The sequence below is a fragment of the Enterococcus sp. DIV0970a genome (assembly GCF_051711265.1).
Classification (GTDB): domain Bacteria; phylum Bacillota; class Bacilli; order Lactobacillales; family Enterococcaceae; genus Enterococcus_D; species Enterococcus_D casseliflavus.
In genome coordinates this window covers 230,686-288,356 of the sequence record NZ_JBIOMF010000001.1, presented here as the reverse complement: position 1 = coordinate 288,356, position 57,671 = coordinate 230,686, and the positions used below count along the sequence as shown (strand labels likewise).

Sequence of the window (57,671 nt, the reverse complement as noted above, 5' to 3'; positions counted from 1 at the left end):
CTGATTAAAATTTCAGGATGGATCTGTATAATAAATTTAGTATACTTATCTACGCAGAAGGGCTCGTGTGAATCATAGCCCGTTGAAAGACAGAAAAGAGCGGCTAAAGAAAAAGTGATTCCTCGGTTGGAAGCACTAAAACCATTGATTTAAGCCTACGAAAAAAGCCTGCACACTGAATGAAGAACCGACAAAGCACTGTCAAACATTCGCAGGGATCGGAAAAAATCATCCATATCCTTTGTGTACCTATAAGGTGCTGCCAAAGGACCGTTCCGCAAATTCTTAAAGCAATGCGCCTATGTTTAGGAGTCACTCATCGAACCACAATCAGTTTCGGCTATAAAACCTGCCTTACTTCCAAATAACTTGAACATTGAGTATCGATTCAACTCAGTTTCCGATGATGAACTTTCGTTTTTGATTCAATTGAAAACAATCTTTGCACTTCTTTTGTCACTAACAAAGTTAAGAGAATCCGTCTGCCTTTGCCGCTTTTTTGATGTTACTCATTTTGTTATATGTAAAAGCATAGTTGAAAGACAATATCTATGTTCATATCTTTTTTATACATGCTGACCTAATTTAGCGGCTCTTCAAAAAACGATAGTTATTTAATCGTGTATAAAAAAACTAAAACTTCCTCTCTTTAGATTACCAAAAATACAATTATTTTTCCAGTATTCATATTAAAATAAATATTATTTGATAAATAAAGACAAAAAACGAGGGGATTAACTATTATGCTAACTGTCAGATCAGGAATCAAACAACGATATAAAAAAAACTGCACACTTTGAAAGGAACTCTCCTTCCAAAGTGTGCAGTTCTTTGCTTTTTGTACTTCCATCAGCTCTCGAAGACTTCAGGGAACAACAGGCGTAAAACAGACATAGTTAAGCGTCGGCCTTTCCCGCTGTATGGATAAACGTGCATATGCATCGCTGGGTTGAAATTGGCTTCAATGATTCCATAAGCCCCCGGTTCATTGGCTGGCTTGGTTTTATCTGGAATAATCAGATCGATTCCGCTGATAGATGCTTGTAATGCGGCTACCGCATCGACTGCTACTTGTTTGTAATCATCGTTGAAGTCATCCGTCACATCGATAGAATCACCGCCAGTACTGATATTCGAGTTTTCTCGCAAATAAACGATCTGCCCCTCTTCGGGTACTGAATCCACTTGATACCCTTGCTCTTTTAACATCAGTTGTTCCAGTTCCCCTAATTGGATCAGCTCTAATGGGGTCCGATGATGGGTGCCGCGCAATGGATCGAGATTTTTCTCTGCGACGAGTTCCGTGATCGTGCGCTTGCCGTCACCCACGACATTGGCAGGGATACGTAGTAAAATCGCATCGACTCGCCCATCGATCACGAAGAACCGATATTCCGTCCCTGACAAAAAAGTCTCAACGAGGATCGAATCATCTTCCGCAAAGGCAATGGCGACCGCCGCTTGATAATCCGCTAAAGAGGCACCTTCTTTGAAAATCGAGATACCGATCCCATAGTTGGTGGTTTTCGGTTTTACCACAAACCCGCTGTGGGCAATCTGAGGATAAAACGTGATCGCTTCTTCTGCCGAAGCGAACTCAGCGCCACTTGGTACATGAAAGCCATTTTCGGCTAAGATTTTTTTAGTGACCGTTTTATTCGCCATGATCAATGGGACGATGTACTGATCCTTACTGGTCATATTGGCATTTTTAACATATTCGATGTGGTCTCTCACGGCTAATTTCAAGAATTGATCCGTTTCATCCAGTACCGTCACTTCGATTCCTTTTTGGATCGCATCGAACAAGAGAATCTGGGTCGACAATTCCATTGCTCGAAAGCCAGCTAATTGATACGGTTTTTCCCAAGCAGCTTGATGATACTTTTGTCCCAGCAATGTTGCTGTCTGGGCTTGACTGGTTGCTTGACTTGCTGAGAAAAGACGTCCCGCGAAGGTTCTTTCTGGTTCAGCCAGCATTTCTGAAAGCTGATCCAAAAATGGTGGATGCGGCAGCTCAAGGGCTTGGGCAAAGTCCATCATTTCAGTAATCAGCGCTTGCGCTTCTTGCTGATAAGTCAAAGGTGCAAGCGGATGTTCTAATGCGACCTGATCATTTTTCTGATTGCCCTCTTCGATCCACGCATCCGCATCGCTGCCTTCTTCTTTTGTACTTAAAAACAATAAGAAGAAATGCAAGAATGCGACTTGCTCTTTGGAAATCCCATAGCGGGCAAAGGGATCGATGTCAATATTTCTTAACTCAATATAACGGATACCCGCTGAGGCTAAATCTGCGACCCGTTTTCCCCCACGTAGACGCACTGGCGCATAAAATTCTTTTTCTTCTGAAAGCTTTCCCGTCTCCACTAATTTGGCAATATCTGCAAGATAGGTCTCTAACGAAGCGTAAGATACCTTGACGTCTTCGTGATTCGTGTACCCATAGCGGCTATTGCGAATACTGCGGACTGGTTCTTGCGGTCCGTTTTCTGTCGTAAAATAATTGGCTTCTGAAGCAGGAGTCGCCCCAAAGAAATACGTCAAAAACCAGCGATAGTGCAAATAATTGCGAGTTACTTTCAAATAAAGTGCCGTTTTAAACGTCTGGAAGCTTTCCTTCGTTTCAGACAAAGCATACAGCTGCTGCAAAAAGTCTTCCGCAAATTCGAAATTGAAATGAATCCCACTGACCATTTGCTTGCGGCGACCATATGTTTTAGCTAAATAGCGGCGATAGAGCACATCTTCAAATTGATCTAATTTAGCAATGACGATGTCTTCTTCTTTTTCTGGTAAAGCCGGTGGCATACTCAATGGCCAGAGCATTTCTTCTGCTGACATCGAACGATACGCCACATCATGAATCGCCCCTAAAAAACGGAACAATTCATCCACGGAATCAGCGACGGGCGTAATCAGTTCCAGTTGATTTTCGGAAAAATCCGTTTGGATATACGGATGGAAGCGCCGATTGCCTAACGTTTTAGGATGATCGGTACCTGCAAACGTCCCATCAAGCCGCACCCGCTGCGCTTCACGCTCAATCCCGTAGCGTCCTTTCAATAAATAGGGAAAAAGCTCTTTATGTGATAACAATGTTTTTATTTTCATTCGACTGCCCTCTATGTTCTTCTACTAAATTTTTTCTCAAATGCTATTTCTTTCCATCTATTATAGTGAAAACTGGTGAAAAATGCAGAAATTTGCTCCTCACTTGTAATATCTCTTACTAAAATTACCAAGAATTTATAAAATACTTGAATAAATTTGATATTTACCTTCAAAATAAAGTATACTGCTTATAGAACAGTAAATTATTATGTCCATATTACTCTTTTTTGAAAGGAAGAATAGTGAATGAAGCCACTTAATCTTACCAAACGCGAACGTCAAATCATGAATATCTTTTGGAATTCAGACAAACCTCTTTCTGCAAATGACATTGCTGTCCAACAGCAAGATCTAAGCAAGAATACCATTCAAGCAGTCGTACGTAAACTAAAAAACCACGACTTATTGAAAGTAGCGGATATCGGCTACAGCGGTACTGTTTTGACTCGGTTGTATTCTCCGAATGTGACCCAAGAAGACTTCTTAGCAGCAGAATTGTCTGATCAATCTTTATTGAATTTGATTACGAACTTTATCGAAACCAATAAAGATATCGATACATTGAACAACTTGGAAAAAATGATCACTGAGCGCCAAGGGGAACTTAAGAAATAATCTTTCCCCATCGTTCAACTCGTTGTATTCTGCCTGATACTTCCCAAAGTTTTTAGACAGCGCAGAAGAAAACGAAGCCTTCAAACTGCTTTTCCTGATTTTTGGCAAAGTCGTGCATCGCTGTACCCACATTTGCCACGCCAAGTGTTCTCAGCTTTACGTCACAAGTCAAGCTCGTGGAAAGAGACGACGACCCGTTTTCTCTTCCCTTTGATCTCACAAAAGCAACAATAAAGGAGAGCCATGTGTAGGTGTATCACCTAACACAGGGCTCTGTTTTTTTATTCTTTGATCAAGCCTTTGAATAAGCCAACGACAAATTCATTTGGATCAAATGGTTCTAAATCATTGATGCCTTCTCCGAGTCCCACTAATTTGACGGGCAGCCGCAGCTCGTTACGGATCGCCAAGACGATCCCCCCTTTAGCCGTTCCATCAAGTTTGGTTAAGACGAGACCAGAAACATCCGTCGTTTCTTTAAATTGTTTTGCTTGATTCATCGCGTTTTGACCCGTTGTTGCATCCAACACGAGCAGGACTTCATGAGGGGCCGTTGGGTCCACTCGTTGAATGATCCGTTTGATTTTTTCTAGTTCGTTCATCAAATTGACTTTGTTTTGCAAACGACCCGCGGTATCTACTAATAAAACGTCAGCATTTTCTCGTTTTGCGCGCTCCATCGCATCAAACACGACTGCTGCTGGATCGCCTCCTGCATTGCCACGAACGACTTCAACACCAGCCCGTTCACCCCAGACCACTAATTGATCGATGGCACCGGCACGGAAAGTATCCGCTGCTGCCAATAAGACTTTTTTGCCTTCGGCTTTGAATTGATGGGCTAATTTCCCGATGCTGGTGGTTTTTCCAACACCGTTCACGCCAACAAATAAAATGACGGTCAACCCCGACTGCATATTCAACTCGTTAACTTCACCGACACCCGCTTCCCCATATAGGTCAACCAATTTTTCGATGATGACATTTTGGACATCTGCCGTTTTCTTCACATTACGTAGTTTGACTTCTTGTCTCAATGCATCCGCGATCTTCATCGCCGCATCAAAGCCGACGTCTGCGCCAATCAGCGTTTCTTCCACTTCTTCGAAGAAGTCTTCGTCCACCGTACGGAAGTTGGCAAACAATTCGTTCATCCGTTGCCCAAAGGTTTTCCGTGATTTCGTCAATCCTTTGGTGTATTTATCCTGCACACTTTCCGTTTCTGGCGCTGGTTGAAGGATTGGTGTAGCCGCTGGGGTTTCCTCTGATGGTACATCCTTAGCCACTTCTTCTGGAATACTTGGTGCTTCTTCTCCTTTGTTCGCTGTCGTTGCTTCTTGCTGCAGGGACACTTCAGCAGTTTCTTGCTCTGCCTCCAAATCACTGGAGTCGGCGGTTTCTGCAGGTGCCACTGGTTCTGAAGCGCCTTGTTCAGCAGGAGTTTGTGCTGGCTGGCTTTCTTCTGAACGCTGTGCCTCTGGTGAGTCAGCATCGACTAACGGTTTGTCAATTTCTTGCTCTGCTTCTTTGGTTTCTCCAATCAGCGCTTTTTTGATTTTGTCAAAAAATCCCATCTTACGCACCTCCTTTTAAGACATATTCTTCAATCACTGCTGCCACACCGTCTTCTTGGTTTGAAACGGTGACAACGTCAGCCGCTTCTTTAATGATTGGCACGGCATTGGCCATCGCTACGCCAATCCCTGCATAGCGAATCATCGGCAAGTCATTTTCTTCATCACCGATCGCCATCACTTCTTCTTGCTTGATCCCTAAATCTTGCGCCAATAGGCTGATACCATAGGCTTTGGTGATTCCTTTAGGCATAAATTCCAACAGGTTATTCCGGCTTTTGATGATTTCATATTTCTCGCGGATCTCTGAGGAAATCTCAGGGATCTTAGGATCCAAGACTTCCTGATGGTAGGCGATCACCGCTTTATTATAGAGCATCGATTCATCCAGATCAGCTACGGCAAAAGGACGACAATCCAATAAAGGATTCAACGAGCCATAAATCGATGGATGCGCTGCTGAAGTGGGTAAACTCAAGACAACCTCTTCGGATACCACGTCTAGAGGCAAATTCAAGTCTTCCGCCACTGAAACCAATTCATGGATATCTGCCAGCTGCATCGCTGCTTTTTCAATGATCTCGCCAGTCTCATTTTTTTGAACCAAACCGCCGTTAAAGGTGATGCTATAGTCGCCGGGTTCTTTCAGCGATAATTCTTCTAAGTACGGACGGATCGCCCGTAATGGACGTCCCGTACAAATGACGATTTTTACGCCTTGTGCTTTGGCACGAGCAAGTACCTCTTTGTTGCGAGGAGTCACTTCTTTTTTGTCATTCAATAACGTTCCATCTAAATCGATCGCAATCAGTTTAATCATATCATTCCTCCTCTATGCTTGATCTGCTGTAAAACTACCGCCTTCACGCACTTCTTCTAAGCGCACGGACACGGTCTTCGACACTCCAGATTCTTGCATGGTCACACCATACAACACATCTGCTGCCTCCATCGTTCCTTTACGGTGAGTTACGACGATAAACTGTGTATCATTTTGGAAAGCACTCAAGTAATGACCGAAACGAGAGACATTGGCTTCATCCAATGCTGCTTCCACTTCGTCAAGCACACAAAACGGTACTGGACGAACTTGAATAATGGAAAACAATAACGCAATCGCAGTCAGTGCCCGTTCGCCCCCTGATAGCAAGCTGAGGTTTTGCAATTTCTTGCCCGGTGGTTGGGCTTCGATCTCAATCCCAGTGTTCAATAAATCTTTCGGATCTGTTAAGACTAATTCCGCATGACCGCCGCCAAACATATTAGGAAAGACTTGTTTGAATTGCAGACGGATCGCATCGAAGACTTCGCCGAAACGGGTTTTGACTTCTTCATCCATTTCAGACATCGTATCAAACAGCTGTGCTTTAGCCGACAGCAGATCGTCTCGCTGACTCGTCAAGAACAAATGCCGTTGATTGACTTGCTCATATTGTTCGATCGCATTTAAATTGACTGGACCAATTTGCTCGATCGCTTGTTTTAGTTCCTGAATGTCGACTTTGGCTTGTTCTGCATCCTCGATTTCAGGGAAATCTTGCGCTGCCTTTTCAAAGGTGAGATTGTATTCTTCTTGTAAATACAACAAACGATTATCCATCACCAATTCTGCGCGATTTTTTTCGATCTCAACTTCGGTTTTTTCTGACAGCTTTTCTTTTTGCGTTAAGTTTTCAGCACTCAGGGCTTCGTCTAATGCACCGATTTCTTGTTGAACGACTTGACGTTGTTCACGAATCACCGTCAATTCCGCTGTTACCTGCTGCTTGGTTTTTGTGAAGGCTTCAATTCGCTGAAGAATGCTTTCTTCTGAAAACTCATGATCGCTGACGTTGCTTGTCAAGGCAGCTAACTGCCGTTCTAAGGAGAGTTGACGCGCTTCATTTTCTTCTAATGCTTGATTCGTAGCGGCAATTTTTTGCTGCAAATGCGCCACTTGTTCTTTTTGAACTGCGAAAGCTGCCTGCAAGCGCGCACTTTCTTGTGCTAAGGTTTGGCGTTTTTCCTCGATCAAGTCTTCTTCGGCATTCATTTGATGAATATCTTGGTCGATTTTCGCCAATTGCGCTGCAATATTCTTTTGCTGTTCTTCCAAGCTCGTCTTCTTCTCATCATATTCCTCAAAGAAGGCTTGCACTTCGCGATGTTCAAAATCAAACACTTGCTGCTCTTGCTTCAAGCGGCTCAGGTCATTCTCAAGATTTTGTAAACGGCTTTGCAGCTCATGCTCCGACATGCGAGCCTGTTCTCCTTGCGTCCGCAATTCTTCTAATGCTGCTTGTGCTTCTTTGGTCGCTGCTTCAAAATGCTGGACTTGCTTTTCCGTTTTTAAAAGCCGCTCATCCAGTTGCGCCGCTTGTGCCGTCAATTGTTGCAGCTCGTTGCTTTGGCTAAACAAACTACCGGCATTTTTCTTCGTTGCGCCACCCGTCATGGAACCTCCAGCATTCATGACATCCCCTTCTAAAGAAACGACCCGATAGCTATAGTTCAATGCCCGTGCTAACGCATTAGAACTTTGCAAGTCTTCGGCAATCAAGATACTGCCTAACAAGTTATCCGTAATCGTTTGGACGTGTTCGGGCGACTGGACCAATTCGCTGGCAACGCCGATAAATCCAGACACTTGCTTGGCTTGATTGCGGGCATAATCTGGCAAATGACGGGCTTTGATGGTCGTCAGCGGTAGGAAGGTTGCACGACCCCCTCGATTTTCTTTCAAATACGTGATGGCTGCTCGCGCATCCCGCTCATTTTCAACGACGACATGCTGTGCAGCGGCGCCTAATGCGGTCTCGATCGCCACGGTATAGTCTTGTGGCACATCGATCAACTCCGCTACTGCGCCAACGATACCGCTGATCTGCTGTTTGTTTTTCAAAATCAAGCGAACGCCTTGATAAAAGCCGCTATAATTTTCTTGAATGTCTTGCAGACTGCGCTGTTTCGCTCGTACCTGCTGCACTTGACTCATTAACTGATACATTTTCTTTTGTTCTTCATCAAAGCGTTTTTTGTTGGTCTGAGCTTTTTCTTGAAGATGGATGTATTGCTTGCGTTGTTCTTCTAAAATCGCTTTAGCCTGCGTCAGCTGCTCTTCCACGATTTGCGCTTCCGTCGTCTTTTCTTTCAACGACGTATTCATTTGCGTCTGCTTGCTTAGCGCCGTTTGATTTTTCGCGGCTTCTTGTTGGTATTGACGCTCCAAGTATTTCAATTCGTTTCCAATCGTTGCCTGCTCCTGCATGGCTTCGACATATTGGCTGCGCAACTCTTCAATGATTTCTTTTGCTGAACGTTGGTACTTTTCCTGCTCTTGCTGACACGCCAGCATCGCTGCTTCAACTTCCTGCACACTACGATTCTTTTGTGAAAGCAAGCCGATCAGTTCCGTTTTTTCTTCATTTAAAAGTGTGACCCGCTCTGTGACTTCCTCTAAAGTTTCTTGGTATTCGGCAGAGCTTTTTTGCGTATGCTTTGAACGTTCATCCAAGACTTCTTTTTGCCCTTCGGCTTGCTTCAGTCCTTCGGTGACCTCTAAAAGCTGCTGATTCAAACGCTCCAACGTTTCATCAAAAGCAGTACGTTGTTGCCGCAAAGAATGTAACGACAGTTCCCCTTGGTTGATCTTTTCGGAAATCTGCGCCAGTTCTTGGTTAAAGGTACTCAGTTGAGCTTTGGCTGTCTCCCACGCTTCTTTTGCTTTCGTGATCTCTAAGACCGCATAGGCCACATCGACCGTCGTCAATTTTTCTTTTAACGCTAAAAAGCGGTTGGCTGCTTCACTTTGGGCTGCCAGAGGCACCAACTGATCTTCTAGTTCATAAATGATATCTTGTAGACGGCTTAAATTGTCTTCAGTTTCAAACAATTTTTGCTCGGCTTTCTTTTTCCGCTGTTTGTATTTTAATACCCCCGCCGCTTCTTCAAAAATCCCACGACGGTCTTCTGGTTTGCTGCTGAAAATTGCTTCTACCTTGCCTTGGGAAATGATCGAAAATGATTCTTTCCCCAACCCAGAGTCCATAAACAACTCTTGGATATCCTTTAAGCGGCAAGCTTGTTTATTTAAGAAAAAGTCGCTTTCGCCGGTTCTTCTCAAGCGGCGAGTCACGCTGATCTCACTGTAATCCATCGGCAAGTAATGATCGCTATTGTCTAAAACGATCGTCACTTCCGCTATATTTAGCGCTCTGCGGGTGTCAGAACCTGCAAAAATAACATCAGGCATTTTGCCACCACGTAGATTTTTGGCAGATTGTTCTCCTAAAACCCAACGAATCGCTTCGGTAATATTGCTCTTGCCGCTGCCATTTGGTCCGACGACTGCAGTCACTCGATGTTCGAAATCAATGACTGTGCGGTCGGCAAAGGATTTAAAGCCGGCAATCTCTATTCGTTTTAAATACACTCCGCCAGTCCTCTCTTACTGTTCAAGATCCGCCAAGGCATTCGCAGCGGCGTCCTGTTCTGATAATTTCTTCGATTTTCCTTGTCCTTTTCCGATCAAGGTATCATCGCAATAGACTTCCGTCCAAAAAATCCGTTCATGGGCGGGGCCTGCTTCTTTGATCAAACGATAATTGATGGAAACATCGCCGCCGCGCTGCAAGACTTCTTGCAAGCGGGTCTTGTGATCCATCTCATGGGAAAAAGCACCTGCTTTTACTTTTGGAAAGACAACTTTCGTCAAAAAGCCGCTGACACTTTCCAGACCTTGGTCCAAGTATAACGCACCTAAAAAGGCTTCAAATAGATCACAAAGCAAAGAAGGTCGTTTACGACCGCCAGAGTTTTCTTCCCCTTTGCCTAGACGAATGTATTCATCGAATCGGCAATCTTTGGCAAACATGGATAAACTGTCTTCGCGAACGATTGCCGCCCGTAGCTTCGTCAGCTTACCTTCGGGCAGATCTGGCAATTCACGATACAAATACCGTGAAACGATCAACTCTAAGACAGCATCGCCCAAAAACTCTAAACGTTCGTTATCTGACAAGTGCAAGTTGCGGTGCTCATTCACATAAGATGAATGCGTAAACGCTTGTTCAAGCAGATCTACATCATGGAACACAATATCAAACTTTTCTTTTAGTTCTTTCGTTAATTGTGTATTCATTTGTCACATTCCTTCATTAGTTTATCGACACTTCCCTATTATACTGGTTTTTGCCGAATTATGAAATGTTTCCTCCAAATTCTTGGAAAGACTGTAATAAAATTTTATTTACTTAATCTTCTCCTGTATAAAAAAGCCTGTTTTTCTCAGATACCCGCAAAAAAAACAGAAAAAAGACGTCCTGGAAAGGACGTCTTTTCATCGATCATTGATTAACGAGATTCAGCTGTAACTGAAATTGTTGCCCAAGGATTGTAATTCACATCATAAGCCCATGTGAAGTCTTTGACGCGATTTGATACAGGTAACACCGCACTACGGTAAAGTGTTGGGATAACAAACGCTTCATCAGCAGCATATTCTTGCCATGCATCAAATGCTTCTTTACGTTTTGCTTCGTCAAACGAATCTTTTGAATCGATTGCTTCTAGCAATTTCGTATTTTCTTCTGATTCAAAACGAGTGTAGTTGAACGCAGAGTTAGGTCCATACAAGCCCATTGGTGATGGGTCATAACCAGTTTTCCATGCACCTTGGTAAACATCAATCTCAGGATCATCATTTTCCAATTTGTCATAGAATGCTTGGAAGTCGATCAAGCGACCTGTTGTGTATTGTACATCAAGTCCGATTTCATTCCATTGTTGGATGTAGTAATCTGCTAATGGTTGTGCTGTTTCGCCACCTGACATTGAAGCAAAGTTAATGGTTAATTTCTCACCATTTTTGTCTTCACGCATACCGTCGCCATCGACATCTTTGTAGCCAGCATCATCAAGTAATTGATTTGCTTTGTCGATGTTTAAAGTATAACCTTCAACATCTGTATTGTGTAATGAGCCAAATACTGGTGGGATCAATGTCGTTGCATTTGTACGCAAGCCATTGTAGAAACGGCTTCCGACAGCATCATTATCTAATGCATAACCCATTGCTTGACGCAATGACTTGTCAGCCATTTTTGAATCAGGATTGTATTCAACTTTACCTTCATCGGCATTCCATTTACCTAATTTGAAACCTAAATAAGTGTAAGCAGTATCTGTTCGGCCTAAGATTTGATAACCGTCAGTATCCTTATAAGTAGGATACGTATCTGTCGGCATTGATAAAGCCATATCATATTGTTTTGCGTTCATCGCTTCAACAATAGATGAAGTTGGAACTGCTTTAAATGATAATTTATCTAGTTTTGGCTTATCTCCATAATAGTATTCGTTTGGAACGTACTCTACGGATTCACCAGCTACGATATTTGACATTACATAAGGTCCGAAGACGATTGGATTTTTACGAACTTGATCGCTTGATTCCATATCTTTGACTTCGATTCCTTCAAAGGCGTGTTTTGGTAATGCTGAAGCCCAAATACCACCACCTGCTTGCATCATACCAGGGTGAACTTCTTTGTATTGAATTTTAACGACTTTGTCACTTTCTTTGGTGATACCAGAAATAGTATCAGCTTTACCATCATGGTAATCTTCCATACCAACAATGTTAGTAAAGTTACTATCATAACGAATACCAGTATAATCTTTGTTACCAATTACTTCGTAAGTGAAGATGATATCATCTGCCGTAACATCTTCGCCATCAGACCATTTCAGGTTGTCGCGTAAAGTAATTGTTGCTGTGTTGTTGTCTTCATCTAGCTCAAGGTTTGCAGCCCCGCCGTCAACAATTTTGAAATCAGCGTCATTGACGAATAAACTTTCATTACTTGGCAACATAAATTGTGCATCATAGTTATCTTGATAAAATTCTGTTTGGAACAACCCTTGGAATTGCGTATCCATCACTACTGCAACATCCAAAGTACCACCTTCGATTGCCTCTGCATCATTGCTAACTTCGATTGGGAAGTTGCTTACATCTTCCGTATCGTTTGCTGCATTGCTGCCGCCACCAGAAGAATCGGTTCCGCCGCCGTTGCTGCCACAAGCTGCCAATGCTAACACTGACAAAAGAGTGACCATACCAAAAATATTTTTCTTCATCCTGTATCCTCCTTGTTTATCCTAGTCGTTGACGCGCATCCGCTGAACGCTTAAATGCTTGACCAACGTAATTGATACTCAACATCAAGACTAAAATTAGAATTGATGCGGGTAACCAGATCCACTGTCTGTTGACCAGCACATCACCGCTGCTGGCATATCCGATCAGTGTTCCCAAACTTGGAACATTGGTCGGCAGACCAAAACCTAAGAATGTTAGTGTCGTTTCAATACCGATATTCGCTGCAAAGTTCATTGTTAAGTTGGTGATGATCAATGAGCTAAGGTTCGGCATGATTTCGCGGAACATGATGACGAAGTCATTGGTTCCGAGGGTTTTCGATGCACTAACATAGTCGCGACGGCCTTCTGAAAGGGTCTTACTTCGGAAGAGCCTTGCTTTTCCGACCCAGTAAAAGGCACTCATGACCCATATAAAGGTCCAAACGTTATAACGAGGTACGATCGATACGATAACGATAATGATCAACATGATCGGCAAAATCATAACGAAGTCAACGATACGCATCAAAATGTTATCAATGATGCCACCATAGTAACCTGAGATGATCCCTAGTCCGACCCCAACGATCGACGTAATGATCGTGATTGAAAAACCAATCAAGATTGAGTTACGCGCACCGATGATCAATTGTCCCCAAACATCACGGCCACCTTCATCCGCCCCTAAAAGGTAGGTGCCGCCGTTTGGCGAAATCGCGCCGGGTACAGCGTATTTATCAAGGATGCTGACACGCATCACTTGTGATTGGTCGATAACTGCTGAGCCGATAAACACGAACAATAAAACTGCGACTAACAAAACTAATGAAAAGATCGCCATTTTATCTTTTAAGAATTCGCGAAAAATCATTTTTAATCCCATAGGCGGGATGCTCTCTTGTTTTAGTACTTTTTCTTTCTTTTCAGACACATTTATCCCCTCCTATTACTGGATTCTGATTCTTGGATCGACAATACTCATGATGATATCTGATAGCAGCGTACCGATCAAGGTCGCTAGTCCTAAGATCAATGTCAGTGAAGTGATCACGGCATAGTCCCGTTGGACGATACTATCGATAAACAGTTTTCCGACACCTGGGTAAGCGAAGATTTTCTCAATGACCACAGAACCTGCGATCAATGAAGTGATCTCGTAGCCCATTTGTGATGCGATCGGCAACGATGCATTACGGAAAACGTGACGTGAGAAGACTTTATTCGTTGGTACCCCTTTTGAACGAGCGGTACGAACGAAATCCAATGATTTCGAATCAATGACTTCACTTCGCAAGTATTGGATCGTCACTGCTGTTCCTAATAATGCAGAAGTGATCGCCGGTAATAGTAGGTGATACAAGCGACTCCAAAACTCAGCCATGCCGCTGACCCCCGGTGCAACGGAACCACCCGTTGGGAACCAAGCCAATCGGTAACCGAAGATGAACAATGCGATCAACGCAAAGATAAACAACGGTACGGCGAAACTGAAGAAGTTGTAAACAACGACGACTTTATCAAGCAATGAATTTTGGTAACGTCCTGCCCACATCCCTAAAGGAATGGCAATCACGTAAGTCAAAATGACCGTCAATAAAGATAACCACAATGTATTGCTGATACGTCCTGCTAATAACGTTGAAACAGGTAATTTAAAGATGAAACTTTGACCAAAGTCCCCTTTTAAGGCATTTCCGATCCAACGGAAATACTGGGTATACCATGGGTCATTCAAACCAGCGGCTTCACGCATCCGCTCAATAACAGCTGGATCTTGGTTTGGATTGATCAAACCGGTAAATGGATCCCCAGGCATTGCTTGTGCGATCAAGAAAATCAAGATACTCAAAATAATGACTTGCGGGATCATCAACAACAAACGACGTAGAATTGTTTTCCACATTATTCAGCACCCCCGTTTTTCAATGCGACTTGGTGCGACTCGGTGATTTTACGCAAGTCATACACTCTGCCAGTTTCGTCGTAGTAATCTTTTTGATGGGTCACATATTCCAACTCGACCTTGCGGCGGTTTTCTTTGTGAGCATCGCGATTTTTTACGTCGATTTGAGGAATCGCTGATAATAAACGTTTTGTATAGATGTGACGCGGGTCTTGATAGATGTCTTCCCGTGTCCCGATCTCAACGAAGCGGCCTTTGTACATGATGGCGATATTGTCACACATGTGTTTTACGACCCCTAAGTCATGAGAGATGAATAAGAAACTTAAGCCAAATTCTTGCTGGATCCGTTTCATAAAGTTCAGCACCTGCGCTTGCACGGATAAGTCAAGGGCTGAAACCGGCTCATCGGCGACGATCAGTTTTGGATTGGATGCTACCGCGCGGGCAACCCCTAACCGCTGACGTTGTCCACCAGAGAACTCGTGAGGATATTTGTATAGGGCATCTTCTGGCATCCCAACGATATCCAGAAGGCTTTTCACTCGTTTTTTCTCTTCTTGATCGCTTAAGCGTTCAAAGTTGCGTAATGGTTCGGCGATAATGTCGACCACGCGTTTTTTAGGATTCAAGCTGGACATTGAATCTTGGAAAATCATTTGGACATCTTTGTTGTAGTTCATTTTTTTGCGGACGGAACGTTTGGTCACGTCTTGCCCATCATAAATGATTTCGCCACTGGTGATTTTTTCTAATCCAACGATGGCTTTCCCCGTCGTGGATTTACCAGAACCAGACTCACCAACCAATCCGTAGGTTTTTCCTTTTTCTATGATGAAGTCCACACCGTCAACGGCATACACATGGTCTGTGACGCGGTTGAAAAATCCGCTGCGAATAGGATAGTGGACTTTCAGATCTTTAATTGTAATTAATTCTGTCATCTACACTTCTCCTTCTTCGTCTCTAAAATGAAAATGCTTGTAGCATGTGCAACGGACCAAATGATCAGGTGCTACTTCATGCAAGACTGGGTTTGCTTCGTGGTCGCTTTCAGGAATCCAAGGAATCCGTGCGGCAAACCGACAACCCGTCCGTGGCATATTTTTCAATGAAGGAACTACGCCTTCGATCACGTGCAGTTCACTGTCTTGTGAATTTTCTTGAGGGATCGAGTTAAGCAATGAGCGGGTGTATGGATGTTTTGGATTGGCAAACAACTCTTCGGCTGTTGCGACTTCCACAAACTGACCCCCGTACATCACGGCTACTCGGTCGGCCATCTCTGCTACGACACCTAAATCGTGGGTGATCAAAATGATCCCCGTCTGTGTTTCTTCTTGCAAATCTTTTAGTAGATCAAGGATCTGTGCTTGGATCGTCACATCCAACGCGGTCGTTGGTTCATCCGCAATAATGATTGGTGGTTTACAAGCAATCGCGATCGCAATGATGACCCGCTGACGCATCCCACCAGACAATTCATGAGGGTATTGACGTCCTACTCGCGGTGGATTGGGAATCCCCACTTGTTCTAATAATTCTAATGCTCGTGCTTGACGCTGTTCGGCGGTCATATCCGTATGGTAGGATAACCCTTCTTTGATTTGATCTTCGATCCGCATCAAAGGATTCAGTGCAGACAATGGATCTTGGAAAATCATCCCAATATCATTTCCGCGAATTTTGTTGTACAGCGTTTCGTTTAAGTTTGACAAGTTTAAATCTTTATATAAGATTTCTCCGGTGATTTTCGTGTTGTTTGGGTCATGCAGTCCCATGATCGTTGTAGCTAACGTACTCTTGCCGCAACCAGATTCTCCTACGATCGCTAAGATCTCATTGCGATCCAGTGTAAAAGAAATACCATCTACTGCGTCATAGTAATCGTCTTTAATACGAAAACCTGTGTGAAGGTTTTGAACATCTAGTAATTGATTATCTCTGGACAATCGAATACCCCTCTCTACTTTCTAAGATGTCTTGCAATTTAATGTAAAAAAAGAAGGAACATGCATTTCATTTCCAAAAGCTTTCTTAACATTGTATAATATATTCTTAATAATTATATAGAAATGCCACCAATAATGCAAGTCCCAGAAAAGTTAATACACTGAATTTTCAGAAAATTTACATTATGCTTTCAACGCCATCATGTCAGGTTTAACGACCGTTTTTTAGATTTCACTACCAAAGAAAAGCCGCTCAAAATCACTGCGGATCAATTATGAGAAAGAAAGAGCTAAGTCATCTAGGACTTAGCTCTTATGTCTGTCTTAAGCAAGATGGCTTGAAATATAATCAACCGCTCCACCGACTGTTTCGATCTGCTCGGCATCTTCATCAGAAATCTCGGTACCAAATTCATCTTCTAGTTCAAGGACGAATTCCATCACACTGATCGAATCAGCGTTCAAGTCGTCTTTAATGCTCATCGTATCCGTTACGTTCTCTGCGTCAATTTCAAAATGATTGGCGATCACGACCGCAACTTTCTTGAATACTTCATCTCGTGTCAACTGGCTTCACCTCCACGCGTTTGCACAAAACATAGAATGGCTAACAAACATTGTACTGCTTTCTATGCTTTTTGTCTAGATATTTTTGCAATTTCATTACAATCATTGCATTATGATTGCGTTTCGTCTTTGTCAGTCGGCATTTCTTCAAAATGGGCGACCAATTGTGCCACGACATCTGTCGCTAACATCGTATGGATCTGCTTGATGGTGTACGCCACCGCTTCTGGTCCTGTCGCACCATGGGTTTTGATGACTGGGGCTTTCAAACCAAACAATACGGCACCGCCGTGTTTCGCATAATCCATTTCATTTTTCACTTTCCGCAACGCATCTTTTAATAATAATGCGCCTAATTTCCCTTTGGCACCAGAATCGAGAATCGACTGTTTCAACAGCGCCATCAAATTCAAGGCGGTTCCTTCGATCGATTTCAAAACAGCATTTCCAGTAAAGCCATCTGTCACGACGACGTCAGCTGCACCATCCAATAATTCCCGAGCCTCGACATTGCCGATAAAGTGGATCGTCGGGTCTTGCGAAAGCAGTTCAAAGGCTTTTTTCGTTAATTCACTGCCTTTGGTTTCTTCCGTTCCGTTATTTAACAAGCCGACCCGTGGTCGATTGATCCCGCGAACTTTTTGGGCATAAAAGGACCCTAAGACGGCATAGTTTGCCAAATGTTCTGGTTTATTGTCGGCATTGGCACCTAGATCCAGCATGTCAAAGCCAGCATCTTTGCCGATCACTGGCATTGTGGACATCAATCCGGGACGGTCGATCCCTTTGATCCGACCGACGATAAACAAACCAGCCGCTAATAAGGCCCCAGTGTTTCCAGCTGAAAAAATCGCATCTGCCTCACCATTTTTGACCGCTTGTGCTGCCAAGACCATTGAGGCGTTTTTTTTTCGTCTGATCGCTTTGACAGGCTCATCATCACTATTGATTTTTTCATCCGTGTGGATAATGGTGACATTCTTATCATCCGTCATGTATTTTTTGATTTCATTTTCTTTTCCGTAAAGGAGGAATTCAATCTCTGGAAAGTCTTTTTTTGCCAGCATGACTCCTTCTACGATCGCTTTTGGGGCGTTGTCTCCGCCCATTGCATCAACAGCAATCCGCATCTCGCTGCCACTCCCTTCATTTTCCCAATCAGTATAGCATATTCTTTAATCAAAAAATTGTTTGTCTGCTTTTTTTGCTGCTAAATAGTTTGCCAATGCCGAAAATTCTGGCAACAGCTGCCAGCCATTTTTTTGCCAAAGCTGGGCAGCTTCGACTTGTGCCACTTCTAGAATATGGGCATCCGCGACCAAATCGGCAGCCGCAAACTCTGGCAAGCCCGATTGTCGATTGCCGAAGACTTCTCCTGGTCCTCGCAACTGCAAATCTTTTTCGCTGACTACAAAGCCGTTGGTGGTTTCTGTCATGATCTTCATTCGCTCGACCCCTGTCTCATTCTTCGGGTTTGCGATCAATATACAGTAAGAAGCATCGGCACCGCGCCCTACCCGTCCACGCAATTGATGAAGCTGGGCTAACCCGAAGCGATCGGCGTCAATGATCAGCATCACTGTCGCATTGGGGACATTGACCCCTACTTCGATGACCGTCGTGGAAACCAAGATCTGCAGTTGATTTTCTTTGAAAGCTTCCATGATGCTGTCTTTTTCTTGATTCTTCATTTTCCCATGCAGCATCCCCACTTGATAAGTAGGAGAAAAGTAACTTTGCAGCTGCTCATAAGTCTCCGTGGCATTCTTGACATCCAGCATTTCGGATTCTTCGATCAAAGGACAGATGACATACATCTGATGCCCTTGTGCCAATTCTTTTTGCGCCCACTCTAAGATCGATTCAAACTGCGGCGGACGGACCCAGCGAGTCTCTACAGGAATCCGTCCTGCTGGCATTTCATCGATCACCGAAACATCCATTTCGCCATAAGCCGTGATCGCTAACGTACGAGGGATCGGTGTGGCGGTCATAAAGAGCACATCAGGCAGATAGCCTTTTTCCCGTAAGACTTTTCGCTGATTGACGCCAAAACGGTGTTGTTCATCGGTGATGACTAAGCCAAGATGTGCAAAGTCCACCCCTTCTTGAATCAGCGCATGGGTCCCAACGATGATGTCGATCTCCCCGGCTGCTAATTGTTCTAAGATGACTCGCCGTTCTTTTGGTTTGGTCGAGCCTGTCAAAAGAGCGGTGGTCACTTCTAAGGGGTCAAAGAGTTGATTCAAGCTTTCTAGGTGCTGCTGGGCCAAAATCTCAGTCGGCACCATCAGTGCGCCCTGAAAGCCAGCTGTCATCGTGGCATAAAGGGCGATCGCCGCCACGACTGTTTTCCCGCTTCCTACATCTCCTTGCAAGAGTCGCTGCATGTGCTGCGGACTTTTCAGGTCATGGCAGATTTCATTGGTCACACGCTTTTGCGCATTCGTCAATTCAAAGGGCAGTTTACGAGTAAACTCTTTCAAGCGTTGCACATCATAATCGATCGCTAGACCGTTTTTCTCGGCTTTTTCGCTTTTCTTCAGTCCTTGGATCTGCATTTGGAACAAAAAGAACTCTTCAAAAATCACCCGACGCTTCGCTTGATGACTCTCTTGGGGATCTTTAGGAAAGTGCATCGCAAACATCGCGGATTTCCGATCCAACAAGCGATATTTTTCGATCAATGACAAAGGCAAGATCTCTGTGATCTGATCACCAAAATCAAGGAATGCCTGTTTGATCAGTTCGATCAACACACTTTGACGCACGGCTTTATTGACATGATAAATGGGGGCAAAGTCTTCTGCGCTCTTGCTGCCGAGAATTTTCATCCCCGTCAGTCCTTTGCGTTTGGCGTCCCATTTGCCATAGACGGCGATCTCTTCTGAAACCTCTACTTTATCCTTCAAATAAGGCTGATTGAAAAAGGAGACATTAAAGACATCGTGGTCTTGCATCATGCGAAATTGCAACCGACTTTTCTTATAGCCAAAGCGATTGACGACCGGCGGGGAAACGACGATCCCCTTGATCGTTACTTTTTCTTGGTCTTGAATCTCCGCTAATTGCCGTTCTTGAATGTCTTCATAACGAAACGGATAATACTTCAGCAGGTCTTCAATGGTTTCGATCCCTAAACTCGCCAAGTCTTGGGCGCGTTTTTCTCCGACACCCTTTAATACCGTAAGTGGCTGATTCAGCATAGGTACCCTCCTTTTCCAAAGTAATTTTATTTATTGCAGAGATTCCTGCATTCATAGAAAAAGACGGAGCCAAAAATCATCTACGATTTTTGCCCCCGCCGCCTAATTTGTTTATTCTGCTGAGAAAAGATACGGATAAACTGGCTGATCGCCTTGATGGATCTCTACTTCGATCTCAGGATGCAGCTCAACGATCGCTTCTTCAATTTTCGCTGCTTCTTTGGCTTTGCCTTCTTCACCGATAATGATGGTGACGATCTCAGTATCTTCTGTGATCATTTTTTCTAAGGTAGTCATGGAAGCAGAGAAACGATCAGGAACAGAAACAACGATTTTGCCGTCGACCATTCCTAAGAAGTCGCCTTCTGTGATTTCGATGCCATCAATTGATGTATTACGGATCGCATGAGTCACTGATCCGCTGACAACACTTGCTAAGACATCGGTCATAGCTTGCTGATTTTCAGCTAGTGTGGATTGCTCGTGGAATGCCAGCATCGCTGTCATCCCTTGTGAGATCGTCCGTGTTTCAACAACCGCTACTGGAATCTCGGAAACTTCCGCTGCTTGCTGTGCAGCCATAAAGATGTTTTTGTTATTTGGTAGAACGATCACTTGGTCGGCATTAACTTCATTGATCGCCAACAAAATGTCTTCCGTACTTGGGTTCATCGTTTGGCCGCCACTGATGACATATGAAGCACCCAGGCTAGTGAACAATTCTTTCAAGCCTTCGCCAGCCGCGATCGCGATGATCGCAAATGGTGTCCGTGGACGTTTCACTGGTGCAGGTTTTGCACCTTGCTGGTCGTGTTCCAAAATCGTTTCATGCTGAAGACGCATGTTGTCAACTTTGATTTTCACCAATGAGCCGAATTTTTGACCATAATTCATGACTTCGCCAGGATGTTCCGTATGGACATGGACTTTGATGATCTCATCGTCGTTGACCACTAATAAGGAATCCCCTAACTCATTTAAGTAATTACGGAATGTTTCATAATCAAATTCACTATCTACAGTCGGACCTTCACCGATCTTCACCATGATTTCTGTACAGTAACCAAAGGTGATATCTTCTGTCGCTAAGTGTCCTTGAACGCTGCGATGATGTTCGGCATTGACCATTTCATCCATAGCCGCTGGGGAAGGTTCGAAGATTTCATCGGCTGGGTATTCACCCGTCAACGCATTTAAGAAGCCTTCATAAATGAACAACAATCCTTGACCGCCGCTATCTACCACGCCGACTTCTTTTAAGACGGGCAATAGATCTGGGGTTTTCGCCAATGAACGTTTTGCACCGTGAACCACGGCTTTCATCACTTCGATACAATCATCGGTAGTTTGTGCTTTTTTCTCGCCATATTCAGCTGCGATGCGTGCCACAGTCAAGATGGTTCCTTCCACAGGTTTCATGACTGCTTTATAGGCGGTTTCTACTCCATGAGTAAAGGCTTGAGCCAATTCTGGTGCAGTGAGTGTTTCTGCGGTCGGGATAGCTTTAGAAAAACCGCGGAATAATTGAGATAAAATGACGCCAGAATTCCCACGTGCGCCCATCAATAGTCCTTTTGAAAGTGTAGCGGCAAGATCGCCGACGTTTTCTGAAGTCGCATCTGCGACCGCTTTTGCTCCACTGGTCATGGATAGATTCATGTTTGTCCCAGTGTCTCCATCTGGAACAGGAAACACATTCAATGAGTTGACAAACTCTGCATTAACTTGTAGACGAGCCGCGCCTGCCTGCACCATTTCTTGAAACTGACTTGCGCTGATATTCGTTACCTTCACTTAGATAGTCCTCCTTAAAATCATCCGCCATGAACGGATCCCTTGCCTAATCTGGCAGTACACGTACGCCTTGAACAAATACATTTACCGAGTTCGCAGATACACCTAGCATCGTTTCTAAGTTGTATTTCACTTTTTCCTGCACGTTGCGGGAAACTTCGGAAATCTTTGTTCCATAGCTGACGATCGTGTATACATCCACTGCAATGCCGTTTTCTTCTTGGCGGACAACGACACCGCGAGAATAATTTTCTTTTCGTAAAATTTCATTGATGTTATCTTTGATTTGTTTCTTGCTAGCCATACCAACAATGCCGAACACATCTGTTGCTGCGCCTCCGACCACTGTTGCAATGACTTCATTACTGATTTCAATAATACCTGATGAGGTTTGAATTTTTACAGCCATTTTATAGCCTCCTTCAATGGGCATGACCCATCTTTCTTCTTACATATTTTATCATAGCTGTACCGCAAATAAAAGGATGAGACATATGAAAAGGGGCTTTCTGACCAAACGTCTTGCATTTCGACCTTGTTTAATTTACAATGTTTACCGGGAAAAGTCAATGTTTCTTGAAAATTACTCTTGCTTTTTTCACCTTTCTGTGATAAATTCAGATGGTATGAGCTGAAATAGCGCTCCAACATCAAGGCAAAGGAGGAAATAACCACATGGCTAAAGTTTGTTACTTTACTGGACGTAAAACTACAAGTGGAAACAATCGTTCTCACGCAATGAATGCGACAAAACGTACTGTGAAACCTAACTTGCAAAAAGTTCGCGTTATGATTGACGGAAAACCTAAAAAAGTTTGGGTGTCAACTCGTGCTTTGAAATCTGGAAAAGTTGAGCGCGTATAATTAGACCTTTTCGGCCGTTCGTTTTGAACGGCTTTTTTTGTACCCTTTTTTCTTTGGTGCGCTTTCACTTAGGTTTTCATTAAAGAAAACAGGTCTTTGTTTTTTTAATCGATTCACCTGTGGTAAACTAAGAAAAAATTGATAAAGAACAGGTGACTTCTTGTGACGAAAATAAAAACATTTGCCAAACAACATTGGCCTTATATGCTTGCTAGTTTCTGCTTGCCGTTTCTTATCATGGCAGTGATCTATTTGACCATCGGCATCTACCCTGGCAGCAGCCGCAGTGTCTTAGCCAGTGATGCCTTTTCACAATTCTCAAACTTTCATGCCAGCTTTCGCAATATGCTTTTAGGCAAGCAAAGTATCTTTTATACATGGAACGCCTCTTTAGGCTTGAATTATCTGGCACTGATCTCCTATTACTTAGGCGGGATCTTCACTCCTCTGGTCTTGTTTTTCCCAAATCAGCTGATGCCAGATGCGTTGTACTTCTTGACCTTGATCAAGATCGGCAGCGCGGGCTTGGCGTTTTGGTTTTATGCCAGCCAAACCTTTAAGATCCAACGTTGGCAGCATGTGACCTTAGCTGTCTGTTATGCCTTGATGTCCTTCATCACCGCCCATTCGGAACTGATCATGTGGCTTGATGCCATGATCTATCTACCGCTAGTGATTTTAGGTATTGACCGTTTAGTGAAAAAGAAAAAACCAGTCGTGTTATTTATCAGTTATCTGCTGTTATTTTTATCCAGTTTTTACATGGGCTTTATGATCGGTCTCTTTTCCGTGATGTATTTCTTGGTTCAGTTGGGCCGCAACTGGAAGCAAGCTCGGGGGGCGATCATCCCATATGGCATCACCTCCTTGTTAGCTGGCGGCGCCTCAATGGTAATCATCTTACCTGCCTTATTGGATTTGCGCTCAAACGGGGAAGAATTAACAACGATTTCTTCCTTTAAAACCGAAGCCACCGATGTCTTTGATCTCGTGATGAAAAACATGATCGGTGTTTACGATACGACAAAATACGGCTCCATTCCCTTCATCTATATCGGTTTATTGCCGTTGCTGTTGTGTATTTTATATTTTGTTTCGAAGAAAATCCGCTTGAAGGATAAATTCTTATACGCTGGCATGTTTGCTGTTTTGATCGCCAGTTTTTATATCGTGCCGATGAATCTTTTTTGGCACGGGATGCATGCCCCAAATATGTTCCTTTTCCGCTATGCCTATTTGTTCTCCTTCTTAGTGATCATGCTGGCGGGATACGGGTGGGAGCAGCTGCAGCAAAAAGATCGCGGCTTGTTTCTCATTATTGGTCTTTCTACGATCGTGGTGTTTGCCCTCTCCTACGCATTGAAAGGACCTGGAACCTATGAATATGTTTCCGCTACTTCTTTTGCGCTAACGATCGTATTCTTTGTTCTTTACTTGTTATGTATTGGGTTCGGGCAATTAGGTCTTTTAACACAAAAACGAGTGACGATCTTGATGCTAATCTTCGTCTGCGGAGAAATGGCCGTCAATACGAGCGGCATGGTTCGCGGAATTTTGAATGATTGGAACTATGCTTCTCGCAGTTTGTATACAGAACCTTATCCGGACATCAAAAAACTAGTCACTCAAGCCAACGAAGACAATGATACCTTTTTCCGATTAGAAAACCTTGATCCTGTTTCTTCCAACGACAGTATCAATTATGGCTACAGCGGTGTCAGCATGTTTTCTTCGATCCGTAACCGCAATTCCTCAAGCTACCTGGATAAGCTGGGCTTTCGGTCCCGCGGCACCAATTTAAATATCCGCTATCCGAATAATACCTTGCTGATGGATGCTTTTACAGGGATCAAATACAATATCTCCAAGCCAAATCTCACCAAATACGGCTTTCAACGTGTGGGGGAATCTGGTGAATACAAGCTTTATGAGAATCAAAATGCGTTACCGCTAGGTTTCTTGGCTGAACCAACCATTGAATCGATTGATCAGCCGCAAAATGACAACTTGACGAGCCAGAAAAATCTTTTCAATGGCTTGGCGGATTTAAATTTAGAGTATTTTGCCTTTCAGCCGATCACGGTGATCCATAGTAAAAATACAGATATCACCAATGACGGCATGTATATGAAATTTACCGAGCAAGAAAGCAATGTCGCAAAAGAAGTGACTTGGCAAGTGGAGGTTCCAGCGAACTCGCAAGCATACTTGAGTCTTTTCCCTGCCAACTTTGGGGAATTGGAAAGCTCATCTGCCACCGTGACAGTCAACGGTCAGCAGCGAGAAACGCAAATCAGTATCAACGGTCAATACTACGACTTAGGGCACTATGAGACCGATACGACGGTTCAATTCACCGTCAGCTTCTACGGAACGCCTGAAATCTCCTTCCAAAACCCGCAAGTCGTGACCTTGGATACCAACGCTTACCAACAAGCAATTGATGCGATCCAAGATCGAGGGGTCGCTATGACGGTCGGCAAACGCAGTGCCAAAGCCGATATCACGACTGAAAAAGAGCAGCAGCTTGTAACGACCATCCCTTATGACAAGGGCTGGACTGCTACGCTTGACGGCAAAGAAGTTCCAATCACCGCCTTTCAAGACGGCTTTATCAGTGTGACGATCCCAAGTGGCACCCATCACTTGGAACTGTCCTTCTTGCCGCAAGGCTTTGTTATCGGTGTTTGCTTGTTCTTCGGCTGCATCGCATTGTTTATCCTGTTTGCTTGGTTTTACCAGAAACAAGTAGCCAAAAAGCAAGTTTTAGACGACCAACGTCAACTCATGGATCAACCACCAGAAACCTAATCGAAAAAGAACCAACTCGTCTTTTTGAGGCGCTCCCCATAAGTTAGAGCAAACGCTGACTTATGGTTGTCGCTCAATGATCGGTGAGTTTGGTTCTTTTTTTGTGCTGGCGTTCCACAGTTGTTCGCTCTAGTGGCCTTAGCCTCCACTACCGACTAGGTCCCCTTCGATGCGGGGCCAAATGCCTAGCCCGTTAGCCCTTAGAGCGTTTAGCGGAACATAAGATAACTGTTAGGTTCTTCCGCATTTTTCTTGATGGAGTGCAACGATCGCTCCCATAATTTAACCATTTTGGTTTGTTTCAAGACGCGAAAGATCGAAAGCCCTTGGTCGATTTTCAACAGTCCTTTTTCTTGATCGCCATAAATATACCAGTACCACCCTTGATAGCAAAGAAGATGCGTGCTGTTTAGCATATCTCCGCGATCTGCCAATAATTCCTCTGCAATGGTCAACACCTCTTTTGCCCACTCCAGGCGGCGAAAATTGACAAACGTCGTAAAACAACTAAAAATCAAATCCATTTGAATTTCTCGCATCAAGGACAAGCCTTGTTCTTTTTTGGTGCGGGAAATAGCGATCTGCAGTAAGTGATAGGAGGTTTCGACAGGAAACAAGAATTGAAAATACCGAAACAGTAAAATCTCATAAACGCCCCAGTTGTCTACTTTCGTAAGGTAGGAAATGACGGGGCGAGTTTTGGTGCGCAGCTTTTCCATGTAGTCACCAGAAGAGTGATTGGGTTTAAGACCTGAGAGATTGATTTCATGTATCTCCTTTGTGATCTCAAGGTACAGAAAAACAAAAGAATGCTGTTTGGAAGCGGCGATCAGTTCGCTGCGCATTTCCTCCAGCCCTTCTTTGCTTCGCTGGGCGTGGACGTTACTCAAGTAAGCTTCTTTGTTGATCCCTAAAATTCGATCCAGTAAATCCATAAATTCGCTCGTCATATAGCTGGGGAAGCTCATCAGGTTGTCGTGACTTTTTATGCCTTTTTGCTGCGCACGTAAATAATAAAACTCCTCCACCGTAACATGGATATTTTCTAATAAGCGTTCCAATCGATGAATACTGATACTTGAAGCACCTTGCTCAAATTTAATGATAAACGAGCGACTGTTTTGTTCATCCGCCACTTGAGCGATCGTATAGCCGCGCTCTTTGCGCAATTGTCGGTACAGTTTTCCTTCTTCCATAACCATCCTCCTAGCGATCAGTCTGCAAACGCCAAACCAATCTTGCTTTGCGAATGAAGCTCTGCCATTAAATGCTACTATTTTAGATTCAAATCTAGATTCAAATTTAGATTCAACCTTATAAAATGTTGAGGAACAAAATCTACGATCCCCTATTTACATACCACTCTTTTAGCTGTTAGCCACTCGTGACAGTAACCTCTGGTACGCTCCTGGTACATTTAAATTCCACTATAGTGGATTATTTTCTCTTCTTAGTATAAAGCATCCTATACTGGTTTTACAACGTAGAACGTGAAAGGATGATTTCGATGAAAGAATATCAACAAAACAAAGGCTATCGTGCCTTAGTCAACGCCGCCTTACTCAGTGGCATCGGCATGAGTTTATTTAATATCGTGTTCGTGGTTTACGCCAGTACATTACCCTTTAATGCCCTTGCTGTTTCCTTAGCCTCCATGGCACTGCTGATCCCTGATCTCTTACGGATCCTGACCGGCTATCTAGCCGATCGTACCAAAAACAAAGTGCAATGGATGATCAGCAGTCGACTATTACAAGGAGTCCTTTTTGTGGCACTCGCTTTTTTGATCCAACTGCCGCCTAGTTTATGGTCTTTCTTCCTTTTGCTAGGCATCAACATTGTATCTGATTGTTTGGGCGCTTATTGTTCTGGGTTACAGCTGCCCTTTGTTCGCCGTCTTGTGCCTGCTGATTCCTTAGACAGTGCCATGGGCTTTCAAATGGCGTGTCAAACCACCGTTCAAATCGTCTTTCAAGGCATCGGTGCTTGGGGGATCATTTTACTGAATAATAATTTTGCGGCTTTTGGTTTGATCAATGCCGTGACGTTTTTCTTAGCCGCCATCGTGATCTTCTGGAACCGCTCGCTCTTTTATGCGGTGCCTGGGAAAATCAATCAAGCACCAACACCACTCTTTCAGAATTTCTCGGAAACCTTTAAATTATTGACTGGTACAGCTTTTCTTAAAAAGATGATCCTCTTTGCCTTACTGATCAATACCTTAGCTGCTAGCACGAGCGGTCTACTAAATCTCCAGCTGTTGGATGACCTTGCGCTTTGGTTTGCCACTTATGGCAACACCGTTGCGATGGCAGGCATCGCCACTTCCATCGGCATGGTCGCTGGCGCCTTGTTTGCTGCCGACTGGTTCAAAAATACTGGTCTGGTTCGCTTGATTGCGTATACCTCCTTCGTTTTATGTCTATTGACCTTGAATTTTCTCTTCCTGCATAATCGTTGGCTCATGATTGTGCTGCTCTTTGCTGAAGGCTATCTGATTGGAAAAATCAATCCTCGCTTTTCGGCACATCTGATTCGTGAGATCGATGAAGAACATCTCGCCATCAGCAGCGGGATCTTTTCCACCATTGTGATGCTAGGGGGACCCGTCGGTCAAATGGTCTTTTTAGGCATCGGCAATCGCTATCACGTTGCTTGGAGCTGGCTGCTTTACTTGCTTTTTGCATTTTTAGTAGCGATCGCTGCCTTAGTCGCTGCCAGTACCTTAGAAAAAACACCCACCACTGCTGCGCCTAAAAATGCTGCGGAAAGGACTGAAGATTGGCAAGAAACTGCCCCTGTTTTGCCTGAGAAAAAATAAAAACACAAGCTTTCGCTTTCTCTTTTTGGACAAGAGCAGCGAAGCTTGTGTTTTTCCTTATTCATAGGCAACGTGAACCAAATACAATCCTTCTGGATGAGCTGTGGGACCTGCTGCATTTCGGTCTTTTTGCGCAATGATCGCAGGAATACTGTCAGGTGCGAGTCGTCCATTGCCGATTTTCAACAATGTGCCCACCATGATTCGGATCATCTTGTACAAAAATCCATCGCCGCGAAAGGTGAAAATCAACTCATCTCCAGCGTCATTGACCGCCATGGACGCCTCATGGATCGTCCGTGTTTTGTCATCGACGGAACTGCCCGTCGCGCAAAAACTGGTAAAGTCATGGGTGCCTAAAAAATCTGGCAACGCTCGTTGGATTTTTTCCAAATCTAGCGGATACGGATAATAGCTGGCATAATGGCGACGGAAAGGACTGCGAGGTTTCCCAATGTCTACTCGAAACTGGTAGGTTTTTTCAACGACTAAGTAGCGGGCATGGAAGGTATCGTCAACGATCTCCACCGATTTTACCGCAACATCTTCTGGCGTTTGGGTATCTAAACCAAAGCGCATTTTTTCCAGTGGGCGCTTTTGAGGGAAATCGAAGTGGATCACTTGTCCTTGCGCATGGACCCCCGCATCGGTGCGGCCAGAGCCATGAATCTGAATCGGCTGACCATTGTTCATCTTCGTTAATGTCTTTTCAATCTCTTCTTGAACCGTTCTGCCATTGGGTTGACGTTGAAATCCTTGAAAATTCGTGCCATCATAAGCGATCGTCGCTTTATAGCGGACCATTGAATCACCTGTTTCTTTCTATTTTTTCAAAAAAAGGCCTATGAGAAAAGTCTGATCGGTCGACAGGCCTTTTCGAACCAGCCGCTGGGATCGCCAGCAGCCTCGATGCTTCGTTAAGAACCTTTCGTGGGTTGACTTCAATCATAGGTCTTCGATTATCCTCTTAAGAACACTAACGCTACTGTAAAGAGCGCAAAAACGATGACAACCAATGTGTCCCGTTGATGCCAATGTAAAATCCGATACTTGGTACGCCCTTCGCCGCCTTGATAGCCTCTGGCTTCCATAGCGGTAGCTAGATCTTCCGCACGGTTAAAGCTGCTGACAAATAAAGGAATCAATAAAGGAACGATCGCCTTCATCTTCTGCAACAGTCCCCCTTCGCCGAAATCGACCCCGCGGGCACGCTGAGCATTCATAATTTTTTCTGTTTCATCCATCAAGGTTGGCACAAAGCGCAACGCGATCGACAGCATCAGTGAGATTTCATGGACAGGGAAACGGATCGCTTTTAACGGACGCAAAATGTATTCGATCGCATCTGAAAGCTCTAATGGAGGCGTCGTTAACGTCAACAAGGTCGACATGAAAATGATCAAAACAAAACGGCAAAAAATAAAAATCCCGTTTTGGACACCAAATTCTGTGATGTTAAAGATCCACCAAGACCAGTAGACGTCGCCGCCGGTAGTAAATAAAATCTGTAACGCCACAGTAAATAAAATCAGCCAAATCAAAGGACGCACGCCTCGAATAAAGAAGCCAAAATCGATTTTTGAAAAGGAGATACAAAAGAGCGTAAAAGCACCCGCTAATAAATAGCTTTGCCAATTATTCGCCAAAAAGATAATCGCGATAAAATAAAAACTAGCAATCAATTTGACTCGTGGATCTAAACGGTGGATCAAGGAGTCCCCAGGAATAAAACGACCGAAAATCAGTTTATTCATCATGGGCAGTCGCCCCCTTTGCTACTAAAACATCCGCCAGCTCATCAGCTGTTAGCGGCAACTGCTCAAATGCCAATCCTCTGGCTTGTAGTTGCTCCGCAAATGCGGTTGCTGTCGGTACCCCCAACTGCTTTTCTTGCAGCCAGGCAGTATCTTGAAACACAACGGACGGCGTGCCTGCTTTGACGAGACGTCCTTTTTCTAACACATAGACATAATCAGCATAGTTTGCCACATCATCCATCAAGTGGGTCACTAAAATGATCGTCATGTTCTTTTCCCGATGCAGGCGATCAAACATTTCCATCATCTCTTTGCGTCCTTGTGGATCTAAGCCAGCTGTCGGCTCGTCTAAGACCAAAACTTCTGGTTCCATAGCCAAGACCCCAGCAATCGCTACACGGCGCATTTGGCCCCCTGAAAGGTCAAATGGTGAACGTTCCAGAAAACTTTCATCTAAACCTACCAATTGAATGTATTCTTGGGCTAAACCTTTGGCTGCTTCTTCGGAGACCCCAAAGTTTTTCGGTCCAAAAGCGATATCTCTCGCAACAGTTTCCTCAAATAATTGGGATTCAGGAAATTGAAAAACGATCCCGACTTTTTTACGTAACGGTTTTAGATTTTTGTTGTCTGTCTCGGGTTTGATGACTCGCTCACCGATCGTGACCGTACCAGTCGTTGGTTTTAATAATGCATTCAAGTGCTGCAACAACGTAGATTTTCCGCTACCCGTATGACCGACTAAGGCGGTATAAGAGCCTTCTTTGATCTCTAAATCGATATCGAACAAAACCCGCTGTTCAAACGGAGAATGCGGTTGGTAGGTGAATCCTACTTGTTCAAAACGGATGTCCATAGCCAATCCACCATCCCTTCTTCAGTTAAGTACGCTTGCGGTACCGTGACGCCCCGCTGTTTTAGTGCCGCCTTTAATTTTTCAGGAAACGGCAGATCTAAGCCTAGCTCAATCAGTTCCGGACCTGCAGAAAAAATCTCTGCTGGTGTCCCTTCGCGGACGAGCTTTCCTTGACGCATCACCAGCACCCGATTGGCGTTGGCTGCTTCATCGATATCATGGGTGATCGAAAGCACGGTCAAATTGTTTTTCTCTTTGATTTTTTTGATCGTTGCGATCACTTCTTCACGACCTTCTGGATCTAGCATACTAGTGGCTTCATCAAGAATGATGATATCTGGGCGCAATGCAACTACGCCAGCAATGGCTACCCGCTGTTTTTGACCACCAGAAAGACGCGCGGGTTCCCGGGTCGCAAACTCGCTCATCCGTACTTGTTCCAGAGCGTCTTTGACACGAACCAGCATTTCTTCTCGCGGGATTCCTTGATTTTCCAAACCGAAAGCCACATCATCTTCCACCGTCGAACCAACGAATTGATTGTCAGGGTTTTGAAAGACCATACCGACCATTTTTCGAATATTCCAGATATTTTCTTCATTCAAAGGCAATTCGCCGACAGAAACACTGCCTTCTTGTGGCAAGATCAAGCCATTGATGGTTTTTGCTAAAGTTGATTTACCAGAGCCGTTATGGCCGATCAACGCCACCCATTCCCCTTTGTTGATGGAAAAGGATACGTTATTTAACGCGGCACGCTCTTCTTCGCTATAACGCACAGTAATAGCATTCAATTCAATGATTGGCTTCATGATAGACTCCTTCATTTGCGATTAATTCTTTCTAACACTACCAAAAAAGCGCACGTTTTTCAATGATTCACGCACGATTTGTCTCCAGATCTTTTTTTCACTTGCCATTACCTGTCTTGACAGGTAATCGAAAGTAAAAAAAAAGCACTTTATGATGAGTGCGTACACCTCGAAATACATCGAGGTGTAGGCGCTGAGCTAGACTCGGAAAGTTTCTTCCAACATCATAACACTCTTAGTAAACATCTATAAAGTGATGATAAGTGTGATTTTAAACAAGTTCTAGGATAACCATTGGTGCAGCATCTCCGCGTCTTGGTTCTGTTTTCAAGATACGAGTATATCCACCTTGGCGATCTGTGTAACGAGGAGCGATATCATTGAATAATTTTTGTAATGCTGATTCAATAACTACTTCTTCGTTTTCTTCACGTACACTTGCAACTTCATTACGAACGAATGCTGCTGCTTGACGACGTGCATGCAAATCACCACGTTTACCTAAAGTGATCATTTTTTCTGCAGTTGAACGAACTTCTTTCGCACGAGCTTCAGTCGTAACGATACGTTCGTTAATGAATAAATCAGTTGTCAAATCACGCAACATCGCTTTACGTTGGCTAGATGTGCGTCCTAGTTTACGATAACTCACGTGGTTTCCCTCCTTCACTTTCGAATGTTGTATCGGTCAGACGAACCGAACTAACGTAATCGAAAACGGTTTAATCGTCTTTACGTAGTCCTAAACCTAAATCATGTAATTTCACTTTGACCTCTTCAAGAGATTTACGGCCTAAGTTTCTTACTTTGATCATTTCTGGTTCAGATTTGTTTGTCAATTCTTGTACAGTATTGATTCCTGCACGTTTTAGACAGTTGTATGAACGAACAGATAAGTCTAATTCTTCGATCGTCATTTCCAACATTTTTTCTTTTTGTGTTTCTTCTTTCTCAACCATGATTTCAGCGTTTTTCGCTTCATCCGTTAGGTTAACAAAGATGTCTAAATGTTCAGTCATGATCTTCGCAGACAAACTCATTGCTTCCAATGGTTCGATTGAGCCATCAGTCCATATTTCCATCGTTAATTTGTCGAAATCATCCCGACGACCGACACGTGTGTTTTCTACTTGGTAGTTGACACGACGTACTGGTGTATAGATTGAATCGACTGGAAGAACGCCGATCGGCATGTCTTCTTTTTTGTTTTCGTCCGCTTGAACGTAGCCGCGGCCAGGTTTCACTGTTAAGCGAGCATGGAACGTAGCACCTTCAGAAACGGTACAGATATACATATCTTTGTTAAGGATTTCTACATCACTATCAACGATGATATCGCCAGCAGTTACTGTAGCAGGTCCTGAAATATCAATTTCAAGGGTCTTTTCTTCATCCCCGTACATTTTCAATGCAAGACCTTTAATATTCAAGATGATTTGAGCAACGTCTTCCCGAACACCCTTAACAGTTGAGAATTCGTGTAAAACTCCATCGATTTGAATATTGGTGATTGCCGCACCAGGTAAAGAAGATAATAAAATACGACGTAGGGAATTTCCTAGTGTAGTTCCGTAGCCTCTTTCAAGAGGTTCCACGATGAACTTGCCATAATCTTTGTCTTCATCAATCTTTGCGATTCTTGGTTTTTCGAATTCAATCATTCTTATCTATTACCCCTTTCAAAACGAAAAGTGTCTTGTTCAATGACGTATTTGTTACACTCAAAATGAGCAGCACTCATTAAACACGACGGCGTTTTGGAGGGCGGCATCCATTATGAGGGACTGGAGTCACGTCACGGATCGCACTCACTTCCAAACCTGCTGCTTGTAATGAACGAATTGCTGCTTCACGTCCAGAACCAGGTCCTTTAACTGTTACTTCAACAGTTCTTAATCCGTGTTCCATTGCTGCTTTGGTAGCTGTTTCTGCTGCCATTTGAGCGGCAAAAGGAGTAGATTTTTTGCTTCCTTTGAAACCTAATGAACCAGCTGATGACCATGCTAATGCATTACCATGAGTATCAGTGATCATTACGATTGTATTATTGAATGTTGAGTGAATATGTGCAATACCCGCTTCAATATTCTTTTTCACACGGCGTTTACGACTCACTTTTTTTGCTGCCATGAAGTTTTAACCTCCTTCACTTAGGAATTATTTTTTCTTGCCTGCGACTGTTTTAGACGGGCCTTTACGAGTACGTGCATTGTTTTTCGTGTTTTGTCCACGAACTGGCAATCCACGGCGATGACGGATTCCACGGTAAGAACCGATTTCCATCAATCGTTTGATGTTTAAGTTCACTTCACGACGAAGGTCACCTTCAACTTTTAATTTATCAACTTCCGCACGGATAGCATCTGTTTGTTCATTCGTTAAATCACGAACGCGAACTTCTTCAGACACGCCAGCGTCAGCTAAAATTTGTTTTGCAGTCGTGTTACCAATACCATAGATATAAGTAAGTGAAACGACCACACGTTTATCACGAGGAATATCTACTCCTGCAATACGAGCCATATTTGTTACACCTCCGATTATCCTTGACGTTGTTTATGTTTTGGATTTGCTGGGCAAATCACCATAACGCGTCCTTTACGACGAATTACTTTACAATGTTCGCACATTGGTTTTACTGATGGTCTTACTTTCATGATAATACCTCCTGTGGTTTTACGGAGTACAATTATTTAAAGCGATAAGTAATGCGGCCACGGTTCAGATCATACGGGGATAATTCCACCGTCACTTTGTCTCCAGGTAAAATACGAATGTAGTGCATCCGGATCTTACCAGAAACGGTCGCTAGAACTTGGTGTCCGTTTTCCAATTCTACTTTAAACATTGCATTCGGCAAAGTTTCGACGACTGTACCTTCGACTTCAATCATATCTTCTTTTGCCACGCACAGTACCTCCTTGTACTTGTGATTTTCACACGATAAAATGGCGGAAACTCGGTTCCCACCTGATATTCTCAAACTATGCTCCTACTTAATAAAAAGTAGAAGTCGGACTGACATATTCTATCATATCCTGTCAAAGATTTCAAGAGAAAGTTTTAAGCTGCAAGTTGGACTCGGGCAATCTATGATTAGTCAATGATCTTTTGAACATCTTCGAATACAGCGTCGATGTCGCGATCCCCATCAATCGATTGCAATAACCCTTTGTCTTTGTAATAAGTCAAAATTGGTTCACTGCTTTTGATATTGACAGCTAGACGATTTTTGACCGTCTCAGGCTTATCATCTTCACGTTGGTAGAAGTCATGACTTCCACAACGATCACATGTTCCTTCCTCTTTTGGAGGATTGAACAATTTATGATAAGTTGCCCCACAATTGCGGCACATGAAGCGGCCGGCTAAACGTTCTACAAGAACTTCTTCAGGAACATGAATATCAATAACGGCATCAAGTTTTTTGTTAAGGTCAGCTAGCATCTCATCTAACGCTTTTGCTTGATCCAATGTACGAGGAAAACCATCTAATAAGAAACCTTTCTCGGTATCAGGTTCAGCTAAACGTTCTTTAACGATCCCATTTGTAACCTCATCAGGAACTAATGCGCCTTGATCCATGTATGATTTTGCTTTAAGGCCTAGTTCTGTTTCGTTCGCCATCGCAGCCCGAAACATATCGCCTGTTGAAATATGAGGAAGACCGTATTCAGCAACGATACGTTCTGCCTGAGTACCTTTTCCAGCACCAGGTAATCCCATTAAAATGAAGTTCATTCTAATTCCTCCTGTAAGTTTTTGAATAGTGTTGAGGAAATCCTCAACACTTCAATAACTTTAATTGATGAAACCAGTATATTTCCGTTTCAGCATAAGCCCTTCTAACTGCTTGGCAGTATCAAGTGCCACACCGATAATGATCAATAGACTCGTTCCACCTAGACCGATCGATTGCGGTAGATTCCAAGCCATCTGAGCGATGATTGGAAGTAAAGCAACCAATCCTAAAAAGATCGATCCAACCGTGCTTAATCGCATCAACAAACGTGATACATATTCTTCGGTTCCTTTACCAGGACGCACACTCGGAATGTAACTTCCTTGTTTTTGCAAGTTTTCCGCTAATTTCTCAGGGTTCACTTGAACAAATGCGTAGAAGAAAGTAAACGCAACGATCAAGACAGTATAGATGATCGCACCCGGTACAGTGTTGTAACTAAAGATCGTTTGCACCACTTCGTACCAAGTTTCTCCTCTATATGAACTACCTAATGCTTGAATGATCGCATTTGGTGTTGTAATAAAAGAACTGGCAAAGATAACTGGGATAACCCCGGCAGCATTTACTTTCAAAGGAAGGTAACTGCTGGTAGGCGCTCCTGCTACCCGTTTTGTATATTGGATCGGAATCTTGCGTTCTGCTTGTTGAACATACGTTACTAAAGTAATGACGATCAACACAGCGATCACAAGCAGCGCCATAAAGATAGCATTTAGCCAGATATCCGATTGATCCACGTTAATGAAGTAATCTTCAATCAATTCTTTGATGCTTGCTGGTAAGCGTGAAATGATCCCTGCAAAGATGATCATTGACACACCGTTTCCGATACCACGCTCGGTGATCTGCTCTCCTAACCAAGTGACTAACATCGTTCCGGCTGTTAAAATCAGACCGATCACGATATAGGTTGCCATATTAGGATTGTTTACAAACCCGAGTTGAGTGTAATAGTTAAATCCAGCCGTTAATGTCATGGATTGGACAAAGCCCAATACCAACGTCAAGTAACGTGTTGCCTGATTTAGTTTCTTACGACCCACTTCACCTTGCTTCGACCATTCAACAAATTTAGGGACGATATCCATCTGCAACAACTGAATAACAATTGAGGCAGTGATGTAAGGCGAAACCCCCATCGAGAAAATCGAAAATTGTTGCATGGCGCCACCACTTACCAAGTTTAACATGTTTAAAAATGGTAGATCTGCGATGGTGTTTAGGCGACTTGCGTCTACGCCTGGCACAGTAATATGTGTTCCCAGACGAAAGACAAACAAGATTAAGACGGTGAACAATATTCTGGATCTAATATCCTTAACCTTAAAGGCATCCTTCAATAGTCTGATCATTAGATCACCTCGATTGATCCACCAGCAGCAACGATTGCTTCTTCAGCTGCTTTTGAGAATTTAGCTGCTTTCACAGTCAATTTCTTCGTTAATTCTCCGTTAGCTAATACTTTGATTCCTGCTTTTTCGTCTTTGACGATTCCAGCTTCGTGTAAAGCAACAGGTGTTACTTCAGCACCGTCTTCAAAGCGGTTCAAGACATCAAGATTGATGACTGCATATTCTTTGCGGTTCACATTTGTAAAGCCACGTTTTGGTAAACGACGGAACAATGGTGTTTGTCCACCTTCGAATCCTAGACGTACTCCGCCGCCTGAACGAGCTTTTTGACCTTTTTGTCCACGTCCAGCTGTTTTACCGTTACCAGATGAAGTTCCTCGACCGACACGGTTACGTACTTGGCGTGAGCCTTCTGATGGTTTTAATTCATGAAGTTTCATAGGTTTGGCACCTCCTTAATCAAACTAGATCTGCTGATCCTTAGACCTCTTCAACGTCCACTAAGTGAGAAACAGTGTTAACCATGCCTTTGATTGCATCATTAGCAGGTTTTACAACTGTTGAATTCAACTTTGTAAGACCTAACGCTTTTACAGTATCACGTTGGTTTTGGGGACGTCCGATAATACTGCGTTTTAAAGTAATTTTCAATTCAGCCATTATAGTGTCCTCCTTAACCGATTAATTCTTCTACTGATTTGCCGCGAAGTGCTGCCACTTCTTCAGCGCGTTTTAATTGTTTTAAACCTTCAACTGTTGCGCGAACAACGTTGATTGGTGTGTTAGAACCTAAAGATTTAGATGTGATATCAGCTACCCCAGCTAATTCCAATACGGCACGAACTGGTCCACCAGCAGCTACCCCAGAACCTTCTACAGCAGGTTTCATAAGGATGCGTCCGCCGCCGAATACACCGATAACTTCGTGAGGGATTGTAGAACCAACCATTGGTACTTCCACCAAGTTTTTCTTCGCGTCTTCGATTGCTTTACGGATTGCTTCTGGTACTTCTTGTGCTTTACCAGTACCGAAACCTACGTGTCCGTTTTTGTCACCGACAACAACTAATGCAGCAAAACGTAGACGACGTCCACCTTTAACAACTTTAGTTACACGGTTGATCGCAACAACGCGGTCTTCTAATTCCAAATGTTTTGGATCAATATAAACCATGAATGGTGTTCCTCCTTCTCTTAAAATTCCAGTCCATTTTCGCGAGCTGCTTCAGCTAAAGCTGCTACACGGCCATGGTAAAGGTATCCACCACGGTCAAAGACTACTACTTTAATACCTTTTGCTGCTGCACGTTCTGCGACTAATTTACCGACAGCTTGTGCTTGTTCAGTTTTTGTTGCACCTGAAACTTCTTTGTCTAAGGCAGAGGCACTTGCTAGCGTCACACCCGCTACGTCATCAATTACTTGTGCGTAGATGTTTTTGTTCGAACGGAACACGTTTAAGCGTGGGCACTCAGCAGTACCAGAGATTTTGTTACGTACACGACGATGTCTTTTCTGACGTGTCTTGTTTTTATCTGGTTTTGTAATCACAATTTGTCACCTCTTTTAATTTTGCTAGCCTAAGCTGCTAGTCGTAAAGAATTACGACTATTTACCAGTTTTACCTTCTTTACGGCGTACAAATTCGCCAACATAACGAATTCCTTTGCCTTTGTAAGGTTCTGGAGGACGAACGCCACGGATATTGGCAGCCAATTCGCCTACGACTTCTTTATCTGATCCTTTAACGATCACAGAAGTATTTGAAGGAACTTCGATTTCGATTCCAGCTGGCGCTTCGATTTCAACTGGATGAGAGTAACCAACGTTCAATACAAGTTTTTTCCCTTGTAATTGAGCACGGTACCCAACCCCGATTAATTCTAACGCTTTTTGGAAACCTTCAGAAACACCAACAACCATGTTGTTGAAGTTTGCACGGGTAGTTCCGTGGATAGTTTTCATTTCTTTACTATCATTTGGACGAGTGAATGTTACTTCGTTTCCTTCGATATTCATTGTGATATCAGAAGAGAAAGTACGTGTTAATTCACCTTTAGGTCCTTTAACTGTAATGTCGTTTCCGTTTTGCTTGATTTCAACACCAGCAGGAAGAACGACGATCTTATTACCGATACGACTCACTTAGAGGCACCTCCTTGTGGAATATTTTAAATTACCATACATAAGCGACTACTTCGCCGCCAACATTTTTTGCTCTAGCTTCTTTGTCAGTGATTACACCGTCAGAAGTTGAGATAATCGCGATTCCTAGACCATTCAATACTTTTGGTACTTCGTCAGCTTTGACATAAGCACGCAAGCCTGGTTTAGAGATACGTTTTAAGTTTGTGATAACACGTTCACCGTTTTTACCGTATTTAAGAAATACGCGGATCACGCCTTGTTTGTCATCTTCAATGTATTCAACATCGCGGACGAAACCTTCACGTTTCAAGATTTCAGCGATATCACGTTTGATTTTTGAAGCAGGTACTTCTAGGCTTTCGTGTTTAACCATGTTTGCGTTACGCACGCGCGTTAGAAAATCTGCAATTGGATCTGTCATGACCATGGGATAATTTACCTCCTTTATGCGAGTATAGTTTACCAGCTAGCTTTCTTCACGCCGGGAATTTGTCCTTTATAGGCAAGTTCGCGGAAGCAAATACGGCAAAGATGAAATTTACGATAAACTGAATGTGGACGTCCGCAACGTTCACAACGAGTGTATTCTTGCGTTGAGAATTTAGCAGGGCGTTTGTTTTTAGCAATCATTGATTTTTTAGCCACGTAGTTCGCCTCCTTTTTTTATTTTTGGAATGGCATGCCTAATTGTGTCAACAATTCACGAGATTCTTCATCTGTGTTTGCTGTTGTTACAATCACGATATCCATACCACGTACTTTGTCGATCAAATCATAATCTACTTCAGGGAAAATCAATTGTTCTTTGATACCTAAAGTGTAGTTTCCGCGTCCGTCGAACGCTTTTTTGCTCACACCGTGGAAGTCACGGACACGTGGCAATGACACACTTACTAGTTTATCTAAGAATTCATACATTCTTTCGCCGCGTAGTGTTACTTTCGCACCGATTGGCATTCCTTCACGTAAACGGAATCCTGCGATAGATTTTTTCGCTTTTGTGATCAATGGTTTTTGACCTGAGATCAATTGTAATTCTTCAACAGCTTTGTCTAAGTTTTTAGCATTAGAAACAGCGTCACCGACACCCATGTTGATAACGATTTTATCAACTTTTGGTGCTTCCATGATTGAGCTGTAGTTAAATTTGTCCATTAATGATGGGACAACTTCTTTTGAATATTTTTCTTTAAGGCGGTTCATCTGTTAGCCCCTCCTTCCTTCATCAGATTATTTATCAAGAACTTCTCCGGTTTTCTTAGAAACGCGGACTTTTTTGCCGTCAACTTCTTTGTAACCGACACGCGTAGCTTCACCGTTCGATGGATCAACCACCATCACGTTAGAAACATGAATTGGTGCTTCCATTTCAACGATTCCGCCTTGAGGAGCAGTTTGAGAAGGTTTTTGGTGTTTTTTGACAACATTGACACCTTCAACAACGACTTTGTCTTTTTTAGGAAACGCTGCTAGCACAACGCCTTCTTTGTTTTTGTCTTTACCAGTGATAACTTTAACTTTATCGCCTTTTTTAACAAACATGTTTGTTTCGCACCTCCTTTAGATAAGAATCACTATTACAATACTTCTGGTGCTAGGGAAACGATCTTCATAAAGTTGCCTTCACGCAATTCGCGGGCAACTGGGCCAAAGATACGAGTTCCACGAGGGCTCTTATCGTCACGGATAATAACCGCAGCATTTTCATCGAATTTGATGTATGAACCGTCTGTACGACGAGCTCCTGATTTAGTACGAACGATAACGGCTTTAACGACGTCACCTTTTTTGACAACCCCACCTGGCGTTGCTTGTTTAACCGTAGCAACAATCACGTCACCAATATTGGCAGTTTTACGACCAGATCCGCCAAGGACTTTGATCGTTAGAATTTCACGGGCACCTGAGTTGTCCGCCACTCTTAATCGGCTTTCTGCTTGGATCACGATGTGTATCCTCCTTTCAGATTTTGCAATTCACAATCTATATAGGAAAATCTCGTGTGATTAGATAATCACTGCCTTTTCAACAATCTCTACTAGACGGAAACGTTTCGTAGCTGATAATGGACGAGTTTCCATAATTTTCACGATATCGCCAACTTTTGCTTCGTTGTTTTCATCGTGTGCTTTGTATTTCTTAGAATAGTTCAGACGTTTGCCGTAGATAGGGTGGTTTTTCTTTGTTTCAACGACAACAGTGATAGTTTTATCCATTTTGTCTGATACCACGCGACCTTGGTAAACTTTGCGTTGATTTCTTTCTTCAGTCATACGCTAAATGGCCTCCTTCCACTATTACTTAGCTTGTTCACGCAATACTGTTTTAATGCGTGCAATCGATTTACGTACTTCTTTGATACGTGCAGTGTTTTCTAATTGACCTGTTGCTAATTGGAATCTAAGATTGAACAATTCTTCTTTCAATTGTTTTTCTTGATCTAGCATTTCGGCAGTGGTTAATTCTCTGATTTCTTTAACCTTCATTCGATTCACCACCCATTTCCTCACGTTTTACGATCTTCGTTTTCACTGGTAATTTGTGAGAAGCAAGACGTAGCGCTTCGCGCGCAACTTCTTCAGGTACACCGGCAATTTCAAACATGATTTTACCACGTTTAACTGGTGATACCCATCCTTCAGGAGCCCCTTTACCAGAACCCATACGTACCCCGATAGCTTTGGCAGTATAAGATTTGTGAGGGAAAATTTTGATCCATACTTTCCCGCCACGTTTCATATAACGAGTCATTGCGATACGGGCAGCTTCGATTTGACGGTTTGTGATCCAGTGTGATTCAACAGCTTGTAAGCCGTATTCACCGAATGCTACTTCTTTTCCGCCTTTCGCTTCGCCACGCATTTTTCCGCGGAACTCACGACGGTGTTTTACACGTTTAGGTACTAACATGTTTATTTCCCTCCTTTCTCAGTGTTCTTTTTAGTTGGAAGAACTTCTCCACGATAAATCCACACTTTAACTCCTAGTTTTCCGTATGTTGTATCTGCTTCTTCCCATGCGTAATCAATGTCCGCACGTAATGTATGAAGTGGAACGGTTCCTTCTGAGTAACCTTCTGAACGAGCGATATCCGCACCATTTAGACGGCCAGAAACTTGTGTTTTGATTCCTTTAGCGCCAGAACGCATTGTGCGTTGGATCGCTTGTTTTTGAGCACGACGGAAAGCAACACGGTTTTCTAATTGACGTGCGATTCCTTCGCCTACTAATTTAGCATCTAAATCTGGTTTTTTGATTTCAACGATGTTGATGTGAACTCGTTTGCCAGTTAGGCTATTTAATTCTTTTCTTAGGTTTTCGACTTCAGATCCGCCTTTACCGATAACCATACCTGGTTTAGCTGTGTGGATTGAAATATTCACGCGGTTTGCTGCACGCTCGATCTCAACTGTAGACACAGCGGCATCAGCAAGTTTAGATGCGATAAATTTACGGATTTTCAAATCTTCATGTAGAAATTCAGCATACTCTTTTTCAGCATACCATTTAGCATCCCAGTCACGGATGATGCCTACACGCATTCCAATTGGATGTACTTTTTGACCCACTGATTGTCCCTCCTTATTTTTCTGATACGACTACAGTAATATGACTTGTACGTTTGTTGATCGGTGAAGCTGAACCTTTCGCACGTGGACGGAAACGTTTCATCGTTGGTCCTTCGTTTACGAATGCTTCAGAAACAATCAAGTTTTCAACATCTAAGTCAAAATTATTTTCTGCATTGGCAATAGCTGACATCAAGACTTTCTCGATGATTCCAGCTGCTTTATTTGGTGTGAACTTTAAGATCGCGATTGCTTCAGCAACGCTTTTCCCTCTGATTAAGTCAATAACTAGACGAGATTTACGAGGAGAAACGCGGACTGTTTTAGCAGTTGCTTTCGCTGATGTGATTTGTTCTGCCATTTTTGGATATCCTCCCCTCAAAATTAGCGTCTTGTTTTCTTATCATCGGCAGCATGTCCGCGATAAGTTCTTGTTGGTGCAAATTCACCTAATTTGTGTCCTACCATGTCTTCTTGGATGTAAACTGGTACATGTTTCCGTCCATCATACACAGCAATTGTAAATCCGATAAAATTAGGGAAAATTGTAGAACGACGTGACCAAGTTTTGATCACTTTTTTCTTTTCAGCGCCTTCTTGTGCTTCGACCTTTTTCATCAAATGGTCATCGACAAAAGGTCCTTTTTTCAAACTACGACCCATGGTGTACCTCCTCTCAAAATGTGCGACACACGGTCAAGTATATTACTTAGTTTTACGACGACGAACGATAAGTTTGTCTGATTTTGCTTTTTTGTTACGTGTTTTGTAACCAAGTGCAGGTTGTCCCCAAGGAGAAACTGGTGCTTTACGTCCGATTGGTGCTTTACCTTCACCACCACCGTGTGGGTGATCATTAGGGTTCATTACGCTACCACGTACAGTTGGGCGTTTGCGCATCCAACGAGAACGACCGGCTTTACCGATGTTGATCAATTCGTGTTGTTCATTACCAACAGAACCGATTGTTGCACGACATGATGCTAAGATCATCCGTACTTCACCAGAGTTCAAGCGGATCAATACGTATTTGCCTTCTTTACCAAGTACTTGAGCACTTGTTCCAGCTGAACGAATCAATTGTCCACCTTTACCAGGTTTCATTTCGATGTTGTGGATAACAGTACCGACTGGAATGTTTTCTAGTGGTAATGCATTCCCTACTTTAATATCTGCATCTGGACCAGAAACGACAGTCATGCCAACTTCTAATCCTTTAGGTGCTAAGATGTATGCTTTTACTCCATCCTCGTAATGTACTAACGCAATGTTAGCAGAACGGTTTGGATCATATTCAATCGTTTTAACCGTAGCAACGACGTTGTCTTTGTTACGTTTGAAATCGATCAAACGGTATTGACGTTTGTGACCGCCACCTTGATGACGAACCGTGATACGTCCGTTGTTGTTACGACCAGCATTGTTTTTCAAAGGAGCTAACAATGTTTTTTCTGGTGTTGAAGTTGTGATTTCAGCGAAATCAGAACTTGTCATATTACGACGGCCGTTCGTGGTAGGTTTGTACTTTTTAATCGCCACGTCTTTTTCCCTCCCATGTAAAGTTTATGCGTGAGTTGCTTATTCAGCAGCTTCGAAAATTTGGATTTCTTTAGAATCTTCAGTTAAAGTCACAACAGCTTTGCGACGTTTTTTTGTATATCCTGCATATTTACCCATGCGTTTGAATTTCGGACGAACGTTGATGATGTTCACGTTTGCCACTTTCACTCCGTCAAAGGCAGCTTCTACAGCTTGTTTTACTAAAGTTTTGTTAGCTTTTGTGTCCACTTCAAAAGTGTATTTCTTGTCATCCATGGCAAGCATTGATTTTTCAGTGATCACTGGGCGTTTAATAACGTCTAGTAAGTTCATTATGCAAGCACCTCCTCGATCTGAGTAAGAGCAGTTTGTGTCACTAACATTTTGTCGTTAGAAACGATGTCTAAAACACTAATGTTATCAGCAGTAACTACAGAAACTTTTGGCAAGTTGCGCGCAGATAAAGCGGCAAAGTCGTTTTCAGATTCTAAAACTACCAATACTTTAGAGTCAATTGTCAAGTTAGCTAAAACTTGTTTGAATTCTTTTGTTTTTGGAGCATCAAAGCTTAACCCTTCTACTGCTACCAAGTTATTTGAAGCAACTTTTTCTGACAATACAGATTTCATTGCTAAGCGACGAACTTTTTTAGGAAGTTTGTAGCTATATGAACGTGGTGTTGGTCCGAAGACTACGCCACCTCCACGCCATTGTGGTGAACGGATTGAACCTTGACGGGCACGTCCAGTTCCTTTTTGGCGCCATGGTTTACGGCCACCGCCACGAACGGCACTGCGGTTTTTCACAGCGTGTGTTCCTTGTCTTAATGAAGCGCGTTGCATGATGATTGCATCATAGACAACTGATTCATTTGGTTCGATTCCGAAGATTTCTTCGTTCAATGTAATTTCGCCATTTTGGCTTCCATCTTGTTTGAATAATGCTACATTCGGCATTCCTTAGTTCCTCCTTTCTTCCTATCTACTTATTTAGCTTTCACAGCTGATTTGATTGTAATCAATGATTTTTTCGCGCCAGGTACATTACCTTTGATCAAGATAACGTTGCGTTCTGCGTCTACGCGCACGATTTCCAAGTTTTGGATCGTGATGCGATTTCCGCCCATACGTCCAGCAAGACGTTTGTTTTTGAATACACGGTTAGGTGCAACTGGACCCATTGATCCAGGACGACGGTGGTAACGAGAACCGTGAGCCATTGGTCCGCGGCTTTGTCCGTGACGTTTGATAACGCCTTGGAATCCTTTACCTTTCGAAGTGCCGGTTACATCGATGATGTCTCCTGCTTCAAAAATATCAACTTTGATTTCTGATCCTACTTCTAAGCCCTCTAGCTCTACATTCTTGAATTCGCGAATGAAGCGCTTAGGAGCCGTGTTTGCTTTTGCAACATGACCTTTCGCAGGTTTGTTAGACAAAACTTCACGCATATCTTGGTAGCCGACTTGAATTGCTTCGTAGCCGTCATTTTCGATTGTTTTCACTTGTAGCACTACGTTTGGTGTAGCTTCTACTACAGTTACTGGAATCAATTCGCCAGATTCAGTGAAGATTTGAGTCATTCCCACTTTTTTCCCTAAGATTCCTTTGGTCATGATTACACCTCCATCTTAATTATTATAGTTTGATTTCGATATTAACACCGCTTGGCAAGTCTAGCTTCATTAAAGCATCAACAGTTTTTGGTGTTGGATTCACAATGTCGATTAGACGTTTGTGTGTACGCATTTCGAATTGTTCGCGTGAATCTTTGTATTTGTGCGTCGCACGGATGATCGTGTACAAGCTGCGTTCAGTTGGTAATGGAATTGGACCAGATACGCCAGCTCCAGTTCTCTTTGCAGTTTCTACGATTTTATCCGCTGATTGATCTAAAATACGATGTTCATACGCTTTTAAACGGATACGAATTTTTTGTTTTGCCATTGTTTTCCCTCCTTCGCCTATTTTGAAAAGTAGACATAGCTCCACGAAAATTTTCCGTCACGCTCGTCCATGGCAAAGCGTCCGGGCGTGTCGCAACCTCTCGTTTCGTAGCCGGCAGAAAATCTCTTTGCTGCCAGTGTGACTTACGTATTTACGTAAACAGCACCTTTATGATTATATTACGGATAAACATTGATTGCAAGCTTTTTTTATGGAAAAACCGGGATTCTTTTGCATTTCTTTCAGAAAATTTTCTTTTAGTTTCGTAACACAAAAAAGAAGCGTTGACCGCTTCTTTTAAGCACTTCTTCATTTCCCATTTATTATAGAAGAAAACCTGCTATTGCGGCGCTTCCTCCTGCATACGGTCTTGGGCGTGGGTATAGGCACCATGCCACACATGACCCACATAAGGATTGATCACCACTCCTTCTTTGATTGCCGCTGTGACAAAGGCTTTCGCTAACCGAACGCTTTCCACGACGGGTTTGCCTTTTGCAAGACCCGCAGCGATCGCAGCTGAAAAGGTGCAGCCTGCCCCGTGATTGAAATCGGTAGCGATTTTTTCACTTTCTAACAAGAGGAAGGATTGCCCATCATAAACGAGGTCAATGGCTTTTGCTCCTGGCAAGCGATGCCCCCCTTTGATCACGACGTATTTAGCACCTAATTCATGGATTTTTTCAGCAGCTTGCTTCATGGCCTCCACACTCGTCAAATCACCCAAACCTGAAAGAATCCCCGCTTCTACTAAATTGGGGGTGACAACATCTGCTAACGGCAACAAATGCGTGATGATGGCATCGACGCTTTTTGGCTGTAAGATTTCTGCAGTCCCTTTGCAAGCAATGACAGGATCGATCACCACATTTTTGACTTGCTGCTGTTGGATCATCTGCGCAGCTTGGACAATATTGTCTTCATTGCCTAACATGCCCGTTTTTAGAGCATCCATCGGATCACCTGCAAAAGCAGAGATCATTTGTTTTTCGACAAGCGCTGTTTCCATCGCCGTTACTTCATGGCTCCAACCTGCTTGTGGGTCCATCGTGACGATCGAAGCGATCGTGGCAAAACCAAAGACACCATATTCCTGAAATGTTTTTAAATCTGCTTCGATACCGGCACCTCCGGTTGAATCCGACCCAGCAATTGATAGGACTTTTTCCATCTTCCTCATCTCCTTGTGCTTTTTGCTAAGTATAGTCAATCTTCCCCTTGACGAAAAGAGCCATTTGGCTTATTTTTAAACCATCCAATTGAAAAAGGTGGTGCAGGATGGCTTCATCAAGTATCGACAAACAGAAGAAACAACCGATTTACCAGCAGATCGTGACTCATTTTATCGAAGAGATCCAAGCGGGAACCTATGGACCTGGGGATCGTTTGCCGCCAGAGCGCAGCCTCGCCCAGACTTTTGGCGTCAATCGTTCCACCGTCGTCAAAGCGTTAGATGAATTGAAAAGCTTAGGATGGATCGAACGAAAACAAGGCAGCGGCTCTCGTGTATTGGAAGGGCGTTGGGGGAACCGCCAAACGCCACTTTCTTATTTGCGCTCGTCTTTAAGCAGCCCTTATCTGCAGCAAGACCCTTACGTTCAACAGATTCAGCATTTGCGCACTGAGAAGGATGTGCTGGATCTGTACACAGGTGATCTACCTGCCGATCTGATCCCCGATTTCACGTTTCCTGCCTTTACCTGGGAAGAGATTCGCAAAGAAAGCACCAAAGTATTACCGACGGGTTATGAACCTTTGCAAGAAATCTTATTGCAGCACCTTGCTGATTCCTTCAATTTGCCCACCAGCGGTCAAAAACTAGTAATTACTGCCGGTTCGACGCAAGGAATCACCTTGCTGATGCAAGTCTTATTGCATGCGGGGGATTGTATTGCGACAGAGGACCCTTCTTTCTTGTTCTCTCTCCCCTTGTTTTCCACGATGAATGTCCAGCTGATTGGGATCAAGCAGGATAGTGAAGGGATGCGGCCTGCGGCATTGGAAAAAGTGTTGAAGGAAAAGAAGATCAAATTTGTTTATCTGAATCCCACCTTCCAAAATCCAACGGGTCATACTATGAGTGACCATCGGCGCCAAGCGATCATCCGCCTTTGCCAGACCTACCAAGTACCGATCATAGAAGACGATGTTTTTAGCGAGTTGGCTTTTGATAAAGTACCGCCCAAGCTAAAATCCATGGCTCCCGAAACCGTCATTTATTTAGGCTCGCTTTCAAAATTACTAGGATCATCCATAAAAATCGGCTGGCTTTTGGTGCCAGAAGCGTTAGCCGACCAATTTGCCCAAGCGAAAAAACGGATGGCGATCGATACCACGATCTTCCCGCAAGTCCTTGCCAATATCGCCTTACGCTCCTTTGATTACCACCAGCAACAGCGGACACTGCTTGCAGAAATGGCCCAGCGCCAGCAAGACTTACTCCAACTCTTGCAGGCATTCCAGGAGGATTGGCAATGGCAGCCGACGAAAGGTGGTCTTTACCTGTGGTTGACTTGGCGTCACCGCACATTGACTCGCAAAGATTGGTCACTCTTTTTGGCGAACGATTGCTTAGTAGCACCTGCGTTTCTTTTCAGTAACGATACGAATGGCTTGCGTTTGAACTATACCCGCTTAGCCAAAGATGATTTACCGCTATTTCAAGAACGATTCACAAAAATCACCCAACAGTTAAAGGAGCAAACCTATGAACGAAACCATTGAGCTTTTGCACAATCACCGCACTTACCGACAATTTGACCCTGACTACCGCTTGAGCCAAGAGCAAGTAACCGCGATTTTGACTGCGGCTCGTCAAGCACCTAGCTGGATGAACGGGCAAGCCTATTCGATCTTAGTGATCGACGACCCGCAGATTCGCCAACAAATGGTCGAATGGAATCCTGGCAATCCTCATATCGCAGCAAGTTCACTCTTTCTGCTATTTTTAGCTGATTTAAATCGAACCAAAAAAGTTGCTGACGAAAAACAGACTCCCTATCCAATCGATGAGGGCTATCAGCCACTATTGATCGCCACCACTGATGCCAGCATCGCTTTGCAATCTGGTGCGATCGCTGCTGAATCACTGGGCTTAGGCACCGTCATTTCTGGCAGTGTCCGCAAAGACAGCGCCAAAATCGCTGAATTGTTGCACTTACCAGAATATGTCTATCCTGTGGCTGGCTTGAGCATCGGTAAACCAATCGTAGAAATGAAGGTCAAACCTCGCTTGCCAGAAGAAGCGGTCATTCATTACAACCATTATCAGGACTATTCTTATGAGGCGATCGAAGCGTACGATCAAACGATGACTGCTTTTGGAGAAGCCCGCGAGACCAAACCATGGTCAGAAAAATTCGCTGGCTTTTACAGCAATCGTCCTGACCAAGGATTTGACGCCTTCTTGAAGAAGCAAAAACTAATAAAATAAATAGCACCGCTCTCTTTAGCTTCGATGAACCACAGTGGATTCGTCAACGCTAGAGATGGCGGCTCTTTTTTGGTTCTACGAGTTAAAAAAAAGAGCAAAAGCGCGTACGCTTTTGCTCTTCGATCAATCAAATTAAGCTTGGATTGAAGTTACAACGCCTGAACCAACAGTACGTCCGCCTTCACGAATTGAGAAACGAGTTCCGTCTTCGATAGCGATTGGGTGGATCAATTCAACGTCGATTGTTACGTTATCACCAGGCATAACCATTTCAGTTCCTTCTGGTAATTCAACAACACCAGTTACGTCAGTTGTACGGAAGTAGAACTGAGGACGGTAGTTAGTGAAGAATGGAGTGTGACGTCCACCTTCTTCTTTTGTTAAAACGTAAACTTCAGCTTTAAATTTTGTATGAGGTGTGATTGTACCAGCTTTAGCTAATACTTGTCCACGTTGGATGTCTTCACGAGCAACCCCACGTAGCAATGCACCAATGTTATCCCCTGCTTCAGCATAGTCTAACAATTTACGGAACATTTCAACACCAGTTACAGTTGTTTTAGCAGTTTCTTCAGCAATACCAACGATTTCAACTTCGTCACCAACGCGAACTTGTCCACGTTCAACACGGCCTGTAGCAACAGTACCACGTCCAGTGATTGAGAATACGTCTTCGACTGGCATCATGAATGGTTTGTCAGTGTCACGTTCTGGAGTTGGAACGTATTCGTCAACTGCAGCCATTAATTCCATGATTTTTTCTTCGTATGAAGCATCGCCTTCAAGAGCTTTCAAAGCAGAACCAGCGATTACAGGAACATCGTCGCCTGGGAAGTCATATTCTGACAATAAGTCACGAACTTCCATTTCAACTAATTCTAGTAATTCTTCGTCATCAACCATATCCATTTTGTTTAAGAAAACAACGATGTATGGTACACCAACGTTACGTGATAACAAGATGTGTTCACGTGTTTGAGGCATAGGACCATCAGCAGCAGATACTACTAAGATCGCGCCGTCCATTTGAGCAGCACCAGTGATCATGTTTTTAACGTAGTCCGCGTGTCCTGGGCAGTCAACGTGAGCATAGTGACGTGCTTCAGTTTCGTACTCAACGTGAGCAGTTGAGATAGTGATTCCGCGTTCGCGTTCTTCTGGAGCGCCATCGATTTGGTCGTAAGCTGAAGCTTGAGCCAAACCTTTTTTAGATAATACAGTTGTGATAGCAGCTGTAAGTGTAGTTTTACCATGGTCAACGTGTCCGATCGTACCAATGTTTACGTGGGGTTTAGAACGGTCAAATTTTTCTTTTGCCATTTTAAAATGTTCCTCCTAAAAATGCAGTTTATTTTTTATATTTGATAGGTAGGGAGCCGCAGCTCCCCATCCCTTATCATCGATAATATTGTACACGAAACTCAGAAAAAAATATAGCTTTTTACTTAATTTCCTATACTTCCATCAATTATTCAGCTTTGCCGCCGTTTTTCTTGATGATTTCTTCTTGAACAGATTTTGGTACATCTTCATAGTGATCAAATGTCATCATGAACGTACCGCGACCTTGTGTTGATGAACGAAGTGTCGTTGCGTAACCGAACATTTCAGCTAATGGCACGATTGCGTTCACGATTTGTGAGTTACCGTGTGCTTCCATTCCTTCTACGCGTCCACGACGAGCAGTTACGTGACCCATAACATCACCTAAGTAATCTTCTGGTACAGTGATAACTACTTTCATCATTGGTTCAAGAATTACTGGATTTGCTTTCTTCGCTGCAGCACGTAAAGCCATAGAAGCTGCAACACGGAAGGCAGTTTCACTTGAATCGACATCATGGTATGAACCATCATAAAGTTTTGCTTTGATGTCTACTAATGGGTAACCGGCTAAGACACCGTTCGCCATTGAGTCTTCAAGTCCTTTTTCAACTGCTGGGATGTATTCACGAGGAACCACACCACCGACAATCGCGTTTTCGAATTCGAAGCCTTTACCTTCTTCGTTTGGTGTAAATTCGACCCATACGTGACCGTATTGACCTTTACCACCAGACTGACGTACAAATTTACCTTCCGCTTGTGTTGCTGCACGGAATGTTTCACGATAAGAAACTTGAGGCGCACCTACGTTTGCTTCAACTTTAAATTCGCGACGCATACGGTCAACTAAGACGTCCAAGTGAAGTTCTCCCATACCAGCGATAACAGTTTCGCCTGTTTCAGCGTTTGTTTCCACACGGAATGATGGATCTTCTTCAGCAAGTTTTTGTAAAGCAACCCCCATTTTATCTTGGTCAGCTTTTGATTTAGGCTCAACAGCGACTTCGATAACTGGTTCTGGGAATTCGATTGATTCAAGGATTACTGGTGATTTTTCATCACATAGTGTATCCCCAGTTGTTGTGTCTTTCAAACCAACAGCAGCGGCGATATCGCCTGAGTATACTGTTTGGATTTCAGCACGAGTGTTGGCGTGCATTTGTAGGATACGACCGATACGTTCGCGTTTGCCTTTTGAAGCATTCAATACGTATGATCCAGAGTTCAAGATACCTGAATACACACGGAAGAATGTCAAACGACCTACGAATGGGTCAGTCATTACTTTAAATGCTAATGAAGCAAATGGTGCTTCATCGTCAGCCGGACGATCAGTTTCTTCGTCTGTTTTAGGATTGATCCCTTTAATCGCAGGAACATCAAGTGGTGAAGGCAAGTAGTCGATGACTGCATCCAACATCAATTGAACCCCTTTGTTTTTAAAGGCAGATCCGCAAAGAACAGGGAAAAAGTCAACAGTCAATGTTGCTTGACGAATACCAGCTTTCAATTCTTCTTCAGTGATTTCTTCACCTTCCAAGAATTTCATCATTAGTTCTTCATCAGTATCAGCAACAGCTTCGATTAATTTTTCGCGCCATTCTTCAGCTAATTCTACGTATTCTTCAGGAATTTCAGTCTCTTGGATTTCAGTCCCTAAGTCATTTGTGTAGATTTCAGCTTTCATTTTTACTAAGTCGATAATACCAGTAAAGTCATCTTCCGCACCAATTGGTAATTGGATTGGGTGAGCATTTGCTTGTAAACGATCATGTAAAGTTGATACAGAGTATAAGAAGTCTGCACCAATTTTGTCCATTTTGTTACAGAATACAACACGCGGTACGCGGTAATCTGTCGCTTGACGCCAAACTGTTTCTGTTTGAGGTTCTACACCTGATTGTGAGTCCAACACAGTTACAGCACCATCAAGTACACGCAATGAACGTTGAACTTCGATTGTGAAGTCCACGTGTCCTGGTGTGTCGATGATATTTACGCGGTTTTCTTTCCATTGCGCAGTTGTCGCAGCAGAAGTGATTGTGATCCCACGTTCTTGTTCTTGTTCCATCCAGTCCATTTGAGAAGCACCTTCATGTGTTTCACCAATTTTATGGATTTTACCTGTGTAATAAAGGATACGTTCAGTTGTCGTTGTTTTACCAGCGTCAACGTGGGCCATGATCCCGATATTACGAGTTTTTTCTAGCGAAAATTCTCTTGCCATTCTAGGTTGTTCCCCTCTCATTCTTACTTAACTTAAGCTAAGGTTGTCTCAGTACCTTCCAATAAAAAGCAGTGAGGATCTTACCAACGATAGTGAGCAAATGCGCGGTTGGCTTCCGCCATTTTGTGTGTGTCTTCGCGTTTTTTCACAGAAGCACCAGTGTTGTTCGCTGCATCCATGATTTCTTTTGCAAGACGTTCTTCCATTGTGTGTTCGCCACGCAAACGAGCGTAGTTTACCACCCAACGAAGACCTAGAGTTGTACGACGTTCAGGACGTACTTCTACTGGTACTTGGTAGTTAGAACCACCGACACGGCGAGCTTTAACTTCCAATACAGGCATAATGTTTTTCATTGCTTGTTCGAAAACTTCCAATGGATCATTTCCTGTAGATTCTTTGATAATGCCAAAAGCATTGTAGATAATATTTGCAGCAACACCGCGTTTACCATCAACCATTACACGGTTGATCAAACGAGTTACTAATTTTGAGTTATAAATAGGATCTGGTAAAACATCACGTTTTGCAACAGGACCTTTACGAGGCATCCGTAACTCCTCCTTCCGAGATATCAGTTCTGATTTAAATAAGATTCATTTGATCTGTTTGTCTTAAAGATTAAGCTTTAGGACGTTTTGTACCATATTTAGAACGAGATTGTTTACGATCGTTAACACCGGCAGTATCCAATGCACCACGAACGATATGGTAACGTACCCCTGGTAAGTCTTTTACACGTCCACCACGTAACAAGACCACGCTGTGTTCTTGTAAGTTGTGTCCGATACCTGGAATATAAGCTGTCACTTCAATCAAGTTTGACAAACGAACACGCGCATATTTACGTAGAGCTGAGTTCGGTTTTTTCGGTGTCATAGTTCCCACACGAGTAGCTACCCCACGCTTTTGAGGTGAGTTAACATTCGTTTGAGCTTTCTTGAAACTGTTATATCCTTTGTTCAATGCTGGTGAATTTGATTTTTCAACCTTGGATTTACGAGGTTTACGTACTAATTGATTAATTGTAGGCATCCCTAGTTGTCCTCCTTCCTTGATTCGCTTTATAGTCCCACACATCCAGGTGGTTCTTTTTTTGCGATAAAAAATAATGCATTCTCTGCATTCATATCAACTATGCTTTGATAGACAGTCAGCACGTCTCCAACGAGAGACCTGTAGATAAAGCACCTTTGATAGAATATCATGCTTATTCTTACCTGTCAAGTATCCTCCTAGGCTTTTTTCAAAAGAAATCTGTTACGAAAAAATCCGCAAATTTTGCGCTTCTTCCTATATAATAGAGACAAAGCATTTATTTAAAAAAGGCGGGAAGAAAATGAACCTAAAAGAAATGGTCGGCATTGAAGCGGCTAGTTATGTAAAAGATGGCATGGTCGTTGGCTTGGGCACTGGCTCAACAGCCTACTACATGATTGAAGAACTGGGTCGACGGGTAAAAGAAGAAGGTCTATCGATCACGGGTGTCCCAACTTCTTGGGCATCGAAAAAACAAGCAGAAGGATTAGGTATCCCGATTCGCACCATCGATGAAGTGGACGCTGTGGATCTTACGATCGACGGTGCAGATGAGATCAGCCAGGATTATCATGGCATCAAAGGCGGCGGTGCAGCCCTTTTATTCGAAAAAATTGTGGCGTCTAACTCCAAAAAAGTCTTGTGGATCGTTGATGAATCGAAAATGGTCGAAACACTTGGTGCCTTCCCGTTGCCAGTGGAAGTGATCCCTTATGGCAGCCAACAGCTGTTGCGTCTGTTCGAGAAGAAAAACTACCATCCAAAACTGCGTCTGAATGAAGAAGGCGAACCGTTAAAAACCGATTGCAGCAATTACATCATCGATCTTCATCTAGAAACGATCACCGCCCCTACTGAGTTGGCACAGGAATTAGATGCTACAGTGGGCGTGGTTGAACACGGTCTATTTTTGGATATGGTCCACACGATCATTGTCGGATTGCCTGAAGGCCCGAGTACCAAGCACGTTAGATAAAGGAAACAAAAAAGAGGAGCGATATCGCTTCTCTTTTTTTTCGTTATTTTTCTTCAATCGACTTAATTTTTATTATTTTTTGTGCAAATTACCCTATCATTTAAGAAATAATTATGATACATTCAATAAAAAGGGAAAGGTAGGAGGGTTTATGAAAATCATAGGCTATGCTCGTTCAACGATCACCGACAACTCAACAAGTGAACAATTAAACAAGCTCGAAGAATTTGGGTGTCATGAATTTTTCCATGAGACATTTAGCGTGGAAGAAAGTGAAGAAAATCATTCATTGGAGTCAGTGGTGGCACAAATGCAGCCCGGCGACACCTTAGTCGTTACGGAACTGCATCGTTTAGGGAAAACCACCAGACAGCTGACCGATCTCACTGATCTATTAAAACAGCGAGAGCTTCATCTGGTTTCACTGGCAGAACAAATCGATACCCGCGGTCCGATGGGACAGGTTTACTTCAATTTAATGGAAGGACTTGCGATCATGGAACGCTCACTCATCAAAGAGCGCACGCTGGTCGGCTTAAATAAAGCCCGCAAAAAAGGCAAAATTGGCGGTCGTCCAAAAATCGATCCGAAAACGATCAAAAAAATCCGTCAATTGTACTACGAGAAAAAAGAAACGATTCAATATATTTCTGAAAAATGCGGTGTTTCTGTAGGTACATGCTATAAATACATAAAATTATCCGAAGAAGAATGGAACAAGTTACGTTCATAGTTGTCGACTCCCCCTAGAACAGCATGAAACAAAAGCGGTCCTCTTTTTAATGATCCCCTTTTGTTTTTCCTTAAGAATGGCGTTTTCCCCCAGCTTTTCCTCCAAAACCATGGAAATTCTTTGAGAAAGAGTGTACAATAAATACGGAATTGAAAATTTCAGAAAAATATCGAATATCTAAAGGAGAGTTTTACATGCCAAAATTAGTATTTTCTCGTCATGGACTAAGCGAATGGAACAAATTAAACCAGTTTACCGGTTGGGCTGATGTTGATCTAGCGCCAGAAGGTGTCGAAGAAGCAATCGAAGGCGGACGTAAAATCAAAGAAGCAGGCATCGAATTTGACGTTGCTTACACATCTGTTTTAACTCGTGCCATCAAAACTTGTAATTACATTTTAGAATATTCTGATCAACTTTGGGTACCAACGATCAAATCATGGCGCTTAAACGAACGTCATTACGGTAAATTACAAGGTTTAAATAAAAAAGAAACTGCTGAAAAATACGGTGACGAACAAGTACACATCTGGCGTCGTTCTTACGATGTTTTACCTCCATTGATGGAAGCTTCAGATGAAGGTTCTGCTGCAAACGACCGTCGTTATGCAATGCTTGACCCTCGCGACGTACCTGGTGGAGAAAACTTAAAAGTTACTTTAGAACGTGCATTGCCTTTCTGGCAAGATGAAATCGCCCCAGCATTAAAAGACGACAAAACTGTCTTAGTTGCGGCTCACGGAAACTCTCTACGTGCATTAGCAAAACATATCGAAGGTATTTCTGACGAAGATATCATGGATCTTGAGATCCCAACTGGTCAACCACTTGTTTATGAATTGAACGATGATTTGACTGTTGCGAAAAAATACTACTTATAAGCCTCGCTTATCGCTGCCCTTTTTTAAAAAAGGGCAGTTTTTTTATTGGCATTTCCTCCCCCCTCTTTTATAATTGAGGGCGTACTCGAAAGGAGCTTACTATGAAACTAGTCAAAAATGATACCGTTTTATTTTTAGGTGACAGCATCACAGATTGCGATCGTGATCGCCAAGATCCCCACGATTTAGGACATGGGTTTGCCCGTCTCGTTGCCGATCAGCTGGCAGAAACATTCCCCACTGCAGGATTTATCTTTTATAATCGGGGGATCGGCGGCAACAAAGCTGCCGATGTCTTAGCCCGTCTCCAAGAAGATTGCCTTCAATTAGCACCTGACGTCTTGGTCTTTATGATTGGGATCAACGACACGTGGCACAATGCCGGTGGTCCCGATTTTGGTTCAGAAGCTGCGGCAACGTCCTTTGAGGAAACCTACCGTCAAATTCTGGAACAAGTGACCCAACAGGGGATCACGCGCATTTTCTTACTGGAACCTTTTGTTTTGCCATATCCTGAAGATCGTCAAACCTGGCGGATCGATCTTGATCCGAAAATCCAAATCGTTCGTCGCTTAGCTGCCGCCTTTCATTGTCAGTTGCTGCCGCTGGATGGCTTGTTTGCCGAAGCAGCCGTTGCTAGCTCCCCGCAGGCACTGACAGGTGATGACGGGGTGCACCCCACTCCTGCAGGACACGCCTTGATTGCGAATCAGCTAATGGCCCGTTTGGCTTTTTCTTCTGAAGGGTAAATAAACAGACCGCTCCGCGACAACCAAGTCGCAGGAACGGTCTTTTTTATGATTAAAGATAGGTTGAAGGAGTCAAGGAATCTTGGTAGATTGCAATCACGTCTTCTTCTTGCAGCGGTACATACGCATTTGTTGCAATAGAGCTGAATTGAACTGCTTGAGCCGCCATTTCAGCAAAATGGGTGTCATCGGCGATCCCTACTTCTGGCAAAGTCATTGGAATATCGCAAGAAGCAAAAAA

The 57,671-nt window shown here is 43.3% G+C and carries 65 protein-coding genes (1 of these 65 running past the window's edge); 10 read left to right on the top strand and 55 right to left on the bottom strand.

Annotation, left to right across the window (positions count from 1 at the left end; genetic code table 11):
• Positions 1–849: 849 nt before the first annotated feature.
• Positions 850–3,114 (bottom strand): bifunctional glutamate--cysteine ligase GshA/glutathione synthetase GshB, encoded by a 2,265-nt coding sequence (gene gshAB / locus IGK14_RS01395; protein WP_010748627.1) that lies wholly within the window; start codon positions 3,112–3,114, stop codon positions 850–852.
• A 246-nt stretch (positions 3,115–3,360) separates the two neighbouring features.
• Between gshAB and IGK14_RS01390 the strand changes: the two genes are divergently transcribed.
• Positions 3,361–3,729 (top strand): BlaI/MecI/CopY family transcriptional regulator, encoded by a 369-nt coding sequence (locus IGK14_RS01390; RefSeq protein ID WP_005227140.1) that lies wholly within the window; start codon positions 3,361–3,363, stop codon positions 3,727–3,729.
• Between the two features lie 281 nt (positions 3,730–4,010).
• Here IGK14_RS01390 and ftsY read toward each other — a convergent pair whose 3' ends face one another.
• The 14 genes from ftsY to IGK14_RS01320 form a co-directional block, all read right to left on the bottom strand.
• Positions 4,011–5,303, bottom strand: coding sequence for a signal recognition particle-docking protein FtsY (gene ftsY / locus IGK14_RS01385; protein ID WP_010748626.1), 1,293 nt, complete (start codon positions 5,301–5,303; stop codon positions 4,011–4,013).
• Between the two features lies 1 nt (position 5,304).
• Positions 5,305–6,123, bottom strand: coding sequence for a Cof-type HAD-IIB family hydrolase (locus IGK14_RS01380; protein ID WP_010748625.1), 819 nt, complete (start codon positions 6,121–6,123; stop codon positions 5,305–5,307).
• Between the two features lie 12 nt (positions 6,124–6,135).
• Positions 6,136–9,714, bottom strand: a complete 3,579-nt coding sequence (smc, locus tag IGK14_RS01375; protein WP_438711480.1) for a chromosome segregation protein SMC — start codon at positions 9,712–9,714, stop codon at positions 6,136–6,138.
• A 15-nt stretch (positions 9,715–9,729) separates the two neighbouring features.
• Positions 9,730–10,422, bottom strand: a complete 693-nt coding sequence (gene rnc, locus IGK14_RS01370) for a ribonuclease III (protein ID WP_005227136.1) — start codon at positions 10,420–10,422, stop codon at positions 9,730–9,732.
• A 212-nt stretch (positions 10,423–10,634) separates the two neighbouring features.
• Positions 10,635–12,422, bottom strand: coding sequence for an oligopeptide ABC transporter substrate-binding protein (locus IGK14_RS01365; RefSeq protein WP_438711478.1), 1,788 nt, complete (start codon positions 12,420–12,422; stop codon positions 10,635–10,637).
• 16 nt (positions 12,423–12,438) lie between these two features.
• Entirely contained in the window at positions 12,439–13,308 is an 870-nt protein-coding gene (locus IGK14_RS01360) for an ABC transporter permease (protein WP_153883525.1), read from the bottom strand.
• Positions 13,309–13,371: 63 nt separating this feature from the next.
• Entirely contained in the window at positions 13,372–14,328 is a 957-nt protein-coding gene (opp4B, locus tag IGK14_RS01355; RefSeq protein ID WP_005227132.1) for an oligopeptide ABC transporter permease, read from the bottom strand.
• Positions 14,328–15,272, bottom strand: a complete 945-nt coding sequence (locus IGK14_RS01350) for an ABC transporter ATP-binding protein (protein ID WP_005227131.1) — start codon at positions 15,270–15,272, stop codon at positions 14,328–14,330. The genes opp4B and IGK14_RS01350 overlap by 1 nt, the downstream gene beginning before the upstream one ends.
• Positions 15,273–16,280, bottom strand: coding sequence for an ABC transporter ATP-binding protein (locus IGK14_RS01345; protein ID WP_005227130.1), 1,008 nt, complete (start codon positions 16,278–16,280; stop codon positions 15,273–15,275).
• A gap of 324 nt (positions 16,281–16,604) precedes the next feature.
• Complete coding sequence (acpP, locus tag IGK14_RS01340; protein ID WP_005227129.1) at positions 16,605–16,847, bottom strand: acyl carrier protein; 243 nt, start codon at positions 16,845–16,847, stop codon at positions 16,605–16,607.
• Between the two features lie 110 nt (positions 16,848–16,957).
• A complete protein-coding gene (plsX, locus tag IGK14_RS01335) occupies positions 16,958–17,977 on the bottom strand; it encodes a phosphate acyltransferase PlsX (protein ID WP_010748622.1) in 1,020 nt (339 codons plus the stop codon).
• Between the two features lie 45 nt (positions 17,978–18,022).
• Positions 18,023–20,053, bottom strand: a complete 2,031-nt coding sequence (gene recG / locus IGK14_RS01330) for an ATP-dependent DNA helicase RecG (protein ID WP_010748621.1) — start codon at positions 20,051–20,053, stop codon at positions 18,023–18,025.
• 111 nt (positions 20,054–20,164) lie between these two features.
• On the bottom strand, positions 20,165–21,847 hold the full coding sequence (locus IGK14_RS01325) for a DAK2 domain-containing protein (protein ID WP_005227126.1): 1,683 nt from the start codon (positions 21,845–21,847) through the stop codon (positions 20,165–20,167).
• Between the two features lie 46 nt (positions 21,848–21,893).
• Positions 21,894–22,256: an Asp23/Gls24 family envelope stress response protein gene (locus IGK14_RS01320; RefSeq protein WP_005227125.1), complete on the bottom strand. Its 363-nt coding sequence runs from the start codon at positions 22,254–22,256 to the stop codon at positions 21,894–21,896.
• Between the two features lie 266 nt (positions 22,257–22,522).
• On the opposite strand from IGK14_RS01320, the gene rpmB reads away from it, so the two are divergent.
• Positions 22,523–22,711 (top strand): 50S ribosomal protein L28, encoded by a 189-nt coding sequence (gene rpmB / locus IGK14_RS01315; protein ID WP_003128045.1) that lies wholly within the window; start codon positions 22,523–22,525, stop codon positions 22,709–22,711.
• 162 nt (positions 22,712–22,873) lie between these two features.
• Positions 22,874–25,522, top strand: coding sequence for a YfhO family protein (locus IGK14_RS01310; protein WP_081116102.1), 2,649 nt, complete (start codon positions 22,874–22,876; stop codon positions 25,520–25,522).
• A 209-nt stretch (positions 25,523–25,731) separates the two neighbouring features.
• Here IGK14_RS01310 and IGK14_RS01305 read toward each other — a convergent pair whose 3' ends face one another.
• On the bottom strand, positions 25,732–26,718 hold the full coding sequence (locus IGK14_RS01305) for a helix-turn-helix domain-containing protein (RefSeq protein WP_438711474.1): 987 nt from the start codon (positions 26,716–26,718) through the stop codon (positions 25,732–25,734).
• 311 nt (positions 26,719–27,029) lie between these two features.
• Between IGK14_RS01305 and IGK14_RS01300 the strand changes: the two genes are divergently transcribed.
• Complete coding sequence (locus IGK14_RS01300) at positions 27,030–28,343, top strand: MFS transporter (RefSeq protein WP_081116104.1); 1,314 nt, start codon at positions 27,030–27,032, stop codon at positions 28,341–28,343.
• A 57-nt stretch (positions 28,344–28,400) separates the two neighbouring features.
• Here the strand turns inward: IGK14_RS01300 and truA are convergent, their stop codons facing one another.
• The 34 genes from truA to thiD form a co-directional block, all read right to left on the bottom strand.
• Complete coding sequence (truA, locus tag IGK14_RS01295) at positions 28,401–29,147, bottom strand: tRNA pseudouridine(38-40) synthase TruA (RefSeq protein ID WP_010748617.1); 747 nt, start codon at positions 29,145–29,147, stop codon at positions 28,401–28,403.
• 155 nt (positions 29,148–29,302) lie between these two features.
• Positions 29,303–30,100, bottom strand: a complete 798-nt coding sequence (locus IGK14_RS01290; RefSeq protein ID WP_005227113.1) for an energy-coupling factor transporter transmembrane component T family protein — start codon at positions 30,098–30,100, stop codon at positions 29,303–29,305.
• A complete protein-coding gene (locus tag IGK14_RS01285) occupies positions 30,090–30,956 on the bottom strand; it encodes an energy-coupling factor ABC transporter ATP-binding protein (protein ID WP_005232516.1) in 867 nt (288 codons plus the stop codon). Before IGK14_RS01285 ends, IGK14_RS01290 begins: the two co-directional genes overlap by 11 nt.
• The gene (locus IGK14_RS01280) at positions 30,932–31,768 is read right to left on the bottom strand and encodes an energy-coupling factor ABC transporter ATP-binding protein (RefSeq protein ID WP_010748616.1); all 837 of its coding nucleotides are present in this window, start codon (positions 31,766–31,768) and stop codon (positions 30,932–30,934) included. The genes IGK14_RS01285 and IGK14_RS01280 overlap by 25 nt, the downstream gene beginning before the upstream one ends.
• A gap of 271 nt (positions 31,769–32,039) precedes the next feature.
• Positions 32,040–32,420, bottom strand: coding sequence for a 50S ribosomal protein L17 (rplQ, locus tag IGK14_RS01275; RefSeq protein ID WP_003128038.1), 381 nt, complete (start codon positions 32,418–32,420; stop codon positions 32,040–32,042).
• Positions 32,421–32,490: 70 nt separating this feature from the next.
• Entirely contained in the window at positions 32,491–33,429 is a 939-nt protein-coding gene (locus IGK14_RS01270; RefSeq protein WP_008376367.1) for a DNA-directed RNA polymerase subunit alpha, read from the bottom strand.
• Between the two features lie 79 nt (positions 33,430–33,508).
• Positions 33,509–33,898 carry a 30S ribosomal protein S11 gene (gene rpsK / locus IGK14_RS01265; RefSeq protein WP_005227104.1) on the bottom strand — a complete coding sequence of 130 codons (390 nt, stop codon included), beginning with the start codon at positions 33,896–33,898 and terminating at the stop codon, positions 33,509–33,511.
• A 27-nt stretch (positions 33,899–33,925) separates the two neighbouring features.
• Positions 33,926–34,291, bottom strand: coding sequence for a 30S ribosomal protein S13 (gene rpsM, locus IGK14_RS01260; RefSeq protein ID WP_005227102.1), 366 nt, complete (start codon positions 34,289–34,291; stop codon positions 33,926–33,928).
• Positions 34,292–34,308: 17 nt separating this feature from the next.
• Positions 34,309–34,425, bottom strand: coding sequence for a 50S ribosomal protein L36 (gene rpmJ, locus IGK14_RS01255; protein WP_002288710.1), 117 nt, complete (start codon positions 34,423–34,425; stop codon positions 34,309–34,311).
• Between the two features lie 32 nt (positions 34,426–34,457).
• Positions 34,458–34,676 (bottom strand): translation initiation factor IF-1, encoded by a 219-nt coding sequence (infA, locus tag IGK14_RS01250; protein ID WP_002288695.1) that lies wholly within the window; start codon positions 34,674–34,676, stop codon positions 34,458–34,460.
• Between the two features lie 188 nt (positions 34,677–34,864).
• Positions 34,865–35,509 carry an adenylate kinase gene (locus IGK14_RS01245; protein ID WP_005227100.1) on the bottom strand — a complete coding sequence of 215 codons (645 nt, stop codon included), beginning with the start codon at positions 35,507–35,509 and terminating at the stop codon, positions 34,865–34,867.
• Between the two features lie 60 nt (positions 35,510–35,569).
• A complete protein-coding gene (secY, locus tag IGK14_RS01240; protein WP_005227099.1) occupies positions 35,570–36,865 on the bottom strand; it encodes a preprotein translocase subunit SecY in 1,296 nt (431 codons plus the stop codon).
• A complete protein-coding gene (gene rplO / locus IGK14_RS01235) occupies positions 36,865–37,305 on the bottom strand; it encodes a 50S ribosomal protein L15 (protein WP_003128016.1) in 441 nt (146 codons plus the stop codon). Before rplO ends, secY begins: the two co-directional genes overlap by 1 nt.
• 40 nt (positions 37,306–37,345) lie before the next feature.
• Entirely contained in the window at positions 37,346–37,525 is a 180-nt protein-coding gene (gene rpmD, locus IGK14_RS01230) for a 50S ribosomal protein L30 (protein WP_003128015.1), read from the bottom strand.
• Between the two features lie 13 nt (positions 37,526–37,538).
• Positions 37,539–38,039, bottom strand: a complete 501-nt coding sequence (gene rpsE / locus IGK14_RS01225) for a 30S ribosomal protein S5 (RefSeq protein WP_003128014.1) — start codon at positions 38,037–38,039, stop codon at positions 37,539–37,541.
• 20 nt (positions 38,040–38,059) lie between these two features.
• Positions 38,060–38,416 carry a 50S ribosomal protein L18 gene (gene rplR / locus IGK14_RS01220; RefSeq protein WP_005227097.1) on the bottom strand — a complete coding sequence of 119 codons (357 nt, stop codon included), beginning with the start codon at positions 38,414–38,416 and terminating at the stop codon, positions 38,060–38,062.
• A gap of 57 nt (positions 38,417–38,473) precedes the next feature.
• Positions 38,474–39,010 (bottom strand): 50S ribosomal protein L6, encoded by a 537-nt coding sequence (gene rplF, locus IGK14_RS01215; protein ID WP_005227095.1) that lies wholly within the window; start codon positions 39,008–39,010, stop codon positions 38,474–38,476.
• A gap of 31 nt (positions 39,011–39,041) precedes the next feature.
• On the bottom strand, positions 39,042–39,440 hold the full coding sequence (gene rpsH, locus IGK14_RS01210; protein WP_005227093.1) for a 30S ribosomal protein S8: 399 nt from the start codon (positions 39,438–39,440) through the stop codon (positions 39,042–39,044).
• 32 nt (positions 39,441–39,472) lie between these two features.
• On the bottom strand, positions 39,473–39,658 hold the full coding sequence (locus IGK14_RS01205; protein WP_003128010.1) for a type Z 30S ribosomal protein S14: 186 nt from the start codon (positions 39,656–39,658) through the stop codon (positions 39,473–39,475).
• A gap of 18 nt (positions 39,659–39,676) precedes the next feature.
• Entirely contained in the window at positions 39,677–40,216 is a 540-nt protein-coding gene (gene rplE, locus IGK14_RS01200; RefSeq protein WP_005227088.1) for a 50S ribosomal protein L5, read from the bottom strand.
• Positions 40,217–40,243: 27 nt separating this feature from the next.
• The gene (rplX, locus tag IGK14_RS01195) at positions 40,244–40,555 is read right to left on the bottom strand and encodes a 50S ribosomal protein L24 (protein WP_003128007.1); all 312 of its coding nucleotides are present in this window, start codon (positions 40,553–40,555) and stop codon (positions 40,244–40,246) included.
• Between the two features lie 35 nt (positions 40,556–40,590).
• Complete coding sequence (rplN, locus tag IGK14_RS01190) at positions 40,591–40,959, bottom strand: 50S ribosomal protein L14 (RefSeq protein ID WP_003128006.1); 369 nt, start codon at positions 40,957–40,959, stop codon at positions 40,591–40,593.
• Between the two features lie 60 nt (positions 40,960–41,019).
• Positions 41,020–41,286 (bottom strand): 30S ribosomal protein S17, encoded by a 267-nt coding sequence (gene rpsQ / locus IGK14_RS01185; protein WP_003128005.1) that lies wholly within the window; start codon positions 41,284–41,286, stop codon positions 41,020–41,022.
• A 24-nt stretch (positions 41,287–41,310) separates the two neighbouring features.
• Complete coding sequence (gene rpmC / locus IGK14_RS01180) at positions 41,311–41,499, bottom strand: 50S ribosomal protein L29 (RefSeq protein WP_002288664.1); 189 nt, start codon at positions 41,497–41,499, stop codon at positions 41,311–41,313.
• Positions 41,489–41,923, bottom strand: a complete 435-nt coding sequence (rplP, locus tag IGK14_RS01175) for a 50S ribosomal protein L16 (protein WP_005226918.1) — start codon at positions 41,921–41,923, stop codon at positions 41,489–41,491. Before rplP ends, rpmC begins: the two co-directional genes overlap by 11 nt.
• Positions 41,924–41,925: 2 nt before the next feature.
• Complete coding sequence (rpsC, locus tag IGK14_RS01170; protein WP_005226916.1) at positions 41,926–42,582, bottom strand: 30S ribosomal protein S3; 657 nt, start codon at positions 42,580–42,582, stop codon at positions 41,926–41,928.
• A 13-nt stretch (positions 42,583–42,595) separates the two neighbouring features.
• Positions 42,596–42,943 carry a 50S ribosomal protein L22 gene (gene rplV, locus IGK14_RS01165; protein ID WP_003127973.1) on the bottom strand — a complete coding sequence of 116 codons (348 nt, stop codon included), beginning with the start codon at positions 42,941–42,943 and terminating at the stop codon, positions 42,596–42,598.
• Positions 42,944–42,966: 23 nt separating this feature from the next.
• Entirely contained in the window at positions 42,967–43,245 is a 279-nt protein-coding gene (rpsS, locus tag IGK14_RS01160; RefSeq protein ID WP_005226914.1) for a 30S ribosomal protein S19, read from the bottom strand.
• Between the two features lie 42 nt (positions 43,246–43,287).
• Positions 43,288–44,121: a 50S ribosomal protein L2 gene (gene rplB / locus IGK14_RS01155; RefSeq protein ID WP_005226912.1), complete on the bottom strand. Its 834-nt coding sequence runs from the start codon at positions 44,119–44,121 to the stop codon at positions 43,288–43,290.
• 39 nt (positions 44,122–44,160) lie between these two features.
• Entirely contained in the window at positions 44,161–44,454 is a 294-nt protein-coding gene (locus IGK14_RS01150) for a 50S ribosomal protein L23 (protein WP_005226911.1), read from the bottom strand.
• The gene (gene rplD, locus IGK14_RS01145) at positions 44,454–45,077 is read right to left on the bottom strand and encodes a 50S ribosomal protein L4 (protein ID WP_005226910.1); all 624 of its coding nucleotides are present in this window, start codon (positions 45,075–45,077) and stop codon (positions 44,454–44,456) included. Before rplD ends, IGK14_RS01150 begins: the two co-directional genes overlap by 1 nt.
• Before the next feature lie 29 nt (positions 45,078–45,106).
• Positions 45,107–45,736 (bottom strand): 50S ribosomal protein L3, encoded by a 630-nt coding sequence (gene rplC, locus IGK14_RS01140; protein WP_003127967.1) that lies wholly within the window; start codon positions 45,734–45,736, stop codon positions 45,107–45,109.
• Positions 45,737–45,758: 22 nt separating this feature from the next.
• Entirely contained in the window at positions 45,759–46,067 is a 309-nt protein-coding gene (gene rpsJ, locus IGK14_RS01135; RefSeq protein WP_003127966.1) for a 30S ribosomal protein S10, read from the bottom strand.
• A 340-nt stretch (positions 46,068–46,407) separates the two neighbouring features.
• Positions 46,408–47,238, bottom strand: coding sequence for a bifunctional hydroxymethylpyrimidine kinase/phosphomethylpyrimidine kinase (gene thiD / locus IGK14_RS01130; protein WP_010748615.1), 831 nt, complete (start codon positions 47,236–47,238; stop codon positions 46,408–46,410).
• Positions 47,239–47,345: 107 nt separating this feature from the next.
• On the opposite strand from thiD, the gene IGK14_RS01125 reads away from it, so the two are divergent.
• Together IGK14_RS01125 and IGK14_RS01120 are read left to right on the top strand one after the other, a co-directional pair.
• Positions 47,346–48,791, top strand: a complete 1,446-nt coding sequence (locus tag IGK14_RS01125; RefSeq protein ID WP_010748614.1) for a PLP-dependent aminotransferase family protein — start codon at positions 47,346–47,348, stop codon at positions 48,789–48,791.
• The gene (locus tag IGK14_RS01120) at positions 48,775–49,500 is read left to right on the top strand and encodes a nitroreductase family protein (protein WP_010748613.1); all 726 of its coding nucleotides are present in this window, start codon (positions 48,775–48,777) and stop codon (positions 49,498–49,500) included. The genes IGK14_RS01125 and IGK14_RS01120 overlap by 17 nt, the downstream gene beginning before the upstream one ends.
• Positions 49,501–49,632: 132 nt before the next feature.
• On the opposite strand, the gene tuf is transcribed toward IGK14_RS01120, so the two are convergent.
• The 4 genes from tuf to rpsL form a co-directional block, all read right to left on the bottom strand.
• The gene (tuf, locus tag IGK14_RS01115; protein ID WP_005226902.1) at positions 49,633–50,820 is read right to left on the bottom strand and encodes an elongation factor Tu; all 1,188 of its coding nucleotides are present in this window, start codon (positions 50,818–50,820) and stop codon (positions 49,633–49,635) included.
• Positions 50,821–50,968: 148 nt separating this feature from the next.
• Positions 50,969–53,053, bottom strand: coding sequence for an elongation factor G (gene fusA / locus IGK14_RS01110; protein ID WP_005226900.1), 2,085 nt, complete (start codon positions 53,051–53,053; stop codon positions 50,969–50,971).
• 80 nt (positions 53,054–53,133) lie between these two features.
• Positions 53,134–53,604 (bottom strand): 30S ribosomal protein S7, encoded by a 471-nt coding sequence (gene rpsG, locus IGK14_RS01105; protein ID WP_003127957.1) that lies wholly within the window; start codon positions 53,602–53,604, stop codon positions 53,134–53,136.
• Positions 53,605–53,674: 70 nt separating this feature from the next.
• Positions 53,675–54,088, bottom strand: a complete 414-nt coding sequence (gene rpsL, locus IGK14_RS01100; RefSeq protein ID WP_003127956.1) for a 30S ribosomal protein S12 — start codon at positions 54,086–54,088, stop codon at positions 53,675–53,677.
• Between the two features lie 304 nt (positions 54,089–54,392).
• On the opposite strand from rpsL, the gene rpiA reads away from it, so the two are divergent.
• The 4 genes from rpiA to IGK14_RS01080 all read left to right on the top strand — a co-directional run bounded on the left by rpiA (position 54,393) and on the right by IGK14_RS01080 (position 57,430).
• A complete protein-coding gene (rpiA, locus tag IGK14_RS01095; protein ID WP_010748612.1) occupies positions 54,393–55,067 on the top strand; it encodes a ribose-5-phosphate isomerase RpiA in 675 nt (224 codons plus the stop codon).
• Positions 55,068–55,218: 151 nt separating this feature from the next.
• Positions 55,219–55,800 carry a recombinase family protein gene (locus IGK14_RS01090; RefSeq protein ID WP_005226873.1) on the top strand — a complete coding sequence of 194 codons (582 nt, stop codon included), beginning with the start codon at positions 55,219–55,221 and terminating at the stop codon, positions 55,798–55,800.
• 194 nt (positions 55,801–55,994) lie between these two features.
• Entirely contained in the window at positions 55,995–56,681 is a 687-nt protein-coding gene (gene gpmA / locus IGK14_RS01085) for a 2,3-diphosphoglycerate-dependent phosphoglycerate mutase (protein ID WP_005226871.1), read from the top strand.
• Between the two features lie 101 nt (positions 56,682–56,782).
• On the top strand, positions 56,783–57,430 hold the full coding sequence (locus IGK14_RS01080; RefSeq protein WP_010748610.1) for an SGNH/GDSL hydrolase family protein: 648 nt from the start codon (positions 56,783–56,785) through the stop codon (positions 57,428–57,430).
• Positions 57,431–57,482: 52 nt separating this feature from the next.
• Here IGK14_RS01080 and IGK14_RS01075 read toward each other — a convergent pair whose 3' ends face one another.
• A protein-coding gene (locus tag IGK14_RS01075; RefSeq protein ID WP_010748609.1) for an iron-containing alcohol dehydrogenase crosses the window boundary here: on the bottom strand, positions 57,483–57,671 show its 3' end. It continues 999 nt past the right edge of the window; the window shows 189 of its 1,188 coding nt (coding positions 1,000–1,188); the start codon falls outside the window, past its right edge — the gene reads right to left on this strand; the stop codon is at positions 57,483–57,485.

Bases quoted from the DNA above. Each gene is read 5' to 3' on its own strand.
- IGK14_RS01290 (WP_005227113.1), bottom strand. From the start codon at position 30,100: ATGATGAATAAACTGATTTTCGGTCGTTTTATTCCTGGGGACTCCTTG.
- rpmJ (WP_002288710.1), bottom strand. From the start codon at position 34,425: ATGAAAGTAAGACCATCAGTAAAACCAATGTGCGAACATTGTAAAGTA.
- truA (WP_010748617.1), bottom strand. From the start codon at position 29,147: ATGGTCCGCTATAAAGCGACGATCGCTTATGATGGCACGAATTTTCAA.
- plsX (WP_010748622.1), bottom strand. From the start codon at position 17,977: ATGCGGATTGCTGTTGATGCAATGGGCGGAGACAACGCCCCAAAAGCG.
- IGK14_RS01150 (WP_005226911.1), bottom strand. From the start codon at position 44,454: ATGAACTTACTAGACGTTATTAAACGCCCAGTGATCACTGAAAAATCA.
- IGK14_RS01320 (WP_005227125.1), bottom strand. From the start codon at position 22,256: ATGGCTGTAAAAATTCAAACCTCATCAGGTATTATTGAAATCAGTAAT.
- IGK14_RS01080 (WP_010748610.1), top strand. From the start codon at position 56,783: ATGAAACTAGTCAAAAATGATACCGTTTTATTTTTAGGTGACAGCATC.
- rpmD (WP_003128015.1), bottom strand. From the start codon at position 37,525: ATGGCTGAATTGAAAATTACTTTAAAACGCAGTATTATCGGACGTCCC.
- rpiA (WP_010748612.1), top strand. From the start codon at position 54,393: ATGAACCTAAAAGAAATGGTCGGCATTGAAGCGGCTAGTTATGTAAAA.
- fusA (WP_005226900.1), bottom strand. From the start codon at position 53,053: ATGGCAAGAGAATTTTCGCTAGAAAAAACTCGTAATATCGGGATCATG.
- rplC (WP_003127967.1), bottom strand. From the start codon at position 45,736: ATGACCAAAGGAATCTTAGGGAAAAAAGTGGGAATGACTCAAATCTTC.
- rpsH (WP_005227093.1), bottom strand. From the start codon at position 39,440: ATGGTCATGACAGATCCAATTGCAGATTTTCTAACGCGCGTGCGTAAC.
- rpmB (WP_003128045.1), top strand. From the start codon at position 22,523: ATGGCTAAAGTTTGTTACTTTACTGGACGTAAAACTACAAGTGGAAAC.
- rpsS (WP_005226914.1), bottom strand. From the start codon at position 43,245: ATGGGTCGTAGTTTGAAAAAAGGACCTTTTGTCGATGACCATTTGATG.
- rpsJ (WP_003127966.1), bottom strand. From the start codon at position 46,067: ATGGCAAAACAAAAAATTCGTATCCGTTTAAAAGCGTATGAACATCGT.
- IGK14_RS01305 (WP_438711474.1), bottom strand. From the start codon at position 26,718: ATGGAAGAAGGAAAACTGTACCGACAATTGCGCAAAGAGCGCGGCTAT.
- rpsQ (WP_003128005.1), bottom strand. From the start codon at position 41,286: ATGACTGAAGAAAGAAATCAACGCAAAGTTTACCAAGGTCGCGTGGTA.
- rplO (WP_003128016.1), bottom strand. From the start codon at position 37,305: ATGAAACTTCATGAATTAAAACCATCAGAAGGCTCACGCCAAGTACGT.
- rplD (WP_005226910.1), bottom strand. From the start codon at position 45,077: ATGCCGAATGTAGCATTATTCAAACAAGATGGAAGCCAAAATGGCGAA.
- ftsY (WP_010748626.1), bottom strand. From the start codon at position 5,303: ATGGGATTTTTTGACAAAATCAAAAAAGCGCTGATTGGAGAAACCAAA.
- IGK14_RS01285 (WP_005232516.1), bottom strand. From the start codon at position 30,956: ATGGACATCCGTTTTGAACAAGTAGGATTCACCTACCAACCGCATTCT.
- rplX (WP_003128007.1), bottom strand. From the start codon at position 40,555: ATGTTTGTTAAAAAAGGCGATAAAGTTAAAGTTATCACTGGTAAAGAC.
- thiD (WP_010748615.1), bottom strand. From the start codon at position 47,238: ATGGAAAAAGTCCTATCAATTGCTGGGTCGGATTCAACCGGAGGTGCC.
- rpsL (WP_003127956.1), bottom strand. From the start codon at position 54,088: ATGCCTACAATTAATCAATTAGTACGTAAACCTCGTAAATCCAAGGTT.
- secY (WP_005227099.1), bottom strand. From the start codon at position 36,865: ATGATCAGACTATTGAAGGATGCCTTTAAGGTTAAGGATATTAGATCC.
- IGK14_RS01365 (WP_438711478.1), bottom strand. From the start codon at position 12,422: ATGAAGAAAAATATTTTTGGTATGGTCACTCTTTTGTCAGTGTTAGCA.
- rpmC (WP_002288664.1), bottom strand. From the start codon at position 41,499: ATGAAGGTTAAAGAAATCAGAGAATTAACCACTGCCGAAATGCTAGAT.
- IGK14_RS01125 (WP_010748614.1), top strand. From the start codon at position 47,346: ATGGCTTCATCAAGTATCGACAAACAGAAGAAACAACCGATTTACCAG.
- IGK14_RS01380 (WP_010748625.1), bottom strand. From the start codon at position 6,123: ATGATTAAACTGATTGCGATCGATTTAGATGGAACGTTATTGAATGAC.
- IGK14_RS01245 (WP_005227100.1), bottom strand. From the start codon at position 35,509: ATGAACTTCATTTTAATGGGATTACCTGGTGCTGGAAAAGGTACTCAG.
- IGK14_RS01270 (WP_008376367.1), bottom strand. From the start codon at position 33,429: ATGATTGAATTCGAAAAACCAAGAATCGCAAAGATTGATGAAGACAAA.
- rplP (WP_005226918.1), bottom strand. From the start codon at position 41,923: ATGTTAGTACCTAAACGTGTAAAACACCGTCGTGAGTTCCGCGGAAAA.
- IGK14_RS01280 (WP_010748616.1), bottom strand. From the start codon at position 31,768: ATGAAGCCAATCATTGAATTGAATGCTATTACTGTGCGTTATAGCGAA.
- IGK14_RS01350 (WP_005227131.1), bottom strand. From the start codon at position 15,272: ATGACAGAATTAATTACAATTAAAGATCTGAAAGTCCACTATCCTATT.
- IGK14_RS01120 (WP_010748613.1), top strand. From the start codon at position 48,775: ATGAACGAAACCATTGAGCTTTTGCACAATCACCGCACTTACCGACAA.
- IGK14_RS01360 (WP_153883525.1), bottom strand. From the start codon at position 13,308: ATGGGATTAAAAATGATTTTTCGCGAATTCTTAAAAGATAAAATGGCG.
- rplV (WP_003127973.1), bottom strand. From the start codon at position 42,943: ATGGCAGAACAAATCACATCAGCGAAAGCAACTGCTAAAACAGTCCGC.
- tuf (WP_005226902.1), bottom strand. From the start codon at position 50,820: ATGGCAAAAGAAAAATTTGACCGTTCTAAACCCCACGTAAACATTGGT.
- rpsM (WP_005227102.1), bottom strand. From the start codon at position 34,291: ATGGCTCGTATTGCAGGAGTAGATATTCCTCGTGATAAACGTGTGGTC.
- gshAB (WP_010748627.1), bottom strand. From the start codon at position 3,114: ATGAAAATAAAAACATTGTTATCACATAAAGAGCTTTTTCCCTATTTA.
- gpmA (WP_005226871.1), top strand. From the start codon at position 55,995: ATGCCAAAATTAGTATTTTCTCGTCATGGACTAAGCGAATGGAACAAA.
- IGK14_RS01090 (WP_005226873.1), top strand. From the start codon at position 55,219: ATGAAAATCATAGGCTATGCTCGTTCAACGATCACCGACAACTCAACA.
- rnc (WP_005227136.1), bottom strand. From the start codon at position 10,422: ATGAATACACAATTAACGAAAGAACTAAAAGAAAAGTTTGATATTGTG.
- opp4B (WP_005227132.1), bottom strand. From the start codon at position 14,328: ATGTGGAAAACAATTCTACGTCGTTTGTTGTTGATGATCCCGCAAGTC.
- recG (WP_010748621.1), bottom strand. From the start codon at position 20,053: ATGCTGAATCAGCCACTTACGGTATTAAAGGGTGTCGGAGAAAAACGC.
- rpsE (WP_003128014.1), bottom strand. From the start codon at position 38,039: ATGGTTTATATTGATCCAAAACATTTGGAATTAGAAGACCGCGTTGTT.
- rpsG (WP_003127957.1), bottom strand. From the start codon at position 53,604: ATGCCTCGTAAAGGTCCTGTTGCAAAACGTGATGTTTTACCAGATCCT.
- IGK14_RS01300 (WP_081116104.1), top strand. From the start codon at position 27,030: ATGAAAGAATATCAACAAAACAAAGGCTATCGTGCCTTAGTCAACGCC.
- IGK14_RS01390 (WP_005227140.1), top strand. From the start codon at position 3,361: ATGAAGCCACTTAATCTTACCAAACGCGAACGTCAAATCATGAATATC.
- rplE (WP_005227088.1), bottom strand. From the start codon at position 40,216: ATGAACCGCCTTAAAGAAAAATATTCAAAAGAAGTTGTCCCATCATTA.
- rpsK (WP_005227104.1), bottom strand. From the start codon at position 33,898: ATGGCAGCAAAAAAAGTGAGTCGTAAACGCCGTGTGAAAAAGAATATT.